Here is a 56,737-nt window from a genome sequence, read left to right as displayed (position 1 = left end):
TAGCTGCTTCCGTACCATAAACCCAAGCTTTTGCTAGCCCTGAAGTTTTACCATATTCTACAGTTGGCTCTTGACTAGAATTTTCTAAAGATACAACTTTAGTATCTAAAGAACTAGCTGAGGCTTGTGAAGAAAATAATGTTGTTCCAACTAGACCTAGTCCAAGTGCACAAGATAATGCTGCGAATTTAAATTTCTTTTTCATTAATAAACCCATCCCTTTTTGCTTTTTTTTACTTTCATGTAAATTTTAACCTTTAAACCTATAAATTTCAATAGAATAATGACATATTATTGAAATTTTTTGATATTTCAATAATAATTACTCACTAAACTAAAAATATCTATTCTTTTAACAAAATGTTCTTCATTATCGACATGCTTTACATCCGTTTCTTCAAGAGGCCTAATGTCTACTAAAGTTTTTGATGTATACTAAATAATTTAAACTGTAAAATAATTAAGACTAAAGCAATTTTCTCTTCATTTTTTACAAAATGAATATAGAAAATTATATTTAATCATAATTAAAAATTATTTAGATTTAGATAATTCTTTATTTTCAACTCTTGATATCTTACTCTTCCATAATATCGAAATTTGTTTATACCAATCTTTTAACTTTTTAGTATATTTTTGATACTCTTCGTCAGTAAATATTAACAATTCCATGGATATCATAACTATAGAAAATGAATATAAACCCATCCCTATACCAATACCCGCGTGGAAAAAGCAAATAGCTATTACCCCAAAGAGTTTAGTTCTTTTATTTATAATTAACAATGGAAAAGCAAGCTTTACAAAAATACTAAGATAAGTAAATATGACAGCAAGATATACGTAATTATTTACCCATTCTTTTAAGAAAGGAGTGGAAACTGTGTTAACCTGTGATACATAGTATAAAGCTGTACCATTATTCCAAAGATCACCCATTACTTGATATATTCCTGATGTTGCATAAACAACACATACTTGAGTGATGCAAAAAAGAATTGAAAAATTATGTAATATTGTGCTTATATTGGTTGCTAATGTATTGTTTCTATTAGTAACCTTTTTTCCTTTAATAGCATCAATAGAGAAATATCTTGTACAATCAGCGAATAAAAGAAAGAATAAACTAATACACATTAAGTTATCTCCACCATCACTAATCGGACCCATACGAACATATAATGAATAGTAGAAAATAAAATTTAATATACTAATAAATCTGCCCTTATATCCAATTGTATAAATAAAGGTAAACAGTATTCCCAAAAGATATATTACATCAAAATATAATAATGAAGAATTCAAACTATAAAGAGAGGGAGCAACCCCAAAATAGTTAGCATTATAACCAACCTCAGAATACAAAAAATGACGCTGACTGTATTGTATTAAATAGAAATAAAGGGTTAGTATACCAAAAGATATACGTAGTAAACTTGCACCTTTATAATATTTCTCTTGTAAAAAGCAATTTAATATTCTAGTTGAAATACTCTGATTCATTTATTACACCTCGATTATCATTTAGTAAAAAGATATTACATCTTTATCAATTTTTCTCCATCCTAAATCATTATCATACATTAGTTCGGGTTTAGGATTTTTAACGCCTCTTTGTGAAAACGGAATAACATTATACGAAGTTACCCTTACCTTAATAGAATCGATTTTCTTATTAGGATATAATGCTTTGGCATAAGATGAAGCATATCGATATATGGTTTTTTCCCCTTTTTCTTGAATTCTTTTTGACTGCTCATCAATCATTTTTTTTCCATCATTCTTATTTTTATCTTTATCTTCTTTTTTTAATATAGCTTCCTCATATTTTACTGTAAGATCGTCTGAAATTTGTCCTGCAACTTCAGTATGAAATCCATCTACAAGTCGAACAATTCGATTATAAGGTGTAATAACATTTTTATGATTATTTTCAATTAATGGTGTTGAAATATCAATCCATTCCTTACCCTCTTCAGCTTCATTATCAAATTTAATCTGCATATATATATAATTATTTTTAGTAAGTGGATCCGGAGCAAATAAATGCCAATTTTGAGCAAACCATGTCTTATCCAGATACTTAGAAGTTATCGGATTTAAATTGGTGGATATTGGATTGGTAGGGCCTACTGCAAAAATTACCATTACATAATGGAAGCAAAAATATAATGACAAGATCGATATTATAGTAAGTAACATGCATTTATGTTTCAAAATCTTCACTCCAATATTAAGTTATTAATTTAATTCAATTCACCTGATAAATATTTAATAGCTTTTCTATACTGGGAAGTTAATATAGAAAATTAACAAGACGGAGGTAATACTTATATGCCTCTATTCAAAATCCAGAAATAATCTCTTTTACATATATGGGAGTTATTATACGTATCCTAATTTCATATAAAATTCACGGAGAAAACGCTGAACTTATCTTTAACATAAAGTTCAGCGTTTTTATCATTAATCAAAAAATTATTATTTTTGATCAAAAACAATGTCCGTATTGACCTTGATTTCATGTGAAGGAGCCATCCATCCAGTTGCATCAAGAGCGGCTTTACCAACTTTCTTTGCATAATAGGTAGCTGCTTCCGTACCATAAACCCAAGCTTTTGCTAGCCCTGAAGTTTTACCATATTCTACAGTTGGCTCTTGACTAGAATTTTCTAAGCTTACAACTTTAGTATTTAAAGAACTTGCTGAAGCTTGTGAAGAGAATAATGTTGTTCCGACTAGACCTAGTCCAAATGCACAAGATAATGCCACAAATTTAAACTTCTTTTTCATAAAAGTAATTCCTCCCGTTGTATCTTTATATTTAGTATTCGTATTAGAAAATACTAACAATTAAGAATTTACCATCCTTTTACAAAAAAGACAATATTATTTTTTTTGACTTATTTGTATTTACAAAAAAATATATATATTTGTAAAATATAAAAACCAATGATTAATCAACATATTACAGTATCTGGTAGTCAAATAGTTTTATATTCAAATAATTATTTTAACCTAAATGTATAAATTAAAATTTTGAAAATTAATTTGGAATCGTTTTTAATGCACTAAATATATTGAAAAAACAATATATTTTTATTATTATCAAAACGCTAGGATATATTTATTTTTTTAGAAGAGGGGAAAAAAATATGAAAAAAAAACTTTTTAAACTATTACCTATCTTTACTGTAGCAATACTACTACTAAGCTATACTTTGGGGTTAGACAATCACTCTACCTATGCAGAAACACAAAAAAAATATTTATATTCTATACCCATGGATGAAAATATCATACCTATGGAGCGACTTGCAGAAGCCTTGAAAAAACAAGGTAGAATAAATAATTCTGCATCAAAAGAAGCAGAATTACAAGCTGTCGAAAATTATATTAAAAAAAAGAAAATGGACACTGAAAAAGACCTTGTATCTAGAGATGAGATTACACAAGAAGCTTCTAATTTTATGAAAAGAGTTAAAGAATCAAATATAGAATTAAAAGAAAAATCAGCTCAAGTAGCAAACAGTAACGCAAGTAATCAAAAAGCAGAGACAAGAAGCTTAAATGGTAAATTACCCGTTCCTCCAGCAAAATCAAAGGAATATCATGGAGATATTCGTACGGATAAAGTCCTAGTTTTACTCGTTGAATTTGATGATTTTAAACACAATAATATTGAACAAGTCCCAGGTTATATGTACTCAAATGATTTTAACCAACAACATTACCAGAACATGTTATTCGGTGATGAACAATTTACCCTATCTAACGGAACTAAAATTAATACATTTAAACAATATTATGAAGAACAATCTGGTGGGAGTTACACCGTAGATGGTACAGTTACAAATTGGATTACAGTCCCAGGAAAGGCATCCGATTATGGTGCTGACGCAAATGAAGGTCGCGATAATAAGGGACCTTTAAAACCAAGAGATTTAGTTAAGGATGCTCTAAAATCAGCTGTAGCTAGTGGGCTTGATTTGTCGGAATTCGATAAATATGACCAATACGATGTAAATGAAAATGGAAAGTTAAATGAACCTGATGGAATTATTGATCACTTAATGATTATCCATGCTGGCGAAGGACAAGAATCAGGTGGTGGAAAATTAGGGGATAATGCCATTTGGTCTCATCGTTCAAAAGTTGCCTTAGAACCGTTTGCAATTGAAGAAACAAAATCTTCAGTACCATATTGGAATAATAAGATAGCTGTTTATGACTATACAATGGAGCCTGAAGATGGAGCAGTTGGTATATTTGCTCATGAATTTGGACATGATTTAGGACTTCCGGATGAATATGATACAAAATATTCAGGACAAGGTGAGCCAATTGAATCTTGGTCTATTATGAGTGACGGAAGTTGGGCTGGAGAAATCGCAGGTACAACTCCTACAAGCTTTTCGCCTCAAAATAAAGAATTTTTTCAAAATACAATGGGTGGTAATTGGGCAAATATTATTGAAGTAGATTATGCTCAATTAAATAAAGGTATAGGGTATGCAACATTTTTAGATCAAAGTGTAACAAAATCAGATCGGCCGGGAATTATTCGTGTCAATCTACCTGATAAACAAGTGAGAGACGGAATCCAACCCGAATTCGGTAAAAAATATTACTTTAGTACACGTGGTGACGACATTCACACAACACTAGAAACGCCTACATTTGATTTAACAAATGCAACAAGTGCTAAATTTGATTTCAAATCCTTTTTTGAAATTGAAAGTAATTCTGATATCGTTGAAATCACCGCTGTAGAAGAAAATGGGAATAAAACAATACTTGAGCGAATTGGCGAAAATGAAACACAAGATAAGTTTACTTCTACCAATTATGAATGGATAGATAAATCCTATGATTTAAGTTCATTTAAAGGTAAAAAAATAAAATTAATGATTGAATATATTACGGATGGAAGTTTAACTTCAATGGGATTTGCGATTGATAATGCTAGCCTAAGTATAAATGGAGACGTTGTATTTTTAGATGATGCTGAAAGCGAACCAAAATTTAAATTAAATGGTTTTATTATGGCTAATGGCATTGAAGATAAAAAGCATAATTATTATTTGGAGTGGAGGAATTACGCAGGTTCTGATAAAGGCTTAAGATTTGCACACGCAATTTACAATACCGGGCTTGTTGTATGGTATGCAGATTCAAGCTATACGGATAATTGGGTAGGAATTCATCCTGGACGGGGCTTCTTGGGTGTCGTAGATTCTCACCCAGAACCAATTGTAGGCGAGTTAAATGGAAAACCTACTGTGGCAAACAGTACAAAATATCAAATTTCTGATGCTGCATTCTCACTTAATCCAACACCCAGATGGATAATTGGAACCCCAATGTTTGGGACTTTTGATTATGCAAGTTTACCAGGTGTTTCAAAATTTGATGATTCTAATAAATATATTAACAATCAAATTCCAGATGCCGGACGTGAATTACCAAATTTCGGTTTAAAATTCGAAGTAGTTGGTCAGTCTAGTGATAACTCTGCAGGTGCAATTCGTGTCTATCGCTAATAGAATCTTAAACTAACATTTTCTAGGAAAAATATGTATAAAATGACACAACAAAGAAGGGTTTTTTATGAAGTTTATAAAGCGTTTTAAGTATGTATTTATTACACTTCTGATAGCTTTTATTTGTAATGATGCTATCTTTACTTTTACTTCAATAGACGGCAAATCTATGATGCCAACTTTACATAATAAAGATAAAATTTTTATAAACAAAGCTGGGTATATTTTTAAAGAAGCGTCTCGATTTGATGTAGTAGTAATTGTAGATAATGATAAAAATCAACTGATTAAAAGAATTATTGGTTTACCGGGAGATAGTATTGAATATAAGAATGACATTTTATATGTAAATGGAAAGTCTTATCAAGAAAAATATTTAGATTTCTCCCAAAAGAAGGATGACCAAGATCTAATAACTTCTGATTTCAATTTAAAAAATCTAACTGGAAAACAAGTTGTTCCATCAGGGCATTTCTTTGTTTTAGGGGATAATAGAAAAAACTCTAAAGATAGTAGGTCTTTTGGCTTTGTACCTGAAGCGAAAATTTTAGGAAAAGCAGAATATATTATTTGGCCTGTTACTAAGATATGAGTATCAAAATAATATTAAATATAATGATTGAAGAAAAGCAATTCGATACAGGTATTATCATGACAGTTTCCTTTGCAAAAATAGCCATCAATTGTTGATTTGAAATAAAGTTTAATCAAAAAAGCTCCACAAACACATATTATATGGTAAATAAGAAGACTCCATTTTGAAAAAAGATTAATCAAAATGGAGTCTTTTGTTAGAAATCTGCATTTAGTTTTTATAAAAAGGATTGATCAAAACTCATGAACATATTATCTATTATAATCGTTTACATATAGCATATAGTCCATTCTCTTCTGTGAACTACTCGCCACTTAGCAAAGCTTGAAGTGGGAGCTTCTCAGTTCCACGACGAAAGTAACCTTTCGTCTCCCTGAGCGTTACTTCGGGGTGTTCCATCCCTAGATGTCCAACGCATGGATGCTCAGTTGGTACGGTTGATATTTTACGCAGGAACCGAATGGCTTGGTTTTCGCACTCTATTTTCTTCCTGCAACCTTCTATATCAAGTTATCAAAGAACTTCATATAGCAAGTTTATCAAAAGTTTTTGGCGATGCCAAACCGAAATTCATCTCCCACCTATCGTTGGGCTACGCCCTTCACACGCTTGAGGAAGGAGAATTCTTTCGGGGAATACGTTAAAATATGGGCTCATTATTTTTAGATTCTTGGACAAGAGAATTCAGGTGCTTTCTATTCTATACGGCTATAGCACATAGAATGCAATTTTCTCTTTTATCATGCCAATTCCATCTTTATCTTTCCCCTAAATTCTTCATTTTTTAATATTTTTAAATTAAATTCATTTAGACTCTTACGTAACTTGAAAGCATCAATTCTATTTAACTCGTTTGCCATAAATACAATTTCAAATGAATCTCCTTTTTTATTTGTTGCATATAAGCCATTAGTTAAAACAAATGCAGTAGAACCACCCTTTTGTCCTGCATGTAAAAACAATTTTTTATTATGTTCATTTTCTATTACAGTCTCTAGAATTTTGTCCAATTTTTGATGCACTAATTCATCATAATAATTTTTGGAATTAATTTTTTCTAGCAAAGAGATATAATCAGAAGCTGCTGCTGATGTCAAACGATTTGACCAATTCTTTTGTAAGTCTAGTGAAAACATATTCAAATTCGGCAGCTGATGTTCATTTTTCATTAATTCATTTATTTTAAACGCATACTTCTTATATTCTTCTTGAGAGAGATTATTTAGATGTTTTACTAATTCCTTCTTACTTAAATTAAATTTCTCCTGCAAGAATCCTGGAATATATAAAGCTGACACAAATGGATATACTTCTTCATGATGTTTAAGGCCTAATTCCTTTATATTTTGATTAATATTTTCAATCCCAAGAATATTGATTAAATATTCTGTATTTGCATTCGAACTATATTGTAACATTCCCCTTGCTATATTATGCAAAGTTACACAATCATTTTTAATCTGATTATTTTGTATCATATCCTGTTCCCATTTTGGATGTGCGCCACCATCTGTGTTTTTGATATAATATTTCTTTAATTCGCTTAAAGAAATATATTCGTTTTCATTAATGATCCCGTTAGCACTTTGTTTAGCAAATTCAATAGCAATTATTAATTTAACCATACTTGCTAACGGTAACCTTTTATCTTCATTAATAGAACATAGAATTTCATCATTTTTTTTTATAATTAATGCACATGTATTCTTCTGTGCGTTTTCTTTAATATACGACAAAATATATTGTGGATCCGTTTTATTCATATCCTTCCTCGCTCGCATAAACACAATAACCAAAACCACTATACAAATAACTACAATACCTAACAAAACATTAATAAACATTATAAATTTCTCCTTATTTAATTTTGACTTATATTTTTTGAATTGATATAAATACCAGATTTAATCTATTACTAGGAGGAATCTATCCAATTAAATAAATACCTACTTCAAAAAAAAGAAATAAAAACCACCATTCCTTTCTTTAATTCGCAAGAAAGAATAGCGTATTTATTTCAATATAATCCATAACAATACATTGTTAATCTGAAGACAATCCTGAAATTAATCCAGGAATCTTTTTCTTATTTCTGGTGATGGTAACATACAATGTTCCTGCTTACCAAACCACCTGTATCTATTTTTTGCGAATTTTTCGTAACAAAAGTTCCTAATCGGCTTTGGAATTAATAGAAAGATAATAAGAAATTTCCATATACCTTTTAAATTTTTACAAATGTTTAGTATAGCATCTGATTTAATATAACTATTATTTTTGTCTATTAATACTATGCTATCTATTGTTTCATCTATTTCATACTTTTTTAACAATTTTTTACCCAATTCACTTTGAAGCGATGCGAATTGAAAATATCCTTTAGGATCTCTGTTAATAATGAATTGAACACTCTGATTACAGAAATTGCAATCACCATCAAATAGTATAATACTTTTCATAATTTTCTCCTTTCGGTAATTAATAGTATCTTATATAATTATTACCAATATGTATTATCATAATTTAAATATTAAGAATAAACAAACTCACAGACTTAAAAAAATATATTTTAATACTAAGAGATACTCTATGAAATTTCTAAATATCGACTTACATATATGTACACCAATATAGTTGTAACATATATTGTGGAAAAGCCCATTATACTACTAGTACAATGGGCTGAGCCTTGAAAGTTAAATTATCCAAGACATTTGTGATGGTAATAACAATTTAACATAAATATACAAAAAAGTGAAATTACTCATAACGAAAAAATTTTAGAACGTGTGGATAAAGTTTATGAACTTACTAAAAGGTATTTAGAAAAAAGAGAGAAAAATTCAAAATATAAACATGTTATGACCAAATCATATATTTAGCAAAAAACACAACTTTTTTTATTTTTTTACATTAATTATAAAATATGTTATTTATATTAATTTCAATATGGTACAATATTTTTATACAATTGAGGGATATTATGTAATAAAGATTTGTAATTAAAGCCTCTTGAAAATACATATTTAATAGATAGTATGATATAATATTTCATTTTCAAATAGCATGAAAAAAGGGATATTTTTAATTTATATTTTAACAAGCCTATCGCTATATAATTTAATGAATGTTCTCTTCTTTTCTGCTCAAATGATCTGTAATTAAGATATGGAAGTGATTAATATGTGGCTTTTGGTTTTGTATAATAAAATTCCTAGCCATTATATATTTCGAATTACTCTTAATATGGTACGGAAATTATATGAATGGGACTAATTATATTTCCTTATCAAATCACTAAAAAACTATGTATGGATTTCTTTCATCAAACACATAGTCAAGAAACTACTAAAGTCTCGCCGGTAAATTTAATGTTATGGGCTGAATATGCAGATTTGTATATTCAGCCCATAACATTAATAACACGTAAGATAATATAGAAAGCGATTTCATTTTTATAAAATTATTAATCAATTAATTTCACATAAATAATAGGGATAACATCTAATCTTTATATTTTTCATTTAGCTATCAATATATCGAAATAATCAGAAAATTGACAAAAAGAAAAAGTTGTTTTCCTACTTTTCCCAGTACAGAACAACTTCCAATTACTAAAAAGATGCTTGTAAAGCATGTTTTATTGCTTTATTAAATATAGTGTACATTTTTAAAACGGTTTTTCAATAGGCTTGATTTCCTATAACTAAAAAAAGAAACCGGTCTTTTTCTTTTTGTCTCTAAAAGGAGCAATAATATCGTGAGTAATATAATTAAACGACGTCATACAAATCAATATGCTCAAATACATAATAACCCCTTACAAAATGATTTAGTTGATTTACGAGCAATTGGTCTTCTTTCCCATCTTATGAGCTTACCTAGCGATTGGGTAATTTATAAAACGCAACTCTATAAAAAGTTTAGTAGGAAAAATATAGATGCAGCTTGGAAAGAACTTGCAAATAAAAACTATATAATTGGTTTTAATTGCTACATAGATGGAAAAAAGAAATCTTTTTATAATGTTTCGGATATTCCATTCGTATCTGAGGAACTTTCCGAATTCATTCTTGAGACTTGCTCAGAACTAATAAATTCGGGTGCATCCGTAAAATCTTTAAACCTAATGAGTGGCGGAACCCTTGTTATTACGGAGAAATCAACTGATGTACCATTAGTACATCAGTTGATTTCTCCAAATAAAATTAGTGATGTACCATTAGTACAGCACTCTCAGTACAGTACTAATGGTACATATACAAAAGAAAAATATACAAAAGAAAGAAAAACAAATATTGATGATGAAGATATATCAAATTTTTTATTTTCAAGTAAAAATAGCATTCAAAATTCAAAAATTAATGATACTAAACATGCCCCTACTGCAGATAAAATTTGTTTATCAGATAAACAAATTTCAATAATTACCAATAAAGTTCGAGATCTTTTTAAAGATAAAATACAAAAGAGATCCTTTGATTCTGTCTTAAAGAAATGTGTTAATAACTATAAAAAAGGCAATGTACCAAATTATGAAAATTACTTAATTACCTCCATAGAAAATAAGATTACAGATCTTGAACTTCGGAGGGAACGTGAGAAACAATTATTAGACTTAGTACCAAAATCTAATAATCAGAGAACCAAAAGACGAGAACTTGTTCCAGAATGGCTACATGCAGAAGAAACAGAGCAACCTAGTAAACAGAATTCAGCAAAAGTCATTGAGGCGGAACGTCAAAAACTCTTTGAAGAACTCCAAAAATATAAACGAAAAAATTAAATTAATTAAAGCGAATATAATGGATTGGTTTGCTATCGACAAACTAAAAAATAAATTTAACAAATTCATAGATAGACACAATTTAAGTCAACAAGATCTAGTTAGAGAAAATAGAGTGAGTAGCGGTACAATTAGTTAATTATGTAAAGTGAAATTTTTATTTGCATAAAAAATAGAACCTATAAATAGAATATACAACATTTTAAGTCTTTAACTTCATTCCACAAATTGGTATCATATATATAATATTTTGTTTATATGAAAGGGGTAACTGAATGTTTTTACAAAAATATAAAGGTTTGATTATTGGGATAATTGGTGCTGTTATGGGGGTAATATCCTTTGTTTATCTTAAAGATTTAGATTATATATATAAGACATGTCTTAAGTTATTTTCTGTAACATTAATAGTTATTGGATGGGTTATTACCTCTAATTCAGATCATTTCTACAAAAAAAAGAAGAGTAGTGACAGATAAGTGTCATTACTCTTCTTTTTTTATGCTTTATTAATAAGAGGAGCAAATAGCAGAGTTGAAACATGTAATTCAAATCAAACTTTCTTATAAGAGACCTTGCAACAGAGTGCCTTTTTGTATTTTTCAATAAACACATTTAATTTATTGTTAAACAAATCTAGATTTTATATTTATTTGTATTTTTTTAAAGTTCCTTCATAATAAGCTACAATCGAAAACTTGGAACGTTCCTGAGAAACAAGATGGAGTGTCCCTTGATAAGTACCATCATCATATGTAAAAGTATTAGGGATGCTTATTATTGGACCGAGGAAAGGATTCGGAAATGTTTTAAAACAACTTTTCACATATTCATTTGCTTCTACATTTTGTGTAACGTCTTTACATATCCCATTATTGCTAAGAACATTCAGTCCCTCCGCTTGTGCAGAGATTCCTCCCATAACAAGAAATCCTAATGTTAATACACTTACAACAAATTTTTTAAACATATAATCATCCCTTTTTATTAGTTTTCATCCTGATGAGAATTAATAACCCTAAAATACAGTTATTTGTTCAATTATAAACAATCTAAAGAGTGAGTTCGTTTTGTAACACTAATACAAATTGAGCACTAGTTGTTATAGTATATTTCCACTTAAATATACAAAATCCTCCTTTTTTAGGGTATGGAGACATCGCCGTTAAGTTAACAAAAACAAGATACTCCATTCCTATCAAGCTAAGAAAAACAAATACCCAAAACGAGAAAATTGACATCTTTAGGTGAAGATGTACAATTTTTTGTTTTGGGAGCGTTATAAAATTCTTAAGTTGATGGGCATATATGGTGACCCCTATTAGAACTTAAGATAAGCAATTTTTATAAGATACTAAAAGAATATGAGACCACACTAGGCCAGCTTTAATTACAAATCTAGTTTCATTAAAAGAATAGCGAAAGTTACAAAACCTTTAACTTAAAAAAAAATAAAATAATAACCAATACCTATATTTCACTTAGTCGTAGAAATCAAAAAAACATACAAACATTTAACATCTTTATACTCTAAGCTTAATAGTGATGTAATACTTCCTCAAGAAATAAGCCAAAAAAATGTAATGAATTCAAAGAAAAAAGAACCCACTGGAGATCGGGTTCTTTTAGAAGTGATGATGTTTTTTCGGCTTCACAAAGCGAGAAAATACAAAAATATAATACATTGAGTTTTAGAGAATTTCAATACTAAAAAAACTCTTTTGGAATGAATTTTTTTATGTAACACTAGTATCTTTTCTTACTTCTATTTCTTTTAATAAGTCCATAAATTTTATCCATAATAAACTCTTCTTGTTCTTTCCAAATAGCTTCAGCTTCCTCTAATGTAACTACTCTCACTAACTCCTCAATTGCTGTATCTTTAACTAAAAATGTAGCTATGGCCCCTGTAGCTGTTGAATATTTAGTAATAACTGAATCTATAATAGTATCAATTTCTAGTAACTTATTATTAGACTCCTCTTCATTTTGACTACTTTCATTTAATATTCTTTTATCAGAAAGTTCTTTTAATCGGGAATTTAGAATAAATTCTACATAACCGATTGGCGAATCAATATCTGAACGAAAACGTATATCCTCAATTATCTCTAATACAATTTCTTTATGCTCTGCCCATTTCTCAAGCACTTTAGGAAATACTTTTTCTTTACAACGTTCTTCAAATCTTTTGATTTTTTGTTCGAATGTATTTGGCTGTTGAAACTTATCTAATTTTTTTTCAAAATGAACTAAATCAGAATCTTTCTTTTTCTGAGCACGAATGATGAATCTAATTTTTTGTACTTTCCTACCTATTTTAATTTCCTCAAATTCAAAAGAAATATCTGTTTTTTGATTTAATTCTTTTTGAGAGGGCTTCAATACACGTTGCTTGAAATTTGCATAGTTAGGGTATACATCCATTGCATCTAAATAATACCTTAAATTTTCTAAACTAATTGTACGTTCTTTTAAATCTTCATATTGTTTAAGTAGCTCATAAATACGTATAGCATATGTACTTTTTAATTTAACAACATTAGCCAATCTATAGCTTGTAAATTTGCTACTTAGTTCTAATAAGAATGGCTTTAATAAAGGATCAAAACGCATGTCAATTGTCCCTTTATTTCTATTGTAAATTGCTGAAGAAAGCCAAGATACTTGTATTAATTCTTCCCCAGCTCGGATTTCAATTACTTTAGATAATAGTTCCTTTGTAATTTTACTTAACTCTGTATATTTAGTAGATCCATTCAAACCAAGTAAATCATGAAATTGTTTAATTGGGAATGTGTATGTTTTAAAGTCCCGGTCGTTGGGTTCAATATTACTAGCCAAACAAAGTAACATTTTTTGTTCAACTAAATTCAAACGTGAATTAGCTTCAATCAATGTATTTGATTTGGAGACAATATTATTCTCTTTAATTTGCAAATCTTGATTTATAGACATATCTACATACGTCATTCCTTTCCTACCCCTATTACTAAATTAACTATAACAAACAAAATCACTTTGTTATAGTTAATTTTTTTCAAACCCTTATAATCGATTTCCCACTGTAAGATATCTAAGTACTCTACATAACATAATTATGTTATGTAGAGTACTTAGATAATGAAACTTCATCTTTTTAAATTTATAAAAATGTATATCATGTACCAAATTTGTTATCTTTAGAACCGTTTTTGTTATAGATGAAACCAAATTTGTTATCTTTTAAACCATTTTTGTCATAGATAGATAACCAAATTTGTTATCTTTTAAACCATTTTTGTTATAGATGAAACCAAATTTGTTATCTTTTAAACCATTTTTGTTATAGATAAGTATTATAATCCCTTTCATATCAATATGTTTCAGCTTCCTAAAACATATAAACATATAAAACATATAAAACAATTATTATATAAACATACAAAACATATAAAATTATGTTGAAAGTATTAAAATATATTATCTTTTTATAAAAACTCCATATGGAATTTCAAACTATGATGTGTTTATAAAACCAAATTTGTTACGTTTATCTCTTTTTACATAGTTATAAATCATGCAACAAGCTTGCGGATTGTTGTCCCTCATCAAAATCCTTTTATGCTATACCCTTGGAAACATTATGCTAATTAAGATTAGCAACAAAGTAATTCCAATTAAAGATCAAGATTTGAAGCCAAATATCATTGAATGGATATATCAATTATTATTGAAGAGCAGTCTGTAGGTCACATAGGTACACTTCAAAAGAGGAAAGCACTTTAATTAAGTGCTTTCCTCTCCTTCTTATTATCATAATGGAGACACCACAATGAAAGAACATAACAAACAAAAATCATATTATATAAGAGAATACACATTAAGAGATAAAAGTACAAAATCAATTAGAGTTGAACCCTGGCGCTCTTTTAAAAAACGCATGTGAAATTGCGAATCCTCTTGTAAGTGTTGTAATATAAACACAAAAAGGAGAGCAACATGCTACTAACATGTGCTCTCCTTTAGATAGCTGCTACCGTCAAGGTGGCGGTGGCCACTAAAAAATAACACCTACAATATTTGTAGGTGTTATTTTTAATCATTTAGGCTTGTAAAATATTCCGTATTTCTTCTATACGTAAATTTGTAAACTTTGCAATATCTTCTATTGGCATTCCGTTTTTGTGCATACCACGAATAAGCTGTATTTTTCCTTCTTTAATGCCCTTTTCAATCCCTTTTTGTTCTGCATAAGCAAACTTTGCGGCTTCATCCATTAACGCTTTCTCCCTTGCTTCATACGCTTGTCGGAAAGAAGAATCTTGACTCATACGTTCCCATTTATTCAGGGCTTTTTGTAAAATCGGGTCTTGGTTCATCGCAATATCCTCCAATGTTTGGGTTAATCGTTCATCTTCATTCGCTGGAAGTAGTAACAACCAGCGAACAAACGAATCTTCCCAGGGATTTACTTGTTCATTACGCCACTGTTGCATTAATTTTGGAATTTCCACGATATGAATTTCAATATCATCACTTAACTTCTTTTGTTGTTGCTGATTCCATAGAATTCCAGTTGTATGAAACGCTTCATATTCGGGAAACATCACAAAGTTTAACAAATTAATCGTAATGGTTTTGTGAAGAGAACTATAAGACATCCCCTTTTGTAATTGAGATGTATATAGCCTTCCCCAATAATACAGGCTTCTTTTAATCATATCATGATTATTATTCAATTGAATTTCCACATTTACCTTTGTTCCTGTATCTAATGTCGCTGAAATATCTAAAATTGATAATTTATCTTCCTCATGTTCTCGGTGTAAGTGCGGGTCTTCTAATTGTAACGAAACAATAGGTGATTCTAAAGAATCCTGTAACATCGCATTTAAAAAAGCAATTAGGATATCTTCATTTCCACTTGTGCCAAATAATTGTTTAAAAGCAAAATCGATGCGTAAATTCACTAATTGTTGGTTGGACATGGGTTTTCCTCTCCCCATCTCATAAGATGTTTTTCTTTCATTGTACATAAAAGAGGGATACGCATGCAAACAAGCTCTTATATCCATCGACATAAGAGCTTGTTTGAAACCATACATAATTAACAGATTAGTTGCGTTTCATAGAAACTGAAAGATTGCCTACTGTAAGAAAAACTCACGTTTAGTATACAAAATACAATCAAAAATGCCAATACATAAATTCATACAATATCGTCCAATACATTTAAATTTCTATCCAATCCGATAATTCAAAGCACCATTTTGTATTATTTCTTATCCAAACAAAAAGATTCGTGCTCCATTTTTTTAATCCCTCTCCAACTTTCACATAATAATAGCCACATACCTTTAAGCATATATATCTAGATATATGTGCTTAAGTCTATTTTAGGGTGCATAACTTAAGTACATATACCTGGACCATGAAAAATATTGTCATTTCAACATTTCCCAATACTTTTTTTCTCAAAAAAACAAAAGATTATATCCCCCTCAAAACCGAAACTTAATGAGATTTTATAACAGAAATTCCACATCAAGATCAGCTCATAAAATAATAAAAAGCCTTGCTGTAGAAACAAGACTTTTCCTCTCTTATTTTTGTTCGATTAGATACCGACTATCCTCTGAAACACATAAACTTGCCGTATTCACTTTTATACTGCATTTTCCTAATCGCCTCTTTACTTCTGATTGTAATTTTTCATTTGCTTCCTCTAAAGAACATGCTGGAATAATCGTAGATTGTGAGTCTGTTACCTTGCCGCTATACATCACCGAAAATTCAAATTCATATTGATGTATCAAGATTTCTCCACTCCCTTTTTCTTAAAGTTCCTCACAGATCATTCATATTTGTCACTTGCTCCTGCAGTTTTTGAAGTTGGATACGTATTTGCGGTACATACCAGCTTTTTCTCAATCGAATGATTGCAATTCCTACAATTACAATCAAAAATGCTTGTAGGAAAATATCTTACGTTTCCCATAACGTACACAAATACAGAAGACTTCCTGAACAAAAATAGTACATGGCCAATAATAAGTTTATATTTGCGATTATCATTTGTTTCTTTACAATAGCGGCCATTCCCATTCCTCGCATATCGTCCTCCTTCAACATCGACCCATCATTCGCCTTCCACTCATTCCTACACATCTATATATCCACCTATATCATAACTCCACGCCCTGTCTAGCCATGCCCACATGTCTCCGCATAGCCCCGCAATGTCCTGACCATGGACTCCCACCAAGCCCCAAAGAAAACACCTCGACCTAGAATCCCCTATTGCTTGTTTGTATGATTCTCGCATATAATTGCGGTACACAATTTTTAGGACAAAGGAGTATATAACCATGACTTGGGAACTTTCTGTTGATGTTTTCCTTTCTGATCTGTTAAAACATGGCCGTAAATCTTCCACCGTTAAACAATACCGCTACGATCTCACACTTTTCACATCATGGATTCAGAAACGTGTCAAATTGCCACCAGAATCGTTTTTTTATTCTTTTGATGCAAATGTATTGGAAAGATACTTAAAAGCTCTTAAAAAGGAACGTGGAGCATCAATTTCTAATATCAAGCGTGTACGAGGTATTCTCATTAACTTTTTACAATTTCATGGTGTGGCCCAGGATTTAAAAAGTGATGTCTCCCCTCCTGGACTAACTTCTAAACACTTTGCATCGGACAAAGAAATTAAAAAGCTATTCCGCGTCATGCGTAGTTATAACGGATTAACCGACTACCAGGCGTCAGGAAGAAAATTTATTCTAGAACGTAATCTTTTATTAATTCATTTCATGTTAGATTATGGGCTATCTATCCAGGACATTCTTACGCTTTCTATGCATGATGTACACTTTGGGACCAATACGATTACCCCAGGAGGGTTACACGCCCACAAACGATCTATTAACCTTTCAAAAGAGCATGTAAAACTTGCCTTATCATATTACAACAAGATTCCTAATCTTGTAAGACCGCGCCAACAAACGGGCGATCCCTTTTTTGTGGCGTTTGATTTTGCCCCGCAAACATTCCGATGGGACTATGAAAAAGATCAACCCGCTGCTTTAACTAGAATCGCTGTACAACGCATGTTACAGAAAGAAGCGAAACGCGCTGAAATCCATGTAACGCCTACTATGCTACGGAACCGTTTTATATTAAATGCGCTACAAAATGGCATGAAATCCATTGAAATTAAAGCCTATTTAGGATTAAAAAGCATTGAGGCTCTACATAGATATGTTCAGTTTTGGCATAAACAACAATAAAAAGAAGACCAAACTAAAAAAATCTAGTTTGGTCTTCTTTTTATTTTAAATTCATTAACAATTATTTTTTTCACATCACTATAAAATACCATTATTAGCATCCCTGATATAGTTATAAATAAAGAAATTCCTTCAATACCAATAAATATCCCTACAAATATAAGAACAATACCTATAAAAAATCCAAAATCATTTCCCTCATCATCTTCACACTCATCATTATCCTTTTTATCTAAATCCTCTCTAGCATCCCCTGATCCCTTTATTAACTCATCAATTGTTACTTCATATAAGTCACTAAGTAAAATCAAATTATCAATATCAGGATAACTTTTATTACTCTCCCATTTATAAACAGCTTGTCTAGTCACTCCAACCTTTCGAGCTACATCTTCTTGTGAAAAGCTTTTTGATTCACGAAACTTTTTCAATTGCGAACCTAATTTCATATTATTCACCTCTAAGAAATCATTACATATAAACCCTTAATTAATAAAGAAACCATTAATCTAATACATGTAAACTAATGGTTCACATATTCAAATCCTTACTAAATTCCTCTTTACATTCAATTAATACAATATTATCAGAAACTAAAAAAGCCAAAAGATAATATTAAATAAGTCATCTTTCGGCTTCAAAACATCTATAAAAAATTTATTATTTCTCCTGATTTTCTACTTTTTCAGTTTTAGAATTGAATCCACTTTTAAATCCATCCAGAAAATCACAACCACCTAATGAAAAAACAAATACACATAATAAACCTATCAAAATACCCTTTTTGTAGTTCACTTTATAACATCCTCCATAAATAAAACTTAATATTGTAATTATAATATACAAATTAGAAATATCTATGAAAATAACCTTAAATTAACCTTAAATAATTAGATTGTTGTTATCATTCCTGAATATAAACTTTTTATTATTAGTTTACATTCATTTCCCCTTAAACATTGACTTCACATCAAATTCCCTGATATCCTCAAAATACACAACAAAAGTATACATTCAAAACGATATAAATAAAGAGGTCATAAATCCATGAATAAAAAGCCACATCTCATTGATGTCCAACCTATCCGTAGCAAAGAACAGATCGAAGATATGAAATGGGCTCTTAAACGTCATTGTTCTGAAAGAGACTATATCCTATTTTTAATTGGTATCCATACTGGACTACGCGTGAGTGATCTACTCCAAATCGAAACACAAACCATAGTAAAACTAAAACGAAAAAAGAGAAAAGAATTTAAAATCAAAGAAGGAAAGACGAAGAAAGAACGCATAATTAACCTTACTTCTATTTTTGATGAAGTATATTCATATGCCCAATCACTAGAAAGTACCTGGTTATTCCCTTCAAGAAAAGGAGACAAACCCATTAGTAAAATCCAGGCTTATCGACAATTGCAAAAAGCCGGAGATTTTGCTAGTGTAGAATCCATTGGGACTCACACCATGCGCAAAACCTTCGGCTATTGGTTCTATAAGCAAACAAAAGATGTAGCAATGTTGCAAGAAATACTTAATCATAGCACACCACAAATTACTCTTAAATATATCGGTATCAACAAAGAAGAAAAAGACAATATACTTGATACATTTTATATCTAACAAAGAAAAAAACACCATAATCATTAATCATTATATCTATATTCATGATAATATTAGAAATAAGGTAATTAGTACAATGGAGGACTACAACATGAAAAAAATAAAAAAACTTTTAAATAATCCATTCTTGAAATATCCATTAATTATAATTTCAGCCATTGTGATAATAAAAGTAGGATATGATTTAGGATCATTTTTAATGAAATTAAAATATAATTAAATAAAAATAAGAAGAAATTAATCCTATAACAAAGGATTAATTTCTTCTCATTTGTATTTCAATTTTATGAAAGAAAATCTAATTTCTTTAAAATAAATTTCCAAATTGGTTCTTCACCTATAAGTATAGAAGCATTACCTACTATACCCACATTTAAATCATCTAACTTATCTGTATTAACCGTGGCATCAACCTCATATACATAAGATTTCATATCTTTATTAAATGTTGGTTGTGCTGATATATACTTTATCACTCCAACCAACTTATTCTCGCTATCTATATTAAAAGAATAATTAACCTTATCTCCTACTTTTATATCTTTCCTATTATCAGCTAATAATAAAATCTTAATTTTTTTATCAGATTCCTTCGGAATGATAGAAGTAATTTCTTGTCCAGCCTCTAATAAATCACCTTTTTGTAAAGGAGAAGATAGTTGAACAATGCCATCTTTAGAAGAACGAATTGACATATTCCCCTCATTATTTAGTAAAGAATCTTTTTCTTGTTTCTTTAAAAATAAATCTTCTTCCATTTTTTCTAAACGTTGATTAATTGCTACAATATTATCTTGCTTATACTTATCTAAAGCAATTTTATTTTGTTCTTCTTTATGTTTCTTCTGAATTAATATTTTTTTATTTTCACTATCTAATATAGATTTTCTCTGCTCTATACGTTTACCAATATTACCTTTTTGAGATTTTAATAAATTTACTTTGTAATCAAATTCTTCCTTTAAAGCTCCTGAAAGATCCTGACCATTATTATGTTCTAACATCTTAATTTCTTGCTCTATTTTTTCTTGTTCCACAAATAATCCTTGTAAAACCTCATCAGTTTCATTTGAAACCTTATTTTGTTCTAGCATTTTAATCTCAGATTCTTTTTCTTTTCTTAATAATTTATAACCATTTTCATAACTCTTATATTCCTCTAAAAATTTACTATCAACATTCTCTGAAAAAGAATTTACTTCTTTTTCAATACTTGATTTCAACTGCAATAACATATTCTTTTGAATTTCAATATGATTAATCATAATATCTAACTGTTTTTTCTTATCCATTAATTCCTCATTTTTAAATTGGATAATAATATCACCTTTTTTTATTTCATCTCCTGATTTTACTCTTAATTCTTCCACAATCCCATTTAATGACGTTCTAATTATAGATACATCTTGACCACTCTGAACAATAGCAGTCCCTTTACTCACAATATCAATTTTACCCAAATATCCCCATAGGATTCCAAAAAGCAAACAAAATCCCAAAAATCCTAAAAACCACTTTACAAAAGATGGTGGCTTTCTATCCAAAAGCTCCGCACTATCTGTTAACTCTTCAAATGAATGTATTTTATGCATATTAAACTCCTCACATACCATGTGATTCTAATATTATTTGATCAGAATGAACCGTTTGATTCTTCCAAAGCCTATAATATTCTTCTTTTTTAGATAATAATTCCTCGTGTGTCCCTTCTTCCATAATCTCTCCTTTTTTCATAACAAAAATCTTATTAGCATGCTCAATTGTACTTAAGCGATGAGCAATCATTATAACTGTAATCCCCTGTTCTCTTAATACTTTCAACATATCTGTAATTTGCTTTTCAGTAGTTGAATCTAAATTACTCGTTGCTTCATCCAGTATTAAAATATTAGGTTTCTTTAATAATGCCCGTGCAATTGCTAAACGCTGTCTTTGTCCACCAGATAGATTAGAAGCATTTTCCTCTAATAAAGTTTCATATCTTAATGGTAATTCTGAAATAAAATCATGAACGCAAGCCTTTTTACACATATCAATAATCTCTTCTAATGATATTTTTATATCTAAACCAAAAGTTAAATTCTCATATATTGAACCACTAAAAAAGAAAGATTCTTGAGATACATATGCAATCTTCTCACGTAAGGTATTTTTATTAATCTCTTTAATATGATAATCATCATAAAATATATTTCCATTATTCACTTCATAATAATTCATCAATAATTTTGAAATTGTTGTTTTTCCAGAACCACTTTCTCCAACAAATGCAACTTGATCTCCAGAATTAATCGAAAAACTAATATTATTTAAAACATTACTTCTCATTCCATATCTAAAAGTGACATCTTTAAAATCTATTTGACCTGTTAAATATTTCGGAGATACTTTTCTTTCCTCAACTTCTGACTTTTCTATTTCTAAATCAAAAATATCATTTAATCTTTCTGCAGCAATCAACGCTGATTGCATAGTTGGCTGAATACCAATAATATTTTCAATTGGATTCAAAAAATAAACTAATAATGCATTATATGTAATTAATTCACCTATAGTCATATTCCCTTTTAGTACCTGTAAAGCACCAACCCAAAGAATGATCGTTCCACCAATTAATTCAAGTCCCATTTTAAAAGAACCTTGTAAATTAGCTAACATACCTCTTTTAAAAACATGCCTCATAAGATTAATAAAGCGACTTTCAACTTGAAAGAAAACTTCTCTTTCTGCATTATACGATTTAACAGTAGCAATACCATTTAAAGACTCTACTAAATAAGAAGTTAACTTCGCATTACTCTCCATTTCTTCCCTATTAATATTTTCATAAGGTTTATGAAATAACAAAATAGTAGCTATATAAAATGGAATTAACAAAAGCGTAACACCAAATAAAGTAGAACTATGTATATAAAGTAAAATAGCTCCTAACATTACCATCAATGTATCAATCATTAACGTAACTGTAATACTAGACAATGCATCCCTAATTTTACTAGCATCCATAAACCTAGAAATTATTTCACCTACTTTTCTAGTTTCAAAAAAATTCATAGGTAAACCAACTACATGACGGTAATATCCTAACATTAATTGAATATCTATTCTTCTACTAAAATATAAAATTAAATGTGTTCGAAAATAAGAAAGTAACACCTTAAAAACATACAGTATAACAATTCCAATAGACACAATATGTAACGTTTGAATTAACTGATTAGATACAATATCATCAATTAAAAATTTAAAATAAAAAGCCCCAGCAAAACCAAATATATTAAAAAATATAGATGCTAAAAACAAAGGAAGTAATAAGTTACTTTGTAATTTCAATAACCCAAAAAAACGTGAAAAGGTACTTTGAGAAACGTTCCCTTTTTGAAAATCAACTTTAGGACTCAATAAAATCAAAATACCCGTCCATATTTTACAAAAATCTTCTATATCATATGTAACTAAACCTTTTCCAGGATCAGCAACATATATTTTATCCTTTTTAACTTTATGAATTACTACATAATGTAATAATCCTCCATCCATTACAACATGTGCAATAGCTGGTAAAGGAATTTCCTTTAACGCTGTATAATCTGTAGCTTTTATACCTTTTACTTCAAAACCTAATTTTTCTCCTCCAGCTAATAAACCTTGAACATTAGTCCCTTCTAAATCAGTACCAACTACCTCACGAATTTTAGAAATCGATATAGAAAGACCATGATTTTTAGCTATCATAGCAAGACAAGCTGGCCCACAATCCTTTAAATCATGTTGTTTAATACACTTAAATTTTTTTACCAATTTATATCCTACTTTCTCAAAAATAATATTGAAATATAGTTAATTATATATATAGAAGTATATTTGAATAATAAAAAAATAAGAAATATGCAATATTGCATATTTAATAATACTATTTTCGTATTAGAATGTTAATTAAATATCAGTATATAATAATACTATTATTTAATATTCAACTTAGGAGGACATAATAATGAAATTAAATGCAACTAAATTTACAGAACTTAATGAAAAAGAAATGCAAACAAATGGTGGCGGAATTTGGCAAGTACCAGCAAATTTAGGTGGATGGACTGCAGTAATCGTTAACAGCGGAAAAATTGTAAAAGCAGGATATGACGCTGGAAAATGGATTGGCGAACAAGCATACAAAAAATAATATAAATAACAACAAGAGATGAGGAAAAATAATGAAAAATATCGAAATTAAAAACGTTGAAATTAAAAATGCAGTAAATTTAACAGAAGAAGAAATTCAAACAACAAACGGTGGCATAGTACCATTAGTAGTTCATGGGGCATTTATTTTATTCCAAGCTGGAATGGCTGCTGGTATCTATGAACAAGAAAAAAAATATAGAAAATAATAAATAAAATAAAAAAAGCAAGGGAATGCTTATAGACTGATCTATACTGCATTCCCTTATTGTATGTATGCTATATTTCTATTCTTCTTTTTCCGACATTAGAACCCTACATAAAATACCGGCAAAATTTACTTTTTAAACAAACCGAAAAAACCTTTCCGTTTTTGTTTCTGATTTTGCGCCTGCATATCTCTAATGTTTTCAAGCAATAACTGATCTCGTTTTTCTAGCTTCTTCTCTATAAAAACTTCTAATTCACTGTTTTTACCTTCTACTTCAGTTAACTTTTTCTCTGTATTCGCTAAATGCTCTTTTGTCGTAACCAATTCATTCGTAATTTCTTGCAATTTTTGAACAAGGGCTTGATTAAATTGATTTTGTAATTGTTGATTTTCTAATACTTCATTCAATTTCTTTTCTAGTTCTGATTTTTCTTCTTTTGAAACAAACGAATCAAGTTCTCCGTTTCGCCATGACCGAACTTGATCGTAAGACCATTTTTGGACCTGTATTTTTTCTTTTATTGCTTTTAATTCTTCTATATTTTCCTTCGAGTATCTGCGATGCCCTCCCTGACTTCGCTCCGTTTGTATATTAAATTCGTTTGACCATACCTTTAACAAATCAGGTGTGACCCCTAAAATATCCGCAACAATTTTCGGTGTGTGCATTTCCGATTTTAGTTCCAATTTTTATTCCTCCCCAAAAAACGGAATACGTTTTTCACTTAAAAAACACGATTAAATCAACATTCCAATCAAAATCGGAATGTACTTACAACCGATATAAAAACCGATTTTAAAAACAATTTAATTTCCGAAATACATTCCGATTTTAACACCGATATGTATTACTTCTCGATAATAACATTAAAATCTTTTTCTATATACAAGATTTTATGCAAAAAAAGAATAGCGGGGATCCCCAGAATCCCCGCTATATCAACAATGTATAAAATCCTGTATACGAAATGACGAGACAAAAAAAGAAGAATCCCTGTACATACAGGGATTCTAAAAAATCTGGCTACCGATAATAATGCGTTATGTTAACCGAGCATGTATAAAATATACATATCAAAAAGAACTACCCTATAAACAAATTGTTGTATAAACTTTAAATACACAACAATTTCTAAAAGGAGGAAATAAGATGTTTCCCATAGGTGAACAACCAAAAATTATTAATGATTTGAAAACATTAGAAGATACGCCCGATGAGTTAGCGATAAATGGAAAAACAAAAAATCTAGAAAAACTAGCATCGTTCCCCAAAATCAATAAATTATGGATTTTTACAGTGAACCAAAAACAATTCGAAACACTCCTCAATTACATAAAGCCCAAAATTCTTTACATTTATGAAATGAGGGTAGAAAATTTATCATCACTTGAAAAACTCACTGACATTGAAGAGATACATATGTGTTGGAATACAAAAGCAACAACATTATGGGATTTGACTCACAATATTAAACTCATCTCATTATCGATAGAAGATTTCTCAAAACTAGACAATGTAGCCCCCTTAAAACATAGTGAAAATCTTAAAAAACTTAATTTATCAGGTGGAATATGGAAATCACTTAATATTGATACATTAGAGCCTTTAAAATATCTGTCTAACCTTAAGGATCTTACTTTAATGAATATTAGAGTAAAAGATGAATCTTTAAAACCCCTGTCATGCTTGCATCAATTACAAGAACTAAATATCTCAAATCAGTTTCCAACTGAAGAGTATGCAAGACTTTCAATAATTCTTAAAAATACTAAATGTGATTTCTTTCAACCTTACATTAAATTTCCAGATGATTCTATTGATGATAAAAACATAATGGTTGTTGGGAAACGTAAACCTTTTCTCAACTCTGATACTGATTTTAAAAAAATTAAGAAGTACGAAGAACAATTTAAGATATTCCAAGACAAATATAAAGACATATCGGTTAATAATATTTAACTTCCTAGAACGATAATTATGTAAACACAAAAGTCCTCCAGTTAAACAATCCGGAGGACTTTTAATAGTTTTCTAAGTTATCTTCCAAATACACTCAATCCTAAATAAATCAAACTATAACTAATTAAAGCACTTGCAAGCATCAAACCTATTTTTAATAATTTGTCTTTTATATTAGGTCTTACTTCACTTACAGGTTTTCTCTCTATAAAATCAACTATTTGACGATAAGTTTTTAAATTATGCTCTTTTTTTATGTTTTCAACTTGCTGTAATGAAAACATAAGCAAAATCGTAAGTACCACAGGTATTATAAGACCATAATAACCCAAAAAGTAAAATACAGGTGCAATAGAAATCGGAAGTATAATCATTAATGCTAACATGATGTAACTCCACTTAAAGAAAGTTGATTTTTGAAGTTCTTCTTTCATGATCTTTACATCTCCTTTAACTAAATCATCCAGGGAGACATTAAAGAGGATACTCATCATTAGTAAATTATGAATATCTGGATAGTTCCTTTCATTTTCCCAGTTAGAAATAGATTGTCTGGAAACATGAATTTTTTCTGCTAACTTCTCTTGGGACATATTATCCCTTTTACGAAGATATTGTATCTGTCTACCAATGTTCATTTATACATCTCCCTTAAGTTTGAGGTTAAGTTAAAGGCTAATTAAAGACTACCAAGTTTCTTTATAATAACGTGATTTTAAAATGTAAAAATGTTTTATCATGCTATTTTCCCTTTATTTTTAGGTATAAGTGCTGAATCAACTAATGCAATTGCTGATCAAAGCAACTGTTTAAAGAATAAACCTCCTTTGGATGGGAAAGGTTTGCTTTTACTTCCTACAGTTACAAACATATATCTTGTGAAGAATACATATACATTAAAACAAAAGTTAACAATATTTTTTATAGTTAACATAAATGTAATATATATAAAATAAATCATTACAAACCCTTAAAAACATAGGGATAATAACACTTTATTTTTGTTAACTAATATCAAAATATATCTTCCAGTATAGACAAAAAAATGTTATATTGTTAACAAGATAACTAAAGGAGTGAATAGTTAATGAAAATTACTATGATGAATAAGGATTCCGGAAACTCACTTGATATGAACTTGATTGATGGTTTCTATATTGAAACACCTACAAACGTTGTAGAAATCAGTAAAGATGAAGCTGACTCTCATTTTGTAGCAACCATTACTAATCCTAAAGAATTATTATCCCGCCTACTTATTTCAACAACAATCCCAGGAGAAGACACTGAACGATTCTTCTTAGTTGGCGACGAAGCTGGAAAACATGCATTAGCTAACAATCATGTTAATAAACTCCATGATAAAATTACAAGTCCTATCCCTTACGTAATGTTTTTATCAGCTATTTCTTTCTATCATGCTATTAATGAAACTCGTGAATCGGATGACAATACAATTGAAATTGAATATTTCCAAACAATGTTACCTATATGGTTACTGAAACGAACAGCCAAATTTAGTGAGGCCCAGAATGCAATGGCGGAACGATTTGCTGGAGAGCATGAAGTGACAATACATACACCAGGAATGGAAAAAACATTAAAAATAACTGTAGAAAGGGCAACTTGTCGTATCGAAGGAGAAATTGCACGCTTAGCAATTAAAAAGAATTTTGAATTAGAAGATCGTGAAGAAGCGAGACAATTCGATAACAACGATACAGTACTTGTTGATATTGGCGGCGGAACAATTGATCTAGTATTATCACCAGCCGGTTTAAAGTCACCTAAGAACCGTGATTCAATGCAACCAATAGACAAATTATCTTATCTATCTCATATCGAAAAATTAAGAAAAGAAAAGTTCCTAGAAAAATTCTCAGATTTACGTTCTTTTGAAACATTTATAGTAAACAATTTCCAAAAACCAAAAATGGAATTAATCGACGGAAACACTGGCCAACGTGTAGATTTAACAGACAAAATTCGTTCTTCCTTAAAAGAGTTTGCTAAGTTTCTAATTTTAAAAATCCAAGATGTAATGCCTGCACCAGCTGATAAAGTTTATAAATATGTTTATTTCGGTGGTGTTGCCCCAATACTAGAAACTAGCATTCATGAAGTCATTGAAGAAATGTATGGAGCTGAAATTGCTCAAGCAAATCATATTTTCTTACCAGATTCACGCAAATTAAATTTATATGGTCTTGAAGTAAAAAGTCGCGGTGAAATGCTGCAAAAAACAGAGAAATAAGTATAGCCAGAAAGGAGGAGCCGCATTATGGGGCGTACTAAAAAGACCGAGAAACAAACAGTGTTTGGGCTTCGAACAGATCACATGAGCGAAGAAGTTTATAATCACCTTGAGCAAAAAGCCCGCTCAAAAAAGCTGGCAACTTATATTATTCAATTAGTTGAACAAGACTTAACACAAAAAGAGCCCTTTGATGCAAAAAAAGAACTTCTAAATGTCTCAAAAAACCAAGAACAAATGATGAATGCCATAAAACAAATTACACAAACAATTTCAGATCTCCGGGTGGCTCCTGTATCTGCTGTTCTTATGCAAAACGATGATAATACCCATAATTCCCTGGCAGACGATTTATTAAAAGACGTAGGTCAAATGGGACAATTAATAACTAATACCAACATTACAGGATCATTAGATGAAGACGATTTAGAAGATCCTGATTTCTAAAACAAAAAGAGTTGCCTGTATGAGAGCAACTCTTTTTGTTTTGTATAAGCTTAAAATATCCCAAATAGCTTCTTCCTTTTGGGTTCTTGGTTAGAAATATCAGCTTTAGCGTTGAGTTTTTCTAATTCTGTCATAATAAGATCAAGTTTCTTTTCTAATTCCTGATTTTTTTCACGCTCTGCTTCAAGCTCTTGTTTAAATAAATCATTGCTTTGACGTTCAATTTCAAGTTCTTTTCGAAAACCTATAAATTCAGTCTTGATATTTTCTAGGAAGTTCCTGATTTCGCTCGATATGGATTGTAGCGCGTATTGCTCCTCTTCACCTTGAACCCTTGTCACAGCAACCTCCGAATGCGCTACACCCTGTGTCGCACGGGAATGCTGTGTCATCAACACGCTAACAGCGTGATTCAACGAAACCTTAGTTTTTTCTCTAATCTCTTTTAAAGTATTAAAAACTGTTACATCATCAGCATGATACAGTCTTGTATCGCCATCTTTATTAAACTCATAGCCTTGTTTTTCGAGTTCTAAGCTATATTTTCTGATTGTACTTTCTGCTAGATTGGTGACACGGGAGACATCTATTGTTTTTAAATACACTTCACTTACAACATCATCTCTTCTCTCCATTCAACCACCTCCATTATAGTATTGCTACACTCTTACCACACTATCATTTTACTAATCCTTAATACCCATTGTACACTTTTTATTCTGCTTGAAAGCAAGAATTTTTCATATTTCGATTTCCACTTAATACTTGCAAGGGAATCCCATAGCGCTCCATATTATTTTCTAATTAGTCTTCGCTTTAGCTACTCAGCATACCTGTATCAATACTATAGCACCCATTAATTTGGATCTTTGTTATAGGGATCCCTATTTTCATTTAATTACTCTGTTAATTCCTAGAGTACCTTTTTCTGTCTTCCCATTACTTTAGTTTATTCTTTAACAACCACGCATTCACCTTGTGCTATAGCATTGATATACTCTTAAAACGAGATTTAGATGAGATACGTGAATCACAAAAACTTATTACAACCACCTAAGAATAAAAATAAGGATTCTGGTCTAGGTTCTTTTCAAAAATTAAAAACGTATGATGAAGTTTTTCATCATACGTCTTATTCCTGTTCTAACATAACAAAACCGGTTTCTTTAGAAGGTTCTATCCCTAATTCATTTAATATTGCCACCAACAAAAGTATTTGTTTTTCAAACCCATTATTTAATGCAATGTCAGTAATACGAATCACTTTCCATCCATTTGTTTTCATGTATTTATCCCGTCTACTGTCTCGTTTGATTCCTTCTGGTGTTCGATGAAAAGGCCCATCAATCTCTACGTCTATTTTTAAACCATTTGGGGCAAAAAATGCAAAATCTAACTTAAAACGCTTATTAGGTACTTTATATTGTACAGTTGGATAATAAACTTTAAAGCGCAATGCATCATATACTCGCTTTTCTAATTTATTAGAGCATTTCACCCGTTGTGAATCATTATTAGGATTATAAGTAGATGATGGAGTGAGAATTTGTGCCAAAAGAAAAAATATAATTGTGCAACCCAATACAACGAATAAACCTGTCATCTTTTCACACTCCAATAAAAAGTTTTAAGCTAATGCTCAAAACGTAATATACCCAAACCCTTTCTATATATCCTTTTCCAACCACATATCTTATACAAATAAAACAAAGCAGTCTTTTTTTATGTTCTTTAGATATAGATTAAGTTGAATTTTTTGGGAAAGTGCTTTGCAAAGATTTGTTGTATCATGCGTAAGTCAAATCTTTGCATTGTATGTATACCTCATTCCAATCAAAATTATTAATAAATCGTTCGTGTAAATACTCTATGAATCTCGTTCTCTTGTATTTTACTTAAATTTAAGTTGAATTGAATTGTATATGAATTTAACTTCCTGTCCATAATTGTAAATAAAAAATTAAGGACAGGAGAGTGAGCTAAATGTTTTTCCGCAAAAATAGGACTAAATTAAAAAAATGGTTAGATCGGCAAGGAATTGAACAACAGGAACTAGCCAAAAAGTCAAAAGTTTCTGTTCAAACAATCAGTAAAGCATGTAGAGATACAGATTATATCCCAAAACCTGAAATCATGAAAAAGCTATTAAATGCTATTAGAAAAATTGATCCTTACGCCAAAATCAATGACTTTTGGGATATGTAAAAAGCACAAGAAACAGTATCTTGTGCTTTCATAATTTTACTTTGACTGAACCTATTTGAACCGAAATGTCTTTAGGTTGCTGTACTTGTGCAAGAAAATGTTGAATAGAGGGCGCTTGAAAAATACGAAAATTAGAACTAGAGATTGGATATTTGAGATCAGTAAGGATTAAAAGTGAGGGAAATACCATATTATGTTTCGGTTGCCAAGATTCTTTTTTCCATTCCATGCTACGAAAATACGATTCATAACGTTTTATTTTCGTTTGGATCGTAGCCTTATTATAAATCGAGTTCTGGACTTCTATAAAGAATGGACTTTTACGCCAAATGGTGAATATATCGGGTTCCATATAACCTTTCTTATACTTAGGTTCTACCTGAAATACTTTCGGTCTTTCGGTTCTTAATAACTGCTTATATACATTCACAATCGCTAAAAAATGACGTATCTTTTGGCTTCCTTTACGAATAGTATTTGGATAAGGAAAATATACATATGGACGTTGTGATGTATCTACATCAATATATCCTTCGCGGCTTAACCGCTTTGTAACAGTATTACAACATGTTACTGCATTTTTTACATTTCTAAAATGAAGATCAATAATATCATCACGCGACATACATCTAAATTGCTGTAAATGGCCTATAATTTGCTTATCTCTATTCGTTAGCATCATCTAACACCCCAAAGATTTTATCTTCTCGATGCTCTTGTTCTTCCTTCTTTACACTTTGCTCTTTAGATAAACGATAAGGTTCTATAATTTCTTTTGCCTGGTCCAATGCCAAAAAAGGAGCCTGCACCTTTTTTAAACCATCTAATTTTAAAATCATTTGGCCCGATTGAATTAAATTTTCTGATCCAGGCGTCCCTACAATGTTACTGTTAATTAAGTCTGCACATTTAAAGCCCATTCTTACCGTCAAATTGAGCTTTAACTTACCATCAAGTATTTTTGCATCTGGACGTTGCATACTTAGCATAAGGAAGATACCAAGCGATCTGCCGACAGCTGATATTTTTTCTATTATGGCTACACATTCCTTTTCGTCCTGTAGCATTACTACCTCATCAATGGCAATAAAAATATAGGGTAAAGGTTTATCTTTTGTGATTTGATTGTATTCATCAATATGACCCAGCTCATATTCTTCCATTATCTTTCTTCTATGCAATACCTCTTTCCATAACTTTGATAACATACTTGTCATTTCGTGTTCTTCCATGCAAACATACTTCACGTGCTTCACTCTTCTTAAAAAATGAAACTCTGAATTTTTTAAGTCCCCCAGGTACAAATGTAAATGCTCTGGTGACATATGTTGGATTAATGTGGCTAAAATCACGCGCACCATACTACTTTTTCCGCTTCCTGTTTCTCCCGCAATCAGTAAATGAGGTGTATTTGAATCAACCATATCATACACAATCGCATTCCCGAATTGGTCCCGCCCTACTACCACAGGAAGACGATATTGTTTCAATAGTGGCTGCCATTGTTTATAACTGTAATCGTAAGGCTGTAAACTTGCATTAGAATGAAATACATGGAGTACGAACTTTTTAATATTGCCTTCCATCATAAGATTTTCGCCTAGTATTTGTTGAAAACAAAACCATTTCTTATGGATTTGAGCTGGATCAACTCCGTTTGGCAATGTAAAAGTGTACCGTACACTTTCTTTCCCTTCGTAAACATCATGAATCGTAGGATAAATGGGGACCTTTCCACCTCGTGTAATGTGTTCATCGTATAGCTTTGCTTTCTTAAATACTTCTTCTAACTGATATTTATATTTTTTCTTTTTTAACCATCTTTTCATTGTTCCCCCTCCTTACAACATAAGTAAAATGCGAATAAGTACATAACCAACGAATCCAATGCCTCCAATTCTTACACCATAATACAGACCATTAGACAGGAGATTAGATGCAAAAACATAATCATTTCGTACTAAGTATTTCTCCAATAAAACAGCTCCAATTGTAAGAGCGCCTACTATTCCCAGGGCTACATACGTATGAACAAGCGGTGATGACATATGAAAAAATGCGAACGGACTAATAGGGCCAATACTATATATTTTTGTTTGCTTTTTCTTCTTATAAGATTGGTCCATAAAGGCTTGAAAAGGAATTGTTTCTTTTCGCTTTAGCATGTTTCCCCTCCTAAAAAAAGAATATCGTTAACAAATTTGGTGTCCAGCCCAATACAAATCATATACAATCTAACACCATATGAGAGGCATTCTTAATGAGTTCAAATGTATCAACAGGTACATTTGTTATAAAACTCGCAATTTCATCTGGTAGCTTTCGTATTTCTTGTGCTGTACTGTCTAATGGTTCTGTCACATACCAACTAATCCACCTATAAGAAATCTGTTGTATCCGTTGTACTCATTGCATTTTGATTAAGCGCATCCCATTGACACATAATTTTGTTCGTTGAACTTCCACACCATTCTGTAATTTCTTTCACATCTCGAAATTGCGGACTAGGTATGTTGTTCCATCCTCTCGCTGGATCATCCCTCAAATAATATTTAATTTGATTACCGATAATCTCATAAGAATTATTCATTGTTCCCCCTCTTTTTTCTCATTCCATCCCTCCTACTATAAACAAAACTCAAAATCCCTTAGAAACATGTGATAATCCAAGGTTTTTTTTGATAGTGCTATCATGATAGTTTCTTTGATTATAAGGTTGATATATACTTTGGTAATTGCTCTGATAAAGAATATGTATCGCTGATTGTCTGATATGCAAATTCAAAACTTGTCTTTGCAAATAAACCTTGCTATCGTCCCCAATTCATAAACTTTAATGATACAATATAAAAGGAATTTTAAATCAATTCAGAAAATAGAGGAGAAAACAGCTATGTCACTTCTACAGCAACATTTTGAAGAAAGAAGAGAATACATTTTCAATCGTCTTAAACAACCCGAATACATGGAAAGAAGTATAGAAAAAGTTCGTCAAGCTCAAAAAGAGATTAAAAATACAGTACGAACAATTAAAGATTTATTATCTCTGGATAAAACAACTGATCCTTGTTTACCAGAAGTTGCTCAATTTTCTCTTCAACACATTATTAATTCCGAGTCGTTTGAGAATGTCCAAAAACTTGTTCCATCCTCTATGAAAAAATTAAGTGAAGAAGAACGCGCAAAAGTGTTAGATGAAACATTAAGCGTAGCAAACCAAGTCATGAATTTAGAGCGTACTGTTTTTATCATGATGTTTAATACAAAAGAAAAAATCCTCATGGATTCTTATAAGAAGAAGCGTAAATCACAAACAGAACTTCATTATGATGTTGCTGACAAAGAAGGATTTGAGAAAGCGTTTTATGAAGAGCGTATTGATTCATTACGAAATGACATTCGTGTGATTTCTTTCAAAAAGCTATGTGAGAATGAACCCGCACCAGAGGACTTAGAACTATTCCAACAACGTTATGAAACAATTGTTTTGCCAAAGATACAAGAAATTGTTTCCCTAATTGAACCAAGTTTAGTAGATATAGACGTATTTTTAAATCCTGTTATCGAATATGGTGTAGGAGACATCACCCTAGATGAAATGATTCAAAAATTACACAAAAACCTTTCTTTATTTCACGAATTATCAAAGGTTGAATATTGCCCAACAGTTGAACTAACAGTAAAAGAATATGTATTCTTAGAAGCTATGAACCGTTCCAAAAAAGGAGAGGAGTTGCAACCATCTAAATGATGTATACACAAGAAAAATTTTATGAGAAGTTAATAGAAGAGAAAAAAGAAGTAACGATTTTCCTAATAAATGGTGTCAGAGTACCTGGGAAAATTATCGCTGTTGATAAATTTTCGGTATTAGTTTTAAGCAATGGAAAGCGACAGTTCCTTTATAAACAAGCAATTTCGACTGTTTCTTTATAAAATAAAAACCTCCAAAAATATTACAAAAATAACTTTTTTATCCTTTTATGAGATATATACTTCAAAAATTCCCATACATAATGTACTCTTATATATAAGAGTTAGTTTTTTTCCTTTAGGACAAGGCTGGTTTCAGTCTTGTTTTTTGTTTGCATTTTTTTCAATACATTTGTTCAGGATTCTATGTATAAAGGAGTTTAAAAGAAGAAATGAATATGAAATTACTACATGATATGATAGAAGATCAAAAAAAAGAGTTGGTATATCTTGTAAAAAAATATGGTTTTAGACACCAAAAAGTAATTAGTGTTAGTCAAAAATTAGACCTCTTAGTCTATAAAGCAATTTCAACTTTGTTTCTCTGCAAAGAACTCTCCATACAGATACACCAATTTTCATTTTCTTGCCTCCCTTTTATAATTCTTCTCCACACTCATGACAAACCGTTATAGATTCATCTGTTCCTTCAATTTCGATTGTTTGATTATCTACATGCGTACAAGAAATTTCTTTGCCTTCTATCTGTTTTTTCATGTGAATTACAACTTCTTCAATGCAGTAATAACATAGTATTCCTAATGCAAATCCTTCCGCGGCAATCTCTCCGCAGGCTCTACATTTGTAATTTTCCATGTGATTGCTCCTTTCTTTCTTAAAGGACTAATTCACTAAGCTGACAGCAATCAACGCACTAATTAGGACCAAACCAACAAATTGTATGGTATTCTTTAATGATTGAATCAATGTTTTATCTCCTTTCTAGAGGAATTGTTTAAAAACAATCTTTCTTACATGTGGTTTCCCTCTAAAATCCATATAGGATACCCGAAAATAAGTAGGTGAAAAGCATCATAAAAATTGAGGTTGCAAAGAAGCCATAAAACCAAATTTGATCCGAAGCATTTTCTTCAATACCAAAATAATGATTTGATTTTTTGTAATTTTATGAAATATATAAGTGAAATTTTTTGAGGAATTTAAATTTAAGGTGAGGTTGTGTTAAAATAGGCTCACCAGACGTAATTTTAATAAGGATTTGTTTCATAGCCATTCTTCCTTTCTTAAATTATGTTGGTCGATAAGAGGAAGGTGTTTTTTCAGGCTGGCAGGCGCGGAAACATCTTCCTCTTTTATTTTTTTACTTATTATTTTTAGGTTCACCAAACCATTCATGCATTGCATCAATCGATACAAGCCAAGACTTTTGATCCCGTTTATATGTACGGTTTGGATCACGCGGCGGTTCAAAATATTTAATCAAACCGCGTTCAATCATACTATCAATTTGTTCTTCTTTTGCTAAAGATGGTTTTACCTTGTTTTTTACTGTTTCATAGGGTATCCCCCATCTTATAGCCGCTTCTTGAAGAAACATATACTTATCAATTTCCTTCATTAACAAATCCCTTTCTAAGTCTATAAATATTTTATATGAACCTCCTTTCAATTTAAATTTAACCTATATAGGTTAAAAACTCAAGTGTTTTCCTGTTTTTTCTTTCGAATTTTTTCGACAAATAAAAAAGCCCTATCAAGATAGGACTTTTTTACCTTCCAATATTTCGTTTGGAATTTCTGTAATGAAATTTATAAAGTAATCTGGTTCTAATCCAGAAGTATCCCAGTCTATTTGCTCTCTTTCAACCGAATTTTGTTCATCTGGATAAACACGCCATATGTTTTGTTTCACTTTTGAATTTATCCATAAATCATCGTAGTTACTCATTAAAGAATCAAATACAAAATGAACTTTTCGCTTTCGAAAGTCTTTTTTAGAAAAGACCCCATAATTCACTAATAGCACATAGGGGACATATTTTAGTATTAATCCCTTATAAGCCCATATATTTCCTTCATCTGCTTTTTCTATCATTTCTTTAAACTCTTTTTTATATAAAAATGCTTGATTTCCTTTTTGATTGCCTTTCATAATCTCTTTGCATTTTTGATAAATTGGCCATAAATTAGCAACTACTTCTCTTTTAATCTTCTTTGCATTTTCTTCATCTTTTTCTGTAGGATGAAGGTGTTCATACTTTTTACGTCCATCTTTTATAGTAGGACAATTAGAATGCTTGTAATGCGCGAAATGATCTTGTCTATTTGGAGTAGCGTCAGCTCTTACATATACAGCTGTATTGCATACTTCACATGATGCGTCTTGATCTGGATATTTTATTTTCCATTTAGAAACGTGAATTTCTTCATTTGTTTCTGGATCAATAACATAATACCCCATGATACTTCCCCCTTATTTCCCACTTGTTTTTTCCTTTATTTTACCATTTGAAGTAAGGTTTTTCCCCGTATTTATTAAATTTAAGTTTTGAACATGGTTTTCCGTTTAAATTTTCCCTTAATTCTAAATATTAACTTCTATTCCAACAATATAGCATGTTAAAATATTACATAAGTTATTTAAACATATTAGGAGGATGTATTTCATGAAATCATATTTAATTTCTTACGATCTAATTGCTCCAGGACAAGATTACGATAAAATAGAAAAGAAGATTGAAACTTATCCAAATTACAAACGTATATTAGAATCCGTTTGGCTTGTCCAATCCCCTAAAGAGGCTGAAGACATCGCGCAAGAACTCTATAGAGTAACAGATAACAATGATAAAATATTTGTAGCAAAATTAGAAACAAATCCTGCTGATAAAAACGCTTGGTGGTTTAACCTTGATGAAGAACAAACTCAATGGATACTAAAACATTTATAATACGAACAACAAAAAGCGCATGAATAAATAATCAAATGTCTTTCTTACGCTTTTTTTACGTTATTCTTATCTACATTACTTTTCAAGACAACAATCTACTATTTCCCCAATTGTAAATATATATCGATTCCGGAAAGCGTCAGTCGTAATCACTTCTCTTGTATATTGATCGATTTTTATTACCGTTACCATTTCATGATGAATATATCCCTGCCGATAATAGCTTATATGTATTTCTTCTCCTCCACATAAAGATTGGTTTAAAATCCGTCCTATTTCTTCTAATTGTTGTTGATCCAGGATTGTTTTTTTGATTTTGCTTTGTTCCTGGATAATCTCACGAATCCCCAGGAACTGCTCCGGTAAACTTGCAAACGGCATCCACTTGACCATCTTCCTTCCCTTTGGCATTTGAGAATTCATCATGCTTTATGCCCCCCCTAACAACATATTTCTTTCTCTAGCTTTACTTTCATTTAATCAAGCTGCTTAATTCAAAAACGTGAAACCCGTTAGGGTTTATTTCGTATGTAAATCTTTCACTCACCTACACATGCCCTTTAGAAAAAAGAAACAACCTCTACTATAATTGACGTTGTATGAGCTTAGCTTGATAGCGATGTGGAGGTACCCCATAAGAGTCTACCTGCCTTTCCTGGGTAGCCGTGTATCTAGGGTTATAATTTCAAAAATATGGAAATTTAATATAAGAATTATTTAATATTTGATGAGTACCCTAATACAGGGCAAGAAAATATTTTCATATAAGGAGGAGTTTTTATGTCGCTTTTAGTCACATTCGTGGGTACATCGTTAGTCCCTACACCTGGGGTTAGTGCGTCCTACAAGATTTGGTCATACAAAATTGAGGGTAAAGGATCAGAGATATCAGCGGGGCAGCAGTGGGCCCTGACGCTTCCGGGTAACGTGGATGTGCAAGACCCAAGTCATTTCCCTAACGTGGCTGAACTGGCTGGAACTTTCGTTACACTAGATCCTTCATCAGACATCCAGTACGTGGGGCGTACGGCGAGTTCTACTGGAAGTCTGACCATCGCGTTCGTTGCCCCGGCCCTCCCATCCTCTGGGAACATGTCCCTTTACAAGTCCACTCACGGCGGAAATTGGGTATCTGTGCACTTCTCGGCCCCACAGAGTGGTACTCCAGGCCCTACACAAATCATGTCACTGCCAGCTCCTGGTGCCCCGGTATACACCGGCCGCCCCGTGTACGACTTCACGGGCACGCTGCCGTATGCCAGTGAGCTATTCGGCGTCTACCAGCCCCTGTTTGTCGAGGCCACTCCTACCGGCGTACTGTTACCATTTGGATTAGTAAACCTTTTCCGCGAGTACTTTTTTGAGTTTGATAACTTCCTTGGTAAACCTGCGGGTCATATTTGGGTCAGCCCAGGAGGCACGGTAGAGGTGGTCGAGACAAGTACACGAAAGACACTGGTTGAGAAAGTGGCCGAGCAGTCGGAGGAAATTTCCCGTAAGACGGAGGAGAGCCTCACAGAACAGGACGATGTCGCGGACGCAATCAAAGAGGAAAACTCTAACGACACCAAACTTGGTGTCAGCGCTACTGGCGGCGTGAACGCCCCAATCTACCATGCTGATGTGAGCGCAAGTTTTAGTAACCAGAACACCGTAAAACGAGCCTCAGAGGCATCTCACAAACGTACTCGGACACAGACTGCCAAGGTCACCAGTGAAATTAAGCGAAACTTCAAGACCAGTTTTAAAACCATCACCGAGACCACGGATACTTCCAGCCGTCGCTATATCCTACAGAACAACACAAAGGATCTTGTTAACTACGAACTTAGGCGCAAGATGCGCAAGGTCGGCGTGCAACTTCAGCATGTCGGTACCCGGTTGTGCTGGCAGGTTTACATAGGAGACCCGGGTAATGGCCTTGGGCTTGGGGACATGGTTCATGTGGTTGAAGCTCCGGACCTTACTGTGATCAAACAACCCGAGAAGTTGCCGCTTCCAGCGAACAAGGAGGTGCCTTTCCATTTCGATCTTTCGTTTATCAAATATCAGGGAGCGGACGATGATGCCTCGAATACGTATATAACATCAGGCAGCAACCCATGCCACGGGATTTTTAAGCCTGTTGTCGGTTCAGACGACATCATCGAGTTCTGCTTCGACATACAGTTGCCGCCTGTCCCACCGGGCTATGACCTCAGTCAGATCGTTTCTGTGGACCACCACGGCGCTCAGGTTAGCTACAATCCGCCCGTACTACTGCCGGTGTCGAATAAAATCAAGTTGCAACTGACCTACGCTAATTTCCAGGGCAGGAAGTCCCTTCCCTTCGACTTTGTCCTGCTTTACGTACCGACGCAAGCGGCAATAGACGAGGTGAATAAGAGCAACGCTGATGCGGAGGATGCTTATAATAAGGAGGTTGCACGGCTGCAGCACGAGGCTTATGGCAAGGCTGTCCGCGAACGACTTCGGTTGGTAAGTTCGCTACGCACCCGTTCTCCAGAAGACCTGCGAAGCGAAGAGCGCCGAATGGTGTTTCGGAATCTGATCCAAAGGCTGGAGAACCTCGGACATTACCCGCAGAATCCTCAGCCGCTTCCTTACCTAGAATCGGAGCAAATTCAGCAGTTTTTTGATGTGGACGAGATGCTTTACTTCGTTGCCCCTGATTTTTGGCGGCCTGGCCCGGTATCTCCCCCATTACCTACCCAAAACAGCGTAGGCAGATATCCGATTCCGCCTGAAGAGCCTCCTGCAGGAACCACTCCTCTGCCGCTCGAAGGACAGACAGTGGCCGGGTGGTACTCCAGGGCGGAGCAGTACCAGTTGATAAATGGGCAGTCTCCATCATCTGAGTGGCGGGTGGACTACCTCATCACCGAGCAGACACAGCCTGCGCCCATGGGCAGTTCTATAGGCTGGCTGATTCAGATAGACGGCGATGAGCGCCGGAATGAGTTTCTCAATTCCGCGTGGGTTAAGGCAATTCTTCCCATTCGGCCCGGACAGGAGATCGCCGCCCTTGACTGGCTTACTCAGGTAGAAAGCGTGAACGCACTTAGTCTTCCTTACCCATACCAGCCGGGGGACCCTAGCATATTCCAGGGCAAGACGGTTGGCGAAGTCCTGAACATCCTCGCTGAGCAGCTTCAGGCGGACAATACAGACATCTCCAAGACTTTGGCCTCGGAAAAGGTTTTCGAAACAGGTTTTGATCCCTTGGCCGGCGGCTTTCGTCCAGCTGATCCCTACGAGGTCTTCGACCAATGGATCGAAATCCTGCCAACCGATCAGGTCGCTGCTGTAGCTGTCCGTTACGATCCTAAGACCGGCCAGCAAATCTAAGGGAAAGGGTGTTGGCACTATGACATCGCGCAGTAACCCTTCATCACTGATTTTGGATGCCTTTTACGTCGACGAGTTCGGCATCAAAAATGAACCCAACAACATAGATCCTGCTTGGCCCAGAGAGTTCCCTCTGCTGAGCAAGAACAAATTTACCACGGTCACCCCACTGAGCGGCGGAGGAGTTCGTGAGAACGAGCAGTCCCTGAGATTGATGAAATTCAACAAGGCTAACCCCCGGTACAATCATAGACTAAGCGGTCAATGGGTACAGAACAATATTCCTAGCAGCAACCCGGACGAGCACCTGGTATGGGTTTACCTCTCGCAGTCAACGATAGCATATGCCAAAGCGCTGAATAAAAAGCCTTGGGACAAGCCTGTCCGGGTCTCCATTTTGTACGGCGTCGGGTCCGAAATGAACCGTCTCGGGCTCAGGTCCGCAATGGAGGTACGTACCGAGCCGTCAGCGCTAGTCCTGGTGCCCGGCATAGAGCCAATGAAAGATGGAGACCCTCGCTGGGGGATTGGCATTGATGAGATAGACCTGCGAAATCTGCTCGAAACTTCAGTCGGCCGAGCAGTAAACTACCAGACGAAGGTGATTGCAGCCTTCAGCACCGGGGCAAATGGCCTCAATCAGACTCTGCTGCACAATCTGATCGACATCAGCCATGTCGAGCGGGTGATTTTCTACGACTGCCTTTATGAGCAGAGTAGTGGTGCCACAGCGGATGCGCTGAAAGCAGCCAGACGCCGAGCAGGCTTAGGTCTAAAGGTCGTTGTGTACAAGTGCACGACGGGCGGCAACTCACTGGACAATGCCAAAAACCTATCGGTAGTAATGAAGAACCCTGAACTCTTCCGTTCGGAGGGAATCGTCAACCTTTTCTACCCTCCCGGTTATGCAGCACTGATCACTTATCGCGTATTGGAGAGCGGCATCGCCGACGGCATCGTCACGCTTGGGTCCCCGTTACAAACAGCCTTCGACGAGATGAAGCGAATCGTTCCTGCTCGTGGTCAGGTAGTGAGCCAGGCCAGTACCTGGACGTACGTACACGGCGGCCCTCTGCCTTCAAATAAGGTGCTACTCTCGACTTGGTACAAGAACAACGCCAAGGTGATCAATCAATTCTCTAAGAATATGGGCACGAAAAACACACCCGGAAGCATACGTAATCTAATATGGGCCAACCGGCTCCCCGGTTGGTCTGGTGGGAAATATGACGGTGCAGAGAACCACGACCTGCTACTCCCTGATTTCGGATGGGAATATTTGCCACTGTAACCACCCGGAACTATGAGAATTATATGCTTTGTATCAACTTCCCGATTGAGAAGAGCCCTCTAATCACTGCTTATTTTTTCAGTTTTTCTTAACTCTTTTTTGATGTGATTACGATCTTTAATAATAAAGAAAAATGAACAAAGGAAATTCTTAAGAAGCCTGATAAAACAGGCTTTTTTATATTAATTTAAAAAATTGATGTTATACCGTTTAATATGTTTGGTGGTCAAAATGCGGTCATAGATTACTTCATTCCCATTCATGAAAATATTTAATGGAAAAAATCGTCCTAAGAAACCCAGATATTATATGTTTTCTGTTCTTTTCTTTATTACTTAATTTACAAATACCGTCTTATAACTTTTCTCTTTCCGCCCTCCATGCTTATCCCCACATTTCGGACAATAGGGACCATCATTTTTCTTTTTACAATCTCTTACGTCCCCTCCTGGCAACGGAAAAACAAATTGACACATCTCACAAGTGAATTTTTTCTTTGGTAAAGCATTTAGCAAAAAAATAATAACAACATCCATCATAAACAATATCCTCCTTTTCGTTCTTACAACGTAAAGTCTTCCATTGTCTTTCGAATCTCATCGGCTTCTACACCGATATATTGTAACGTTTGCCCTTGTGTCGCATGACCAAATAATTTCATTAAATAGTAGACATCTTTCTTCCTCTGGTAATAGTGATATCCAAACGTTTTTCTCATGCTATATGTAAAACTTACTTTAACTATAACTATATTTTGTTAAACTGATAATCTTTTTCTATTCATTTTATAGCGAAAAAAACCAGTAATACCATAGAAAAACGCATGATATCACTGGTTCTTATGAGTTTAACATTTTGTATGTTTTGTAAAACAAGTTTAACCAATTATTAAATTAAAAACGATTCAAAGTATTATCCTATACTAACTCTAAAAATTTCTACCTATATTTCTAAATAGATTCACCAACTGTTCTTTAGAGAGTAATTTTGAATCTTCATCGTCTAGAATTATACTTTCTTCATTAACTTTAAAATTATCAAAAACTCTATTAACCAATGTTCTTCTAAAGTTCGAATGGTCCGCTAAATCAAATTCACTATGAGTAAAATGACTATATAGGATATTGAATAACATCATTAAACTAAAAACAAAACCCTTATTTTCAGGATTATAGTTATAACTAGACTTTTCGTAATAATCTTCCGTAACTATCATAAATTCATATGCGGTATTCTGCCTACTTTGAAAAAAAATAACAGGGTAAGGATAATTTTCATCCCTATTTGATAACTTTTGTTTAATCTCTTCTGGTAATAAACTCCACCCGTAAATATAAAGAGTTAAATGCGATTCTTTATAATCTTGAATTGCCATATTAAATAAATCTTCATTTATTTTTATAATAAGCGCTACAACAATACAAATTTTGAGTGTTTGATCTTCATCACTCATTACCCTAAATTGAAACATAGTAGCATTTTTCCAAGATATCGTTACCAATAGATCATCATTATCAATAATTCTATAATATATACCCGGTATTATTTCACAAATTGCATCTAAAATGTCTAAAGAATCTTTTTTATTCAAAAGTTTTCCAGACTGTTCCAACATCAGGGCGATTATATTTCCATATCGTTTTTCCTCTATATTATTAATTAGTAGTAAAATAATCTCTTTAAACTTTTTATCCCGTGCTATTACATTATTTTTTTGAAAATCCAAAAAATGTAATATAAAGTAAGTATCTATATAAAGATTGTTTTGTTGAGCATTATTAAATAACATTAAATATATTTCTTCAACATATTCTTTGGAAAAGTTTTTAATAACTCTCTCCATAAAATAATCTATATTACTTAACTCTACATCAATTGAGTTGTCTAAGACTATTTCTTTTATATCAGTTATAAAATGTGTTAATTCTTCTCTCATTTCATTACTTTCATACAATCTTATGATTGCTATTACATTCTCAAGTAATTCATAGCTTTGTTTGAGCGCTCTATTGTTTTTGAACGCTTCTTTATAAGATTTCACAGCTTCAATAGGCATGCCAAGTTTATGTTCTGTCATAGCTTTCTCATGCCAAGCCTCAGCCACTCTAAACAAATCACGAGCATCGCTACTAGTTTTTATTGCTTTATCTGCATATTGAATTGATAATGTTAAATTGTTTAATTCCCTCTCTATATGTGATAAAAGCTCATAACCTCTTCCTTCTTCTTTAACCATTCCTATTTCTTGAGCTATTTCTAACCCCTCTAAATAGTATTTTCTAGCTTCTTCATAATCTTTTATATCTCTATAGACATTTCCAAGATTCAATAAATTCATAGCTATTTTATGTTTATTATTTAGCTTACTCCAAATTCCTATACACTTTAAACATGCTGATTTAGCCGATGAAGTATCACCTAACTTTCTGTAGCAAATCGTCATATTATTTAGCACACTAGCTTTTAAAACATCATTGCCTTTACGTCTACCTATTTCATATAAAACCTCGCAATACTCTAATGCACTATTAAGATTTTCTAATTTCATCAAACAAATTGATAAATTAACTAGGCTAGCAATAATACCACGTTCTTCCTCTAAACTTTTAAATAATTCAAAGGCTTTTTTAGAAACATCTGCCCCCATCTTAAAATCAAATATATCTATATAAAATTTAGAGAGATTAACCAAAACAGTTGCATTAATGTGCTTATTTTTTATATCTTTTTTAGAGATTTCTTTGCATAGCTCTTTAGCTTCTTCCAAATTACCATCTTCAACTAAATCTAGTATTAACCATACTTGACAGACTATAAGCCAAGTTTCATTATTAATAGCTTCAAATATTTGAAGAGCTGTTTTTAATGTCCTCTTAGCGCTTGTTATATCACCAATTTGTCTATAGCAATTACTTAAATGATAACAAGTATAACCAACTTCTATACTCTCTTGTTCTTTATGTAATAGAATGAACTTTTGAAGTACATTTATTGCAATATTATATAATCCTAGTTCAATATAGTATGGAAACACTTCTAAGAGTTCACTATAAATTTTATCATCTTCAATATTTAATAATAGATGAACTGCTTCAATCATATTTCTTTGTTCAAAAAATAGTCCACCTAATTCTTTTCTATACCAACTATCTAATCCAGTTTCAGACAATTCTCTTCTTATAAACTCTGCAAAGTATGGATGTGAAATATCCAATTGCCCATTTTGAAGCTCAATTAATTCACTTATTATAGAGAGTTTTGTATTTAACTCTAGGAAGTTCAAATTAATTTGATGTATTTTATTTATAAAACAAAGTAAGTCTTCTTGAGTTAACTTATTTAAAGTAAGCGATGTTACTGCAATTATACTCTTCGAAATATCATCTAAGTCCTCCCAGATGGCTCTTTGAAAAGCTTCAAGACCTTTAGGGATCGGGTTGATAGTATATTTCAGAAAGTATTCTAAATATAGAGGATTTCCATTTGAAATATTGGCTATTTCATTGATTCGAAAAGTATTCAAATCCATTCCATTAATGTCCAAGTACTCCTCAACTTCCCCAAAATTAAAAGGATTAATTTTAATTTTGGGGATTGCATATCTAGAAAAAAGTCCATCTATTCTAGAAACAAAAATAAATTTATTATTAAATTTCTCTATAGACATAAGACTGCTTATAACATCAATATTTTTTTGACAGTCATCTATCAAAAATAATAAAGTTGTTCCTACTAATTCTTGTTCTAAAATAGAAATTACGTCTCCTATATTTCCACAGTCAAATGATTCCTTATTTTCCTTATTACGTATGACATTAACTAAATATAAGATAGATTCTATTGTTGAAAATCGATTTAGAGATAAATATATACACTCTGTATCCCTAGAAATTTGAGTTAATATTGTTGTTTTACCTACACCTGGTTCTCCATATACTAAAACTTCATCCACATCTTCTAAAACTTGCTCAATTTCATTTTTATATTTCTCTCGCATTAATAACTTCTTTTTGGAATATTTATTTAACAATTGCTCATAATAATTAATAACTGGCTTATTACCTAAGCGCTTTTCTGGTATGATCATCTCTTTATGTTCGTTTAGATAATAAATGTGTAAATCTCTATTAGCATTATAAATATCCCGTTCAGCTTGTTGAACAATCGTCTTATCATTAAAATTATTCATTCTTATCACGATAATTATTAATAGTTGAATTACCTTGTATATTTATTATATCTCTACCTGCAGATTGTGATTGTATATTCATTGAGCCCGCGGCACTTTGTAATTCCTCAAATACATTTTTATTTTCTAGAATCCACCCCTTAAAAGTCTCCATAAATTCTTTAGGCATGTCATTATTGGTAATTGATTCATATGCATCTTCTATATCTCGGAATGGTTTAGTAGTATTTACTACTTTTTCTTCTCCTAATAATTTTAAAAAGTTTTCTGCTTGGCTATCATCTTTGAAAAATTGAGCCATCTTAGATTTAAATTTACCCTTTAATGTTTTAATCCCCTCATAGGTTATATTTGCTACAACTCCAGATACTACTCCATTTATTGCCCATGTACTAAATGCGGCTATTATCGTTGGTTCCATTTTTCTCCTCCTTAAAACTTTTATAATCCTCAATATCTAATTGAATTTGCTGCTGAATTTGTTTCAATGTTAATTCATCAAAATTTGGGAAATAGCTATTAAACTCTTCTGGATTTTCATCTAAGTAATATAAAATATTCATATGAACATTTTTTTTATCTTTAATAATATCCTTTTTCCCTTCAATTTTTAATCTTTCCATTAATACTATATTACAAATCGCTTGAATTACTTGAGCTGAAGAGTAATCTTTATTTAAATTTAGAATCATACTTTTAATATGATCATTCTGAATAATCTTTTCATAGGTAATAGGTAAGAAATTTTTAATCTTACTTATTCTCTCGCTGTCTATGTCCTCATTTAATTCAAGAAAATTAGGAGGGGTAAATTCACTCATACCACTTGGGTTATTCTTATCAAAGAATGTCTTTATAAAAGCATCCTCTGGGATATTCTCTTCAGTATAAAACCCTACACTATTTTTCAGAATGTATTTATCTTTTGAAATAAATCTCCCAAAAGTGTCTATAGCATGAACTTTAACTCTACAAAATTTCATTGCTTTTTTGAAATCTTTATACTGAGGACTAACATTATCAATTGGTTTAAAATGAGTCGCAGAAGCCACTAATGGATGAATCCATTTTAGTAATGATTTTTTTATGCATCTCGCTATCAATCTGTCAATATTCGGATAAATGCATAAGCACTTTCTCCCGTTTCAATAAAATCTAGTTCTAGTGCGTCTCCATCCCCATTTGAACCTTCTACCCAGCTCAATAGATTTGAAAATGCTTTTTCCCCCTTCTTTTTATCTTCAAACATTAAAGCAATTTCGACGCAATTTCCCTCTAATATGTTTTTAGGTAACTTGTTATAAGCTATCCCTATAAAACCAGCTTCCATTAAATCATTACTAAACATCATATCTCCCATGATCATAACAGTTGCTTTGATCCCGTGTTCAAGACCTATCATAATATCTTCATCTCCCAAAAAGTGGATTTATCAAAAGTATACTGCAAAGCTAATCTTTAAATCAATCTGATATCAGTCTCTTATTATACTATAAATAGGAGTTGTACTTATCATTACTCGCTTCCGTTCTAAAAATTTAAATCGAGGTGAAAATCATGAGAAGTTTTAGTTCATTATTGATCTCTACTATCTGTTCAACAATCCTTTTAGTTTGGAATTCCCTTTCATTCTATACTGAATTCACAACAGGACATAAATACTACTGGGTTAACGGCATCATAGCCTTGGTTTTCCTTCTATTCTTTTTCTTAAATATGCAAGATATTATCAAAAAAAATACAGAACATCAGGACAATAGGAGTTGATACATATGTGGGAAAGATTTAAAAACTATAAGTATTCCTCAAAGGAATTAAAGTTCATGCTTTGGTTATTTGGAATTACTTGTTTTGTACACTCGGTCGCTTTCTTTGGTGGAATATTTTCTTCTGAGTTCCTTTGGTTTAAAAGTCTTTGTGCTATTGCAGCATTACTAGCTTTTATGGATGTTAAGAGAAAAATCAATAAGTAAAGATAGCATTGTGAAAAGGAGCCATTACAGGTTCCTTTTTTCTATTCAAAATAAAAAAAGCAGCGAATTCGCCACTTTAATTAATCAACTTTAAATCAATATACATTTCATAATAAATTACAAAAATATAAATATATATAAATGGAGAAGGATGGTGCAGTCCTACTGAAAGATATATTTCTTTACAAAAAAATAATGTATACACCCCAAATATACATATAATTATATACAACTATTAATAATAAGGATAATCTCATATCCATCATCTTCTTTTTTAAGCGTCCAAAATGTTAATTAATGTGTAATTTTTATATAGCAAAGAAAAATAATATAGGCGTATATATATAATAGATATTAGATAATAATGTATAATTAAATCGAAGCTGTCATTCTTACCAATGTTAGATCGGGAACTAATATGTTATTGAATTCCATAAAAAGAAAGGCACCTTATGGTCCCTTTCCTTCTACTTCAATATATTGATATTTGGTTGAATATTATTTTTGCAGTGTATAATCTTGAAGCATTTTAAAATAATATTCTTCATGAAAAAGTCCATCTTTTCTCTTTTTATAAAATAGAATACACTTTCTAAAAAAATATGGTTTTTTCTTTAACCTCATTCCTTCCTCTTTTAGTTCTTGAAATACCGATAACCAATGTTTAAAATGATTTTTACCTGATTGATAAAATGTAGGATATACTACATCCTTTAAAACAGTAATGGGTTGACCGTCTGTAAAAAATATAGAAATGGTCTTTTTGTACTTATCATATACAGGAACAAATCCTATGTCTTTGATAATGTTTTCTAATCGATTTAACTGCTCATTAAACTTTCTTTGTTCCTTTTCCAAATTACCATTAGATTTGTATACTCTAATTTGAGCCATTATATAATCAATGTTTAAAATTTTTGCTATAACACTTCGGTGTGTCCCACCATCACATACATAATAGGCATCTAAATCTTCGTAATAACAAAAGAAAATATCGGATTCTTTTCTAACTACCCTTTTAAATTGTTCAATCCCATTATTTTTAATTTCCTCTAAATTTCGTCTTGCACCATCTAATTCATATAACTGATTTAACCAAGTTCCTTGTCTTCTCCTAGAATTCTTTACTCCCATAAACCTACTCATAGGCACTAAATTATATTTTTCTTCGTTCTTATTTGTAAACCACATGTCTAGGGGGACTGATGGTACATTGGTTTGTTTTATTTTTTGTAATTGCTCTTGAGTAATGAATTGAAGAAGAAATTCATCTGTATACACATCTATGTCTTGCTTGGGTTTAGTAAATCTCTCTTCTATTTTTGCAAATTCAATTTTTAATGGTCTTTTTTGAGGCGATTCCTTTTTAATTTCTTTTCTGACTGTAGGAAGGTTAAATTCTTTTTTCATTTTGTGTTGTAAGGGATGCTTATCTAGCTTATATTCATACTTTCGATACTTAATATCAATGTCTTTTACATGTAATACGATAATTTTCTTTTCTTTATAAAAACCAAGTATATTGCCTTTTATAAGAGCGAGCTTACGGTTTCCCTCTACATCTTTCTCAATCCACTCAAGTAAGCCCTTCAGAGTTTGTTGGAATCGTTTTTTTCCTTTTCCTTTATGGACTAACATAATTCGTATCTCATCTTTTTCCCACTTATAATTTTGGAAAGCATAAGCATACCCGTTTTTATTTAACAGATTCAATCCTCCTTGATCTAAATAGGCTTCAACAATAAAAGTATGTTTAGGTTCTTGCTTCCAAATTTCTTTATAATTCGAACTTTTATATAGCATATTAGTATCATATAACTGCTTTAACGCATATTTAATCTTTACATCATCTTCACAATTCAATAATTCAATTAAATCACTAACTGTTCGGATGTATGTATTTTTGGTTCCATCAACAACCTCTGTAGTTATTTTTTCTGGTACTTTCAACACCCTACTGTCTATAGTAAATTTCTTTTTTTCTCCTTCTGAATTATTTGTTTTTTCCGAACCTAGAAACATATCACTCTCGTCAATTTGAAGAATCAGTTTTTGATTCTTCGGTATCTTTTTAACCCTTTCTTTAATTGGAATAGTGTCTAGAAGGTAAGAACAATCCGCACAATGGCTTTCATTTGATTTCAAATGAAATGCCTGATTTCCTGTTCTATCCACGACCTTTACCTTAGCCGTACAATCACATTTAAGGTAATGCTCACAATAAAGTGTATATCCAGAATTCCCACTAAGTTGACGCAATAAAATAGCTTCTTGAGGGTCAATGGATCGTATCTCATTTTCCGAAACATACACCGCTCTAGGCATTGATTCTGTACTTCTTGCCATAATTACACCTCGCTACTACTAAAATTCATTTCAAACATCCATACATCCTATTAATTAATTTTACAATAAAATTACCTAAGACGCTTAAAAAGGAAATTAAAGTATCCTTATTTTCACTAGTTTTTTTAGAGTAAGAAGAAATACAATTCATAAAACGTATTTTCTTTATGTAAGGTATCTGTGATATGTTTAGGTGAATTTATAAAAACTTTTTACAGAAAGATGTGTGATAAATATGTTATCGTTTGAACCTTTTAATCCAATTATTAACGATATGGCAATTAAGTTTGCTGTAGTGCTGTTCGTCCCACTAATCATTGCTATAATAATTAAATCCATATTAATTAAGTTTATTAATGAATCCATAGCAAATAGGATATCCTCATTCTCGCTTCTACTTTTTATGTATTATACATTTAAGTTCGTAGCGGAATAGAAAGGAGTACTTTCTATTCCAAACTCTGTATCTGTCTCAAAAACATCGTAATTTCATTTCAAATCCATAGAAAAGATTATTAAATTACTTTTCGAATAATAAAAAAGAACCTGCAAACCTACAGATTCTCCTGATAATGATTTATATAAGTAAGACCTGAAAATATAATACAATGATTCTAAAATGAGTTCAAGTAAATAAAAAGAACCCGCTGGAGTTCGGGTTCTTTCAGAAGTGATGATGTTTTCTCGGCTTCAAAAAGTGAGAAAATACAAAAATATAATACATCGACATTTAGAAAATTTCAATACTTAAATTGAGGTTGAAAGCTCAAATTTAAAAGCATATTGATAAATTAAATATATACTCCTTCAATTTAAATTAATTGTTGAACCTGCTAATACTTCTGGACGTAACTTATTAACCCTTTTCAGATAGAAAACATGCATATTTATTATTAAAAATATTGGCATAAAGAAGATACTTAATAATACTATAGCATTATTATTATTTAGATATTTTAATACTACAATTATCATTAGTATAACAATAAAAACAAGAATATTACTACCAATTAAAAAGATACTCCCCTTCGTAGAAATATGCCTAATAAACATAGAATATTTATTCTTTTTTAACTCATAGTATATTTTAATATCCTTCTCTTTTACTGATTTTAAATCCCGATATATCACTACCCTGTGACATCCCTCATCTTCTTTACCTTTCCTACTTAACACCACCTGGTTTTTACTGATAACTCTCAATACTCTCCACTCTATATCCCCGTAATTAACATACATCTTAGGTGCAATAGGATTTAATTTTTCAAATAACGTAATTATTATATAAACATATAAAGATGTAATTAATGCTATTATACCAATTAATAAGAAAAATACATTCGTATTATTCTCTTCTCCCAATTCATTATATAAAGGAAATGCCATGGAAATACTTCCAAAGAGAAAACATATTAAAATATTAGCTAGGAAAATCTGCAATCTTTGAAAATTTGTTAAAAATTTCTTTTCAATATCTGTAATATTAAAATTATTAATCATAAAATATATAATGGGTATTAAAAATGGAATAAATCCCATTTTCGTTACTATATCTAATACTTCCTTTAAATCATCCAACTAAAGCCACACCCTTTTCTCAAAAATTAAAACTTTAAATTATTAAAAAACTAACTCTTATAATAACTTCATTTTCTCACCCTTTTTTATAAGCAATAATTTTACTTTATCATCTTAATAAAATTATACATTAAATAGCAAAAAATTCATCTTACCTCCTATGTTTGTAAAGGTATACCTTTACAAACAGATGATTCCTATCTATGAAACATTGAAATACCAAGTTTACAAAGGTAGTTAGAATTATTTTATAAACGTTTGTTTTTGATGAATATCTTTATAAACAAAGATGGTATAATTATGGTAACAAATATAAGGAGAATACAAAACGTGGCAAATATTTATGGATATATACGTGTAAGTACAAAAGATCAAAATGAACAACGTCAGTTACATAAGATGATGGAACGAGGAGTTGAAGCTCGACGCATTTTTGTCGATAAAGCAAGTGGACGACATTTTGATCGCCCTCAATATCAATTATTACGAAAAATATTAAGTACAGGTGATATTGTTTACATAGATGCCTTAGATCGTATGGGCCGCAATTATGATGAGGTAATTTCAGAATGGAAGTATATAACAAGAGAATTACAAGCTGATATCGTAGTTTTAGAAAATGAAACATTATTTGATAGTCGGAAATTTCGTGAGATGGGTGATATGGGCCGATTAATGGAAGATCAATTTTTATCTTTGCTTTCCTATGTTGCAGATCAAGAACGAAAAAAAATTCATCAGAGACAAGCGGAAGGGATTGCTGTAGCCAAGTCTCAAGGAAAACACTTAGGACGTCCTCGGGTGAACCTTTCTACACTAAGCAAACAACAACTACATATAATAGAAGAAACTCATTCAAAATGGAAGAGCGGAAAAGTAACTGCTGTTATGTTTATGGAAATGTTAGAACTCAAGAAAAATACGTTTTATAAAATAATGAAAGAATATGAAGAGAACAAATTAAAAACTAAATAAATGAAGAATAAGAGCCGAATGTTTCTCAGGATAGAAAATCCGGCTCTTATTATGTTGAAATTTGCTTAGCGTATATTTTCGTTAAAACGTGGGCAGGACCGTCACCAAAAACAAGTTAAAAAACATTATTTAATGTGTAATTTTTACACAACTACAGTTTTTCAATTGTTTTAAAGAAAGAATCCATTTTGATCAATCTTTTTTCAAAATGGATTCTTTTTATTTACCATAGAATTTGGGTTTGTATGATGTTTTTGATCAAACTTTATTTCAAATCCACAACAAATTCTCTGGGCGGGAAATCCCCTTCCTTAAGAGATGAGTAGATTTGTAAAAAACAAATTTAAAATAGCCTTTTTTCGGGTTATTTTAAAATCAAATTCTATCTATTAAATATATACTTCCAAACTGCTTTAATTACTCCTGGATATGGCATGGTATCCCTCCTTTTTATAAAATTAGTATAACACGATTTAATTAATACAAATAGAATTTTTTTGAAATAATGTAAAAATAATCAAAAATTATTATGTTTTTGCTAAATATATGATTTAGTCATATCATGTTTATATTTTGAATCTGTATCTCTTTGCTCCAAATGTCTTTCAGTAAGTTCATAAACCTTGTCTACACGTTCCAAAATTTTCTCATCATGAGTAATAATAATTTTAGTTGAAGGAATGTGAAATAAATTCTCAATTATAGTATCTGCTGTTTCCCTATCTAAATGATTAGTAGGTTCATCTAAAATTAAAATAGGGTATTCTTTCATGAATAAACGTAACATAGCTAGTCTTTGTCTTTGTCCACCCGATAAATTTGTTCCTCCTTCGGATATAGCAATATCGTTCATACTTTGAAATTGAAGATAATTATTCAGATTTAATTTTTGAATAGAATCTTGTATTTTCAAAGGATCATATCCAATGTCGAAATAAGCTAAATTTTCCGAAAGACTTCCTCGAAAGAGAACGCCATCTTGAGTCATTAATCCGATATTTTTTCTTAATTCGTCATTTTTCCATTCTTTAATATCTTGTCCATCTATTAAAATATCCCCTTTATCTGGAGTATGTATTTTTAATAGCAGATTAGCTAAAGTAGATTTACCACTACCACTTTTTCCAGTGATTGCAATACTTTCATGTTTATTAATCTCTAAATTTAAATTGCTTAAAATAAGTTTATTATTAAAGCTAAAAGAAATATTATTAAATTGAATTGCGCCTGTTATGGATTTTTTCTTGGTGTTTAACCCATCATTTTCTGGATCTTCATCTAATACATCTAAAATTCTTAATAATAGAGGTTTAATTGCATTCCAATTCAAAACTGATCCGATAATGATTGTAACGGGTGAGAATATAATACTTGAAATAGCAATAAAAAAGAATATTTTGGTTAAATCCCCTTGTCCTCTACTATAATCATAGAAACCTATAGCAAGCAGTATGATAATGAATATTGTGGATAGGGAACCATTAAATGACTCTAAAGCGTGTTGTTTTAAAGTTCGCTTATGTACTATATCTAAATATTTATCATAATCTTTTTGCCATACATTTTTAATTCTTGAAAAAATCCCTGTTGCCTTAACATAATACATTGCCTTTAAAGATTCATTTATTTTCCCTTGATGTTCTCCTAAGTAATGCTTTTCTACTAAATGAGAATTAAGAAGGGATTTTCCTAAAGAAATATTTATAAATAGAGAACAGAGGATAAAGAATATAAGTATTCCAGTGTATAAAGGTTCACTATATAAAAGATAAACAAGCATAGGTATTATAACGAATATTGATACTAACATTTGAATTAGATCTTCTAGAATATAACTCCTAATTTCTTCTAAACCCGAAATTCTTACATTTAAATCTCCAACATGGCGTGTTGTAATATTCTCTATAGGAATATTAAATATATGTTCAAAAACCTTTGTCGTACCCTTTCGATCAATATCTTTTTGAAACTTAATCGTAACAATTGAACTCAAAGATTTAATTCCTATAGCAACTACTAAACCACTTATTATAATTAAAAAGTATTTTATATTCAATTCTTTTGAGGTGTCCAATATATCCATAAGTTCTTTTAGAATGAATGGAAAAGAAAATAAAGAAATTTGTGCTAATAAGGATAGTAACCCCAACATAATAATTTGATTAAGTGATAAAAAATGATGCATGTATTTAAATAGAAGATATTTTTCATTCGATTTATTACTTACTTTTACATCTGCTGTACTTTCAATAAGTAAGATGTAGTTACAAAACATCTCTTTAAAACTCTTTTCATCAATAATCATAGGACCAGCCTTAGGATCAACGATATAGAACCTATTCTTCTTAACTTTTTCAATTATAACGAAATGATTTAGCCCCCAAAATGCTATTACTGGTTTATTTATCATTTGTAAATCATTAATATTATCTATTCTGTAAGCATTCGTTGAAAAACCATACGAATCACTAACTTTTTTAATATCTAATAAACTCCATGCTGTGTTTTTATTCACAATTTTATTTTTTCTAATGTCTGAAGGCTTAATGGATAACCCATAATAATGCAAAATCATAGCAAGGCAACTAGGGCCACAATCATAAGATGTCATTTGAGGAATAAATTTAACTCTCTTTTTTATCATATGTATCACCTGTTTTAGTAATTAAAGTATAAAATACTATTCATCTTACTATTTTCTAATCTTTGAAGAAAATATAATATACCGCTTAAACCTGTAAATAATGAGGTTTTATACGGATTAAAATTCTCTATAGTAAAATTATTTACTGCGTGTATAAAGATTTCTTTTTCATTATTTTAAAGAAACCTATTTTATATAATCATAACAAAAAAGTTAAATTTTACCTCACAACCGCAACATGAGTAAGAATCAGTATTATAATTTAGAGTTATTTAAAGTTTTAACTTTAAATAACTCTAAATTATATTGTGAAATGATTCTAAGATTTTAAAGTATTTTATCCCAATTAAAAACTATGAATATTTTTATTATTATCACCATTTTTCAGGTTAGTTTTGAAAATAAATAAAAGAGGAAGAATTTTCATTATTCTTCTCCCTTTTTAATTCTTCACAAAACATTATCAAATAAATACAGAGGATAATCATCCAATGGGACTCCTGATAGAGTATAATTTTTTATTTATTACATAGAAAATATAGTAAATAAAAAATAGAACCCTATTATAACTTTAGTGAACTACTCGCCACTTAGCAAAGCTTGAAGTGGGAGCTTCTCAGTTCCACGACGAAAGTAACCTTTCGTCTCCCT

54 protein-coding genes and 3 pseudogenes are annotated in these 56,737 nt (G+C 31.4%); 21 read left to right on the top strand and 36 right to left on the bottom strand.

Translation table 11 applies throughout. The features are described from left to right. From ES895_RS27175 to ES895_RS27160, 4 genes and pseudogenes are all read right to left on the bottom strand, one after another. Positions 1-205: pseudogene (locus tag ES895_RS27175) on the bottom strand (hypothetical protein); the annotation flags it as partial. Between the two features lie 329 nt (positions 206-534). Beyond that, positions 535-1,503, bottom strand: a complete 969-nt coding sequence (locus ES895_RS27170; protein ID WP_001076452.1) for an HTTM domain-containing protein — start codon at positions 1,501-1,503, stop codon at positions 535-537. A gap of 21 nt (positions 1,504-1,524) precedes the next feature. Next, positions 1,525-2,226: a DUF5819 family protein gene (locus ES895_RS27165; protein WP_232293924.1), complete on the bottom strand. Its 702-nt coding sequence runs from the start codon at positions 2,224-2,226 to the stop codon at positions 1,525-1,527. A gap of 255 nt (positions 2,227-2,481) precedes the next feature. Continuing rightward, entirely contained in the window at positions 2,482-2,793 is a 312-nt protein-coding gene (locus ES895_RS27160) for a hypothetical protein (RefSeq protein WP_000726234.1), read from the bottom strand. Positions 2,794-3,155: 362 nt separating this feature from the next. On the opposite strand from ES895_RS27160, the gene ES895_RS27155 reads away from it, so the two are divergent. Both ES895_RS27155 and lepB read left to right on the top strand, forming a co-directional pair. After that, positions 3,156-5,543, top strand: a complete 2,388-nt coding sequence (locus tag ES895_RS27155) for an immune inhibitor A domain-containing protein (RefSeq protein ID WP_097863217.1) — start codon at positions 3,156-3,158, stop codon at positions 5,541-5,543. A 67-nt stretch (positions 5,544-5,610) separates the two neighbouring features. Beyond that, entirely contained in the window at positions 5,611-6,135 is a 525-nt protein-coding gene (gene lepB / locus ES895_RS27150) for a signal peptidase I (RefSeq protein WP_000668732.1), read from the top strand. Between the two features lie 743 nt (positions 6,136-6,878). Here the strand turns inward: lepB and ES895_RS27135 are convergent. Continuing rightward, positions 6,879-7,982, bottom strand: a complete 1,104-nt coding sequence (locus ES895_RS27135) for a serine hydrolase (RefSeq protein ID WP_000470476.1) — start codon at positions 7,980-7,982, stop codon at positions 6,879-6,881. Positions 7,983-8,204: 222 nt separating this feature from the next. After that, positions 8,205-8,597 (bottom strand): thiol-disulfide oxidoreductase DCC family protein, encoded by a 393-nt coding sequence (locus ES895_RS27130; RefSeq protein WP_000835759.1) that lies wholly within the window; start codon positions 8,595-8,597, stop codon positions 8,205-8,207. A gap of 1,301 nt (positions 8,598-9,898) precedes the next feature. Between ES895_RS27130 and ES895_RS27125 the strand changes: the two genes are divergently transcribed. Together ES895_RS27125 and ES895_RS27120 are read left to right on the top strand one after the other, a co-directional pair. Further along, positions 9,899-10,924 carry a hypothetical protein gene (locus ES895_RS27125; RefSeq protein ID WP_098331144.1) on the top strand — a complete coding sequence of 342 codons (1,026 nt, stop codon included), beginning with the start codon at positions 9,899-9,901 and terminating at the stop codon, positions 10,922-10,924. A gap of 275 nt (positions 10,925-11,199) precedes the next feature. Beyond that, positions 11,200-11,403 carry a hypothetical protein gene (locus tag ES895_RS27120; protein WP_000479690.1) on the top strand — a complete coding sequence of 68 codons (204 nt, stop codon included), beginning with the start codon at positions 11,200-11,202 and terminating at the stop codon, positions 11,401-11,403. Positions 11,404-11,573: 170 nt separating this feature from the next. On the opposite strand, the gene ES895_RS27115 is transcribed toward ES895_RS27120, so the two are convergent. From ES895_RS27115 to ES895_RS29920, 5 genes and pseudogenes are all read right to left on the bottom strand, one after another. Then, the gene (locus tag ES895_RS27115; RefSeq protein ID WP_097863007.1) at positions 11,574-11,894 is read right to left on the bottom strand and encodes a hypothetical protein; all 321 of its coding nucleotides are present in this window, start codon (positions 11,892-11,894) and stop codon (positions 11,574-11,576) included. A gap of 776 nt (positions 11,895-12,670) precedes the next feature. After that, a complete protein-coding gene (locus ES895_RS27110; RefSeq protein WP_033668445.1) occupies positions 12,671-13,882 on the bottom strand; it encodes a replication initiation protein in 1,212 nt (403 codons plus the stop codon). 1,127 nt (positions 13,883-15,009) lie between these two features. After that, entirely contained in the window at positions 15,010-15,894 is an 885-nt protein-coding gene (locus tag ES895_RS27105) for an Rpn family recombination-promoting nuclease/putative transposase (protein WP_481747514.1), read from the bottom strand. A 615-nt stretch (positions 15,895-16,509) separates the two neighbouring features. Further along, positions 16,510-16,722: a hypothetical protein gene (locus ES895_RS27100; RefSeq protein WP_000581805.1), complete on the bottom strand. Its 213-nt coding sequence runs from the start codon at positions 16,720-16,722 to the stop codon at positions 16,510-16,512. Positions 16,723-16,753: 31 nt separating this feature from the next. After that, positions 16,754-17,038, bottom strand: a pseudogene (locus ES895_RS29920) (hypothetical protein). Between the two features lie 236 nt (positions 17,039-17,274). Between ES895_RS29920 and ES895_RS27095 the strand changes: the two are divergent. Continuing rightward, on the top strand, positions 17,275-18,201 hold the full coding sequence (locus ES895_RS27095; RefSeq protein ID WP_000219648.1) for a tyrosine-type recombinase/integrase: 927 nt from the start codon (positions 17,275-17,277) through the stop codon (positions 18,199-18,201). Between the two features lie 23 nt (positions 18,202-18,224). On the opposite strand, the gene ES895_RS27090 is transcribed toward ES895_RS27095, so the two are convergent. Both ES895_RS27090 and ES895_RS30055 read right to left on the bottom strand, forming a co-directional pair. Continuing rightward, positions 18,225-18,650, bottom strand: a complete 426-nt coding sequence (locus tag ES895_RS27090; RefSeq protein ID WP_000766026.1) for a helix-turn-helix domain-containing protein — start codon at positions 18,648-18,650, stop codon at positions 18,225-18,227. Positions 18,651-18,861: 211 nt separating this feature from the next. Beyond that, on the bottom strand, positions 18,862-18,996 hold the full coding sequence (locus ES895_RS30055; protein ID WP_001106970.1) for a hypothetical protein: 135 nt from the start codon (positions 18,994-18,996) through the stop codon (positions 18,862-18,864). Positions 18,997-19,248: 252 nt separating this feature from the next. Here ES895_RS30055 and ES895_RS27085 point away from each other — a divergent pair, with 252 nt between their 5' ends. Both ES895_RS27085 and ES895_RS30050 read left to right on the top strand, forming a co-directional pair. Further along, complete coding sequence (locus tag ES895_RS27085) at positions 19,249-19,821, top strand: tyrosine-type recombinase/integrase (protein ID WP_001035965.1); 573 nt, start codon at positions 19,249-19,251, stop codon at positions 19,819-19,821. Positions 19,822-19,912: 91 nt separating this feature from the next. Continuing rightward, entirely contained in the window at positions 19,913-20,041 is a 129-nt protein-coding gene (locus tag ES895_RS30050; protein ID WP_000721372.1) for a hypothetical protein, read from the top strand. A 64-nt stretch (positions 20,042-20,105) separates the two neighbouring features. On the opposite strand, the gene ES895_RS27080 is transcribed toward ES895_RS30050, so the two are convergent. Both ES895_RS27080 and ES895_RS27075 read right to left on the bottom strand, forming a co-directional pair. Then, positions 20,106-21,413, bottom strand: coding sequence for an HlyD family secretion protein (locus ES895_RS27080; RefSeq protein WP_135238796.1), 1,308 nt, complete (start codon positions 21,411-21,413; stop codon positions 20,106-20,108). A 10-nt stretch (positions 21,414-21,423) separates the two neighbouring features. Beyond that, entirely contained in the window at positions 21,424-23,622 is a 2,199-nt protein-coding gene (locus ES895_RS27075; RefSeq protein WP_135238795.1) for a peptidase domain-containing ABC transporter, read from the bottom strand. 193 nt (positions 23,623-23,815) lie between these two features. Here ES895_RS27075 and ES895_RS27070 point away from each other — a divergent pair, with 193 nt between their 5' ends. Continuing rightward, on the top strand, positions 23,816-24,001 hold the full coding sequence (locus tag ES895_RS27070) for a hypothetical protein (RefSeq protein WP_000772691.1): 186 nt from the start codon (positions 23,816-23,818) through the stop codon (positions 23,999-24,001). Between the two features lie 31 nt (positions 24,002-24,032). Further along, positions 24,033-24,209, top strand: a complete 177-nt coding sequence (locus ES895_RS27065; protein ID WP_000789094.1) for a class IIb bacteriocin, lactobin A/cerein 7B family — start codon at positions 24,033-24,035, stop codon at positions 24,207-24,209. A gap of 128 nt (positions 24,210-24,337) precedes the next feature. Here ES895_RS27065 and ES895_RS27060 read toward each other — a convergent pair whose 3' ends face one another. Continuing rightward, entirely contained in the window at positions 24,338-24,898 is a 561-nt protein-coding gene (locus tag ES895_RS27060; protein WP_000421197.1) for a MerR family transcriptional regulator, read from the bottom strand. A gap of 463 nt (positions 24,899-25,361) precedes the next feature. On the opposite strand from ES895_RS27060, the gene ES895_RS27055 reads away from it, so the two are divergent. Beyond that, positions 25,362-26,171 (top strand): leucine-rich repeat domain-containing protein, encoded by an 810-nt coding sequence (locus ES895_RS27055; RefSeq protein WP_135238794.1) that lies wholly within the window; start codon positions 25,362-25,364, stop codon positions 26,169-26,171. Between the two features lie 77 nt (positions 26,172-26,248). Here the strand turns inward: ES895_RS27055 and ES895_RS27050 are convergent, their stop codons facing one another. Further along, positions 26,249-26,809: a helix-turn-helix domain-containing protein gene (locus tag ES895_RS27050; RefSeq protein WP_135238793.1), complete on the bottom strand. Its 561-nt coding sequence runs from the start codon at positions 26,807-26,809 to the stop codon at positions 26,249-26,251. Between the two features lie 449 nt (positions 26,810-27,258). Here ES895_RS27050 and ES895_RS27045 point away from each other — a divergent pair, with 449 nt between their 5' ends. Both ES895_RS27045 and ES895_RS27040 read left to right on the top strand, forming a co-directional pair. Next, positions 27,259-28,425, top strand: coding sequence for a ParM/StbA family protein (locus ES895_RS27045; protein ID WP_000705232.1), 1,167 nt, complete (start codon positions 27,259-27,261; stop codon positions 28,423-28,425). A 27-nt stretch (positions 28,426-28,452) separates the two neighbouring features. After that, positions 28,453-28,872, top strand: a complete 420-nt coding sequence (locus ES895_RS27040) for a hypothetical protein (protein ID WP_000533813.1) — start codon at positions 28,453-28,455, stop codon at positions 28,870-28,872. A 50-nt stretch (positions 28,873-28,922) separates the two neighbouring features. Here the strand turns inward: ES895_RS27040 and ES895_RS27035 are convergent, their stop codons facing one another. Continuing rightward, positions 28,923-29,507 (bottom strand): hypothetical protein, encoded by a 585-nt coding sequence (locus ES895_RS27035; protein ID WP_135238792.1) that lies wholly within the window; start codon positions 29,505-29,507, stop codon positions 28,923-28,925. Positions 29,508-30,004: 497 nt separating this feature from the next. Then, entirely contained in the window at positions 30,005-30,475 is a 471-nt protein-coding gene (locus ES895_RS27030) for an endonuclease domain-containing protein (protein WP_135238791.1), read from the bottom strand. 380 nt (positions 30,476-30,855) lie between these two features. Here ES895_RS27030 and ES895_RS27025 point away from each other — a divergent pair, with 380 nt between their 5' ends. Then, a complete protein-coding gene (locus tag ES895_RS27025) occupies positions 30,856-31,077 on the top strand; it encodes a helix-turn-helix domain-containing protein (protein WP_000466109.1) in 222 nt (73 codons plus the stop codon). A 28-nt stretch (positions 31,078-31,105) separates the two neighbouring features. Here the strand turns inward: ES895_RS27025 and ES895_RS27020 are convergent, their stop codons facing one another. The 4 genes and pseudogenes from ES895_RS27020 to ES895_RS27005 all read right to left on the bottom strand — a co-directional run bounded on the left by ES895_RS27020 (position 31,106) and on the right by ES895_RS27005 (position 33,667). Next, positions 31,106-31,759 carry a replication-relaxation family protein gene (locus ES895_RS27020; RefSeq protein ID WP_135238790.1) on the bottom strand — a complete coding sequence of 218 codons (654 nt, stop codon included), beginning with the start codon at positions 31,757-31,759 and terminating at the stop codon, positions 31,106-31,108. Continuing rightward, the gene (locus tag ES895_RS27015) at positions 31,743-32,906 is read right to left on the bottom strand and encodes an FtsK/SpoIIIE domain-containing protein (protein ID WP_135238789.1); all 1,164 of its coding nucleotides are present in this window, start codon (positions 32,904-32,906) and stop codon (positions 31,743-31,745) included. The genes ES895_RS27020 and ES895_RS27015 overlap by 17 nt, the downstream gene beginning before the upstream one ends. Before the next feature lie 12 nt (positions 32,907-32,918). After that, positions 32,919-33,242, bottom strand: a complete 324-nt coding sequence (locus tag ES895_RS27010) for a hypothetical protein (RefSeq protein WP_135238788.1) — start codon at positions 33,240-33,242, stop codon at positions 32,919-32,921. 58 nt (positions 33,243-33,300) lie between these two features. Further along, positions 33,301-33,667, bottom strand: a pseudogene (locus ES895_RS27005) (hypothetical protein). Positions 33,668-33,970: 303 nt separating this feature from the next. On the opposite strand from ES895_RS27005, the gene ES895_RS27000 reads away from it, so the two are divergent. From ES895_RS27000 to ES895_RS26990, 3 genes are all read left to right on the top strand, one after another. Beyond that, the gene (locus tag ES895_RS27000) at positions 33,971-34,828 is read left to right on the top strand and encodes a hypothetical protein (RefSeq protein ID WP_135238787.1); all 858 of its coding nucleotides are present in this window, start codon (positions 33,971-33,973) and stop codon (positions 34,826-34,828) included. After that, entirely contained in the window at positions 34,828-35,013 is a 186-nt protein-coding gene (gene hfq / locus ES895_RS26995; RefSeq protein WP_205687986.1) for an RNA chaperone Hfq, read from the top strand. Before ES895_RS27000 ends, hfq begins: the two co-directional genes overlap by 1 nt. A 209-nt stretch (positions 35,014-35,222) precedes the next feature. Then, on the top strand, positions 35,223-35,465 hold the full coding sequence (locus ES895_RS26990) for an aspartyl-phosphate phosphatase Spo0E family protein (protein ID WP_135238785.1): 243 nt from the start codon (positions 35,223-35,225) through the stop codon (positions 35,463-35,465). Here ES895_RS26990 and ES895_RS26985 read toward each other — a convergent pair. The 4 genes from ES895_RS26985 to ES895_RS26970 form a co-directional block, all read right to left on the bottom strand. Then, positions 35,428-35,646 carry a hypothetical protein gene (locus ES895_RS26985; RefSeq protein ID WP_135238784.1) on the bottom strand — a complete coding sequence of 73 codons (219 nt, stop codon included), beginning with the start codon at positions 35,644-35,646 and terminating at the stop codon, positions 35,428-35,430. The two genes, ES895_RS26990 and ES895_RS26985, sit on opposite strands and share 38 nt — an antisense overlap. A 172-nt stretch (positions 35,647-35,818) precedes the next feature. Further along, on the bottom strand, positions 35,819-35,902 hold the full coding sequence (locus ES895_RS30310; RefSeq protein WP_224765041.1) for a hypothetical protein: 84 nt from the start codon (positions 35,900-35,902) through the stop codon (positions 35,819-35,821). Between the two features lie 249 nt (positions 35,903-36,151). Beyond that, entirely contained in the window at positions 36,152-36,409 is a 258-nt protein-coding gene (locus ES895_RS26975) for a helix-turn-helix domain-containing protein (RefSeq protein WP_000658306.1), read from the bottom strand. A gap of 135 nt (positions 36,410-36,544) precedes the next feature. Continuing rightward, positions 36,545-37,252: a competence protein CoiA family protein gene (locus ES895_RS26970; protein WP_135238783.1), complete on the bottom strand. Its 708-nt coding sequence runs from the start codon at positions 37,250-37,252 to the stop codon at positions 36,545-36,547. A gap of 205 nt (positions 37,253-37,457) precedes the next feature. Here ES895_RS26970 and ES895_RS26965 point away from each other — a divergent pair, with 205 nt between their 5' ends. Next, complete coding sequence (locus ES895_RS26965; RefSeq protein ID WP_094398190.1) at positions 37,458-37,742, top strand: hypothetical protein; 285 nt, start codon at positions 37,458-37,460, stop codon at positions 37,740-37,742. Between the two features lie 75 nt (positions 37,743-37,817). On the opposite strand, the gene ES895_RS26960 is transcribed toward ES895_RS26965, so the two are convergent. After that, a complete protein-coding gene (locus tag ES895_RS26960) occupies positions 37,818-38,168 on the bottom strand; it encodes a YolD-like family protein (RefSeq protein ID WP_135238782.1) in 351 nt (116 codons plus the stop codon). 354 nt (positions 38,169-38,522) lie between these two features. On the opposite strand from ES895_RS26960, the gene ES895_RS26955 reads away from it, so the two are divergent. Both ES895_RS26955 and ES895_RS26950 read left to right on the top strand, forming a co-directional pair. After that, a complete protein-coding gene (locus ES895_RS26955) occupies positions 38,523-41,090 on the top strand; it encodes a hypothetical protein (protein ID WP_240690246.1) in 2,568 nt (855 codons plus the stop codon). A gap of 19 nt (positions 41,091-41,109) precedes the next feature. Next, positions 41,110-42,381, top strand: a complete 1,272-nt coding sequence (locus tag ES895_RS26950; RefSeq protein ID WP_135238781.1) for a hypothetical protein — start codon at positions 41,110-41,112, stop codon at positions 42,379-42,381. A gap of 335 nt (positions 42,382-42,716) precedes the next feature. On the opposite strand, the gene ES895_RS26945 is transcribed toward ES895_RS26950, so the two are convergent. From ES895_RS26945 to ES895_RS26920, 5 genes are all read right to left on the bottom strand, one after another. Then, on the bottom strand, positions 42,717-42,920 hold the full coding sequence (locus ES895_RS26945; protein WP_135238780.1) for a hypothetical protein: 204 nt from the start codon (positions 42,918-42,920) through the stop codon (positions 42,717-42,719). Between the two features lie 389 nt (positions 42,921-43,309). Further along, complete coding sequence (locus tag ES895_RS26935; RefSeq protein ID WP_135238779.1) at positions 43,310-46,570, bottom strand: tetratricopeptide repeat protein; 3,261 nt, start codon at positions 46,568-46,570, stop codon at positions 43,310-43,312. Further along, positions 46,563-46,991 carry a hypothetical protein gene (locus ES895_RS26930; RefSeq protein WP_135238778.1) on the bottom strand — a complete coding sequence of 143 codons (429 nt, stop codon included), beginning with the start codon at positions 46,989-46,991 and terminating at the stop codon, positions 46,563-46,565. The genes ES895_RS26935 and ES895_RS26930 overlap by 8 nt, the downstream gene beginning before the upstream one ends. Next, complete coding sequence (locus tag ES895_RS26925) at positions 46,963-47,622, bottom strand: hypothetical protein (RefSeq protein WP_135238777.1); 660 nt, start codon at positions 47,620-47,622, stop codon at positions 46,963-46,965. Before ES895_RS26925 ends, ES895_RS26930 begins: the two co-directional genes overlap by 29 nt. 47 nt (positions 47,623-47,669) lie before the next feature. After that, entirely contained in the window at positions 47,670-47,972 is a 303-nt protein-coding gene (locus tag ES895_RS26920; RefSeq protein ID WP_135238776.1) for a hypothetical protein, read from the bottom strand. Between the two features lie 370 nt (positions 47,973-48,342). Here ES895_RS26920 and ES895_RS26910 point away from each other — a divergent pair, with 370 nt between their 5' ends. Next, on the top strand, positions 48,343-48,543 hold the full coding sequence (locus ES895_RS26910; RefSeq protein ID WP_135238774.1) for a hypothetical protein: 201 nt from the start codon (positions 48,343-48,345) through the stop codon (positions 48,541-48,543). Between the two features lie 498 nt (positions 48,544-49,041). Here the strand turns inward: ES895_RS26910 and ES895_RS26905 are convergent, their stop codons facing one another. Together ES895_RS26905 and ES895_RS26895 are read right to left on the bottom strand one after the other, a co-directional pair. Next, the gene (locus tag ES895_RS26905) at positions 49,042-50,889 is read right to left on the bottom strand and encodes a hypothetical protein (RefSeq protein ID WP_135238773.1); all 1,848 of its coding nucleotides are present in this window, start codon (positions 50,887-50,889) and stop codon (positions 49,042-49,044) included. An 807-nt stretch (positions 50,890-51,696) separates the two neighbouring features. Then, on the bottom strand, positions 51,697-52,467 hold the full coding sequence (locus ES895_RS26895) for a hypothetical protein (RefSeq protein ID WP_135238772.1): 771 nt from the start codon (positions 52,465-52,467) through the stop codon (positions 51,697-51,699). A 300-nt stretch (positions 52,468-52,767) separates the two neighbouring features. Between ES895_RS26895 and ES895_RS26890 the strand changes: the two genes are divergently transcribed. Further along, positions 52,768-53,442, top strand: a complete 675-nt coding sequence (locus ES895_RS26890) for a recombinase family protein (protein ID WP_002197167.1) — start codon at positions 52,768-52,770, stop codon at positions 53,440-53,442. Positions 53,443-53,980: 538 nt separating this feature from the next. Here ES895_RS26890 and ES895_RS26885 read toward each other — a convergent pair. Continuing rightward, on the bottom strand, positions 53,981-56,086 hold the full coding sequence (locus ES895_RS26885) for a peptidase domain-containing ABC transporter (RefSeq protein ID WP_000592625.1): 2,106 nt from the start codon (positions 56,084-56,086) through the stop codon (positions 53,981-53,983). Between the last annotated feature and the right edge of the window lie 651 nt (positions 56,087-56,737).

It is taken from the genome of Bacillus sp. 007/AIA-02/001 (assembly GCF_004634455.1).
Lineage (GTDB): Bacteria > Bacillota > Bacilli > Bacillales > Bacillaceae_G > Bacillus_A > Bacillus_A cereus.
The sequence above is the reverse complement of the archived record's forward strand: the minus strand, read 5'-3'. Positions and strand labels throughout refer to the sequence as shown.

Bases quoted from the DNA above. Each gene is read 5' to 3' on its own strand.
- ES895_RS27170 (WP_001076452.1), bottom strand. From the start codon at position 1,503: ATGAATCAGAGTATTTCAACTAGAATATTAAATTGCTTTTTACAAGAG.
- ES895_RS27160 (WP_000726234.1), bottom strand. From the start codon at position 2,793: ATGAAAAAGAAGTTTAAATTTGTGGCATTATCTTGTGCATTTGGACTA.
- ES895_RS27155 (WP_097863217.1), top strand. From the start codon at position 3,156: ATGAAAAAAAAACTTTTTAAACTATTACCTATCTTTACTGTAGCAATA.
- lepB (WP_000668732.1), top strand. From the start codon at position 5,611: ATGAAGTTTATAAAGCGTTTTAAGTATGTATTTATTACACTTCTGATA.
- ES895_RS27135 (WP_000470476.1), bottom strand. From the start codon at position 7,982: ATGTTTATTAATGTTTTGTTAGGTATTGTAGTTATTTGTATAGTGGTT.
- ES895_RS27130 (WP_000835759.1), bottom strand. From the start codon at position 8,597: ATGAAAAGTATTATACTATTTGATGGTGATTGCAATTTCTGTAATCAG.
- ES895_RS27120 (WP_000479690.1), top strand. From the start codon at position 11,200: ATGTTTTTACAAAAATATAAAGGTTTGATTATTGGGATAATTGGTGCT.
- ES895_RS27115 (WP_097863007.1), bottom strand. From the start codon at position 11,894: ATGTTTAAAAAATTTGTTGTAAGTGTATTAACATTAGGATTTCTTGTT.
- ES895_RS27110 (WP_033668445.1), bottom strand. From the start codon at position 13,882: ATGTCTATAAATCAAGATTTGCAAATTAAAGAGAATAATATTGTCTCC.
- ES895_RS27105 (WP_481747514.1), bottom strand. From the start codon at position 15,894: ATGTCCAACCAACAATTAGTGAATTTACGCATCGATTTTGCTTTTAAA.
- ES895_RS27095 (WP_000219648.1), top strand. From the start codon at position 17,275: ATGACTTGGGAACTTTCTGTTGATGTTTTCCTTTCTGATCTGTTAAAA.
- ES895_RS27090 (WP_000766026.1), bottom strand. From the start codon at position 18,650: ATGAAATTAGGTTCGCAATTGAAAAAGTTTCGTGAATCAAAAAGCTTT.
- ES895_RS27085 (WP_001035965.1), top strand. From the start codon at position 19,249: ATGAATAAAAAGCCACATCTCATTGATGTCCAACCTATCCGTAGCAAA.
- ES895_RS30050 (WP_000721372.1), top strand. From the start codon at position 19,913: ATGAAAAAAATAAAAAAACTTTTAAATAATCCATTCTTGAAATATCCA.
- ES895_RS27080 (WP_135238796.1), bottom strand. From the start codon at position 21,413: ATGCATAAAATACATTCATTTGAAGAGTTAACAGATAGTGCGGAGCTT.
- ES895_RS27070 (WP_000772691.1), top strand. From the start codon at position 23,816: ATGAAATTAAATGCAACTAAATTTACAGAACTTAATGAAAAAGAAATG.
- ES895_RS27065 (WP_000789094.1), top strand. From the start codon at position 24,033: ATGAAAAATATCGAAATTAAAAACGTTGAAATTAAAAATGCAGTAAAT.
- ES895_RS27055 (WP_135238794.1), top strand. From the start codon at position 25,362: ATGTTTCCCATAGGTGAACAACCAAAAATTATTAATGATTTGAAAACA.
- ES895_RS27050 (WP_135238793.1), bottom strand. From the start codon at position 26,809: ATGAACATTGGTAGACAGATACAATATCTTCGTAAAAGGGATAATATG.
- ES895_RS27045 (WP_000705232.1), top strand. From the start codon at position 27,259: ATGAAAATTACTATGATGAATAAGGATTCCGGAAACTCACTTGATATG.
- ES895_RS27040 (WP_000533813.1), top strand. From the start codon at position 28,453: ATGGGGCGTACTAAAAAGACCGAGAAACAAACAGTGTTTGGGCTTCGA.
- ES895_RS27035 (WP_135238792.1), bottom strand. From the start codon at position 29,507: ATGGAGAGAAGAGATGATGTTGTAAGTGAAGTGTATTTAAAAACAATA.
- ES895_RS27030 (WP_135238791.1), bottom strand. From the start codon at position 30,475: ATGACAGGTTTATTCGTTGTATTGGGTTGCACAATTATATTTTTTCTT.
- ES895_RS27025 (WP_000466109.1), top strand. From the start codon at position 30,856: ATGTTTTTCCGCAAAAATAGGACTAAATTAAAAAAATGGTTAGATCGG.
- ES895_RS27020 (WP_135238790.1), bottom strand. From the start codon at position 31,759: ATGATGCTAACGAATAGAGATAAGCAAATTATAGGCCATTTACAGCAA.
- ES895_RS27015 (WP_135238789.1), bottom strand. From the start codon at position 32,906: ATGAAAAGATGGTTAAAAAAGAAAAAATATAAATATCAGTTAGAAGAA.
- ES895_RS27010 (WP_135238788.1), bottom strand. From the start codon at position 33,242: ATGCTAAAGCGAAAAGAAACAATTCCTTTTCAAGCCTTTATGGACCAA.
- ES895_RS27000 (WP_135238787.1), top strand. From the start codon at position 33,971: ATGTCACTTCTACAGCAACATTTTGAAGAAAGAAGAGAATACATTTTC.
- hfq (WP_205687986.1), top strand. From the start codon at position 34,828: ATGTATACACAAGAAAAATTTTATGAGAAGTTAATAGAAGAGAAAAAA.
- ES895_RS26990 (WP_135238785.1), top strand. From the start codon at position 35,223: ATGAATATGAAATTACTACATGATATGATAGAAGATCAAAAAAAAGAG.
- ES895_RS26985 (WP_135238784.1), bottom strand. From the start codon at position 35,646: ATGGAAAATTACAAATGTAGAGCCTGCGGAGAGATTGCCGCGGAAGGA.
- ES895_RS26975 (WP_000658306.1), bottom strand. From the start codon at position 36,409: ATGAAGGAAATTGATAAGTATATGTTTCTTCAAGAAGCGGCTATAAGA.
- ES895_RS26970 (WP_135238783.1), bottom strand. From the start codon at position 37,252: ATGGGGTATTATGTTATTGATCCAGAAACAAATGAAGAAATTCACGTT.
- ES895_RS26965 (WP_094398190.1), top strand. From the start codon at position 37,458: ATGAAATCATATTTAATTTCTTACGATCTAATTGCTCCAGGACAAGAT.
- ES895_RS26960 (WP_135238782.1), bottom strand. From the start codon at position 38,168: ATGATGAATTCTCAAATGCCAAAGGGAAGGAAGATGGTCAAGTGGATG.
- ES895_RS26955 (WP_240690246.1), top strand. From the start codon at position 38,523: ATGTCGCTTTTAGTCACATTCGTGGGTACATCGTTAGTCCCTACACCT.
- ES895_RS26950 (WP_135238781.1), top strand. From the start codon at position 41,110: ATGACATCGCGCAGTAACCCTTCATCACTGATTTTGGATGCCTTTTAC.
- ES895_RS26945 (WP_135238780.1), bottom strand. From the start codon at position 42,920: ATGATGGATGTTGTTATTATTTTTTTGCTAAATGCTTTACCAAAGAAA.
- ES895_RS26935 (WP_135238779.1), bottom strand. From the start codon at position 46,570: ATGAATAATTTTAATGATAAGACGATTGTTCAACAAGCTGAACGGGAT.
- ES895_RS26930 (WP_135238778.1), bottom strand. From the start codon at position 46,991: ATGGAACCAACGATAATAGCCGCATTTAGTACATGGGCAATAAATGGA.
- ES895_RS26920 (WP_135238776.1), bottom strand. From the start codon at position 47,972: ATGATAGGTCTTGAACACGGGATCAAAGCAACTGTTATGATCATGGGA.
- ES895_RS26910 (WP_135238774.1), top strand. From the start codon at position 48,343: ATGTGGGAAAGATTTAAAAACTATAAGTATTCCTCAAAGGAATTAAAG.
- ES895_RS26905 (WP_135238773.1), bottom strand. From the start codon at position 50,889: ATGGCAAGAAGTACAGAATCAATGCCTAGAGCGGTGTATGTTTCGGAA.
- ES895_RS26890 (WP_002197167.1), top strand. From the start codon at position 52,768: ATGGTAACAAATATAAGGAGAATACAAAACGTGGCAAATATTTATGGA.
- ES895_RS26885 (WP_000592625.1), bottom strand. From the start codon at position 56,086: ATGATAAAAAAGAGAGTTAAATTTATTCCTCAAATGACATCTTATGAT.